Annotated in this window: 46 protein-coding genes; 15 read left to right on the top strand and 31 right to left on the bottom strand. The window is 71.0% G+C overall.

What is annotated here, in order from left to right; all coding sequences use genetic code 11:
- Nucleotides 1-121: 121 nt before the first annotated feature.
- From PZ894_RS17630 to PZ894_RS17620, 3 genes are read right to left on the bottom strand one after another with little or no spacing between them, the layout of a single operon-like run.
- Complete coding sequence (locus tag PZ894_RS17630) at nucleotides 122-1,513, bottom strand: class II fumarate hydratase (RefSeq protein WP_275746801.1); 1,392 nt, start codon at nucleotides 1,511-1,513, stop codon at nucleotides 122-124.
- A complete protein-coding gene (locus tag PZ894_RS17625) occupies nucleotides 1,510-2,193 on the bottom strand; it encodes a hypothetical protein (protein WP_275746800.1) in 684 nt (227 codons plus the stop codon). Before PZ894_RS17625 ends, PZ894_RS17630 begins: the two co-directional genes overlap by 4 nt.
- 20 nt (nucleotides 2,194-2,213) lie before the next feature.
- Nucleotides 2,214-2,498 carry a zf-TFIIB domain-containing protein gene (locus PZ894_RS17620; RefSeq protein ID WP_275746798.1) on the bottom strand — a complete coding sequence of 95 codons (285 nt, stop codon included), beginning with the start codon at nucleotides 2,496-2,498 and terminating at the stop codon, nucleotides 2,214-2,216.
- 70 nt (nucleotides 2,499-2,568) lie between these two features.
- On the opposite strand from PZ894_RS17620, the gene PZ894_RS17615 reads away from it, so the two are divergent.
- Nucleotides 2,569-2,769 carry a hypothetical protein gene (locus tag PZ894_RS17615; protein WP_275746796.1) on the top strand — a complete coding sequence of 67 codons (201 nt, stop codon included), beginning with the start codon at nucleotides 2,569-2,571 and terminating at the stop codon, nucleotides 2,767-2,769.
- Between the two features lie 15 nt (nucleotides 2,770-2,784).
- Here PZ894_RS17615 and PZ894_RS17610 read toward each other — a convergent pair whose 3' ends face one another.
- On the bottom strand, nucleotides 2,785-4,512 hold the full coding sequence (locus PZ894_RS17610) for a fumarate hydratase (protein WP_275746795.1): 1,728 nt from the start codon (nucleotides 4,510-4,512) through the stop codon (nucleotides 2,785-2,787).
- On the opposite strand from PZ894_RS17610, the gene PZ894_RS17605 reads away from it, so the two are divergent.
- On the top strand, nucleotides 4,511-5,140 hold the full coding sequence (locus PZ894_RS17605; protein ID WP_275746793.1) for a DUF1707 domain-containing protein: 630 nt from the start codon (nucleotides 4,511-4,513) through the stop codon (nucleotides 5,138-5,140). The two genes, PZ894_RS17610 and PZ894_RS17605, sit on opposite strands and share 2 nt — an antisense overlap.
- 9 nt (nucleotides 5,141-5,149) lie before the next feature.
- Here the strand turns inward: PZ894_RS17605 and ugpC (PZ894_RS17600) are convergent, their stop codons facing one another.
- The 4 genes from ugpC (PZ894_RS17600) to PZ894_RS17585 all read right to left on the bottom strand — a co-directional run bounded on the left by ugpC (PZ894_RS17600) (nucleotide 5,150) and on the right by PZ894_RS17585 (nucleotide 9,491).
- The gene (ugpC, locus tag PZ894_RS17600) at nucleotides 5,150-6,373 is read right to left on the bottom strand and encodes a sn-glycerol-3-phosphate ABC transporter ATP-binding protein UgpC (protein WP_275746791.1); all 1,224 of its coding nucleotides are present in this window, start codon (nucleotides 6,371-6,373) and stop codon (nucleotides 5,150-5,152) included.
- A 4-nt stretch (nucleotides 6,374-6,377) separates the two neighbouring features.
- Nucleotides 6,378-7,223: a carbohydrate ABC transporter permease gene (locus PZ894_RS17595; protein WP_275746790.1), complete on the bottom strand. Its 846-nt coding sequence runs from the start codon at nucleotides 7,221-7,223 to the stop codon at nucleotides 6,378-6,380.
- Nucleotides 7,223-8,119, bottom strand: a complete 897-nt coding sequence (locus PZ894_RS17590) for a sugar ABC transporter permease (protein WP_275746788.1) — start codon at nucleotides 8,117-8,119, stop codon at nucleotides 7,223-7,225. Before PZ894_RS17590 ends, PZ894_RS17595 begins: the two co-directional genes overlap by 1 nt.
- Nucleotides 8,120-8,222: 103 nt before the next feature.
- Entirely contained in the window at nucleotides 8,223-9,491 is a 1,269-nt protein-coding gene (locus PZ894_RS17585; protein ID WP_275746786.1) for an extracellular solute-binding protein, read from the bottom strand.
- Nucleotides 9,492-9,652: 161 nt separating this feature from the next.
- Here PZ894_RS17585 and ugpC (PZ894_RS17580) point away from each other — a divergent pair, with 161 nt between their 5' ends.
- Entirely contained in the window at nucleotides 9,653-10,735 is a 1,083-nt protein-coding gene (gene ugpC / locus PZ894_RS17580) for a sn-glycerol-3-phosphate ABC transporter ATP-binding protein UgpC (protein ID WP_275746783.1), read from the top strand.
- 144 nt (nucleotides 10,736-10,879) lie between these two features.
- Here the strand turns inward: ugpC (PZ894_RS17580) and PZ894_RS17575 are convergent, their stop codons facing one another.
- Nucleotides 10,880-11,797, bottom strand: coding sequence for an alpha/beta fold hydrolase (locus tag PZ894_RS17575; protein WP_275746781.1), 918 nt, complete (start codon nucleotides 11,795-11,797; stop codon nucleotides 10,880-10,882).
- Between the two features lie 88 nt (nucleotides 11,798-11,885).
- On the opposite strand from PZ894_RS17575, the gene PZ894_RS17570 reads away from it, so the two are divergent.
- Entirely contained in the window at nucleotides 11,886-12,725 is an 840-nt protein-coding gene (locus PZ894_RS17570; protein WP_275746803.1) for an alpha/beta fold hydrolase, read from the top strand.
- Here the strand turns inward: PZ894_RS17570 and glpX are convergent.
- From glpX to PZ894_RS17540, 6 genes are read right to left on the bottom strand one after another with little or no spacing between them, the layout of a single operon-like run.
- Complete coding sequence (glpX, locus tag PZ894_RS17565; RefSeq protein WP_275746780.1) at nucleotides 12,690-13,706, bottom strand: class II fructose-bisphosphatase; 1,017 nt, start codon at nucleotides 13,704-13,706, stop codon at nucleotides 12,690-12,692. The genes PZ894_RS17570 and glpX overlap by 36 nt on opposite strands.
- Before the next feature lie 20 nt (nucleotides 13,707-13,726).
- A complete protein-coding gene (locus PZ894_RS17560) occupies nucleotides 13,727-14,785 on the bottom strand; it encodes an ATP-binding cassette domain-containing protein (RefSeq protein WP_275746779.1) in 1,059 nt (352 codons plus the stop codon).
- Entirely contained in the window at nucleotides 14,782-15,573 is a 792-nt protein-coding gene (locus tag PZ894_RS17555) for an ABC transporter permease (RefSeq protein ID WP_275746778.1), read from the bottom strand. The genes PZ894_RS17560 and PZ894_RS17555 overlap by 4 nt, the downstream gene beginning before the upstream one ends.
- 4 nt (nucleotides 15,574-15,577) lie before the next feature.
- Nucleotides 15,578-16,342, bottom strand: coding sequence for a molybdate ABC transporter substrate-binding protein (modA, locus tag PZ894_RS17550; RefSeq protein ID WP_275746777.1), 765 nt, complete (start codon nucleotides 16,340-16,342; stop codon nucleotides 15,578-15,580).
- Nucleotides 16,339-16,734 (bottom strand): TOBE domain-containing protein, encoded by a 396-nt coding sequence (locus PZ894_RS17545; protein ID WP_275746775.1) that lies wholly within the window; start codon nucleotides 16,732-16,734, stop codon nucleotides 16,339-16,341. Before PZ894_RS17545 ends, modA begins: the two co-directional genes overlap by 4 nt.
- A 24-nt stretch (nucleotides 16,735-16,758) precedes the next feature.
- On the bottom strand, nucleotides 16,759-17,994 hold the full coding sequence (locus PZ894_RS17540; RefSeq protein ID WP_275746774.1) for an SLC13 family permease: 1,236 nt from the start codon (nucleotides 17,992-17,994) through the stop codon (nucleotides 16,759-16,761).
- A 49-nt stretch (nucleotides 17,995-18,043) separates the two neighbouring features.
- Here PZ894_RS17540 and PZ894_RS17535 point away from each other — a divergent pair, with 49 nt between their 5' ends.
- Nucleotides 18,044-18,604, top strand: coding sequence for a DUF4245 family protein (locus PZ894_RS17535; protein ID WP_275746772.1), 561 nt, complete (start codon nucleotides 18,044-18,046; stop codon nucleotides 18,602-18,604).
- Between the two features lie 6 nt (nucleotides 18,605-18,610).
- Here PZ894_RS17535 and PZ894_RS17530 read toward each other — a convergent pair whose 3' ends face one another.
- From PZ894_RS17530 to xseA, 3 genes are all read right to left on the bottom strand, one after another.
- Complete coding sequence (locus PZ894_RS17530) at nucleotides 18,611-19,237, bottom strand: GNAT family N-acetyltransferase (protein WP_275746770.1); 627 nt, start codon at nucleotides 19,235-19,237, stop codon at nucleotides 18,611-18,613.
- A gap of 102 nt (nucleotides 19,238-19,339) precedes the next feature.
- Nucleotides 19,340-19,570: an exodeoxyribonuclease VII small subunit gene (locus tag PZ894_RS17525; protein ID WP_275746768.1), complete on the bottom strand. Its 231-nt coding sequence runs from the start codon at nucleotides 19,568-19,570 to the stop codon at nucleotides 19,340-19,342.
- Nucleotides 19,554-20,789, bottom strand: a complete 1,236-nt coding sequence (gene xseA / locus PZ894_RS17520; protein WP_275746767.1) for an exodeoxyribonuclease VII large subunit — start codon at nucleotides 20,787-20,789, stop codon at nucleotides 19,554-19,556. Before xseA ends, PZ894_RS17525 begins: the two co-directional genes overlap by 17 nt.
- Nucleotides 20,790-20,835: 46 nt before the next feature.
- Here xseA and PZ894_RS17515 point away from each other — a divergent pair, with 46 nt between their 5' ends.
- Nucleotides 20,836-21,837 (top strand): 4-hydroxy-3-methylbut-2-enyl diphosphate reductase, encoded by a 1,002-nt coding sequence (locus PZ894_RS17515; protein WP_275746766.1) that lies wholly within the window; start codon nucleotides 20,836-20,838, stop codon nucleotides 21,835-21,837.
- Between the two features lie 8 nt (nucleotides 21,838-21,845).
- The gene (locus PZ894_RS17510) at nucleotides 21,846-22,469 is read left to right on the top strand and encodes an L-threonylcarbamoyladenylate synthase (protein ID WP_275746764.1); all 624 of its coding nucleotides are present in this window, start codon (nucleotides 21,846-21,848) and stop codon (nucleotides 22,467-22,469) included.
- 7 nt (nucleotides 22,470-22,476) lie between these two features.
- Here PZ894_RS17510 and PZ894_RS17505 read toward each other — a convergent pair whose 3' ends face one another.
- Genes PZ894_RS17505 through PZ894_RS17495 form a run of 3 tightly spaced genes read right to left on the bottom strand, consistent with a single transcriptional unit; the run spans nucleotide 22,477 to nucleotide 24,608 of the window.
- Nucleotides 22,477-23,139, bottom strand: a complete 663-nt coding sequence (locus tag PZ894_RS17505) for a pentapeptide repeat-containing protein (RefSeq protein WP_275746762.1) — start codon at nucleotides 23,137-23,139, stop codon at nucleotides 22,477-22,479.
- 3 nt (nucleotides 23,140-23,142) lie between these two features.
- Nucleotides 23,143-23,556, bottom strand: a complete 414-nt coding sequence (locus tag PZ894_RS17500) for a DUF6542 domain-containing protein (RefSeq protein WP_275746760.1) — start codon at nucleotides 23,554-23,556, stop codon at nucleotides 23,143-23,145.
- Nucleotides 23,553-24,608, bottom strand: coding sequence for a DNA recombination protein RmuC (locus PZ894_RS17495; RefSeq protein ID WP_275746758.1), 1,056 nt, complete (start codon nucleotides 24,606-24,608; stop codon nucleotides 23,553-23,555). Before PZ894_RS17495 ends, PZ894_RS17500 begins: the two co-directional genes overlap by 4 nt.
- A gap of 238 nt (nucleotides 24,609-24,846) precedes the next feature.
- On the opposite strand from PZ894_RS17495, the gene PZ894_RS17490 reads away from it, so the two are divergent.
- Nucleotides 24,847-25,455, top strand: a complete 609-nt coding sequence (locus PZ894_RS17490) for a dihydrofolate reductase family protein (RefSeq protein WP_275746756.1) — start codon at nucleotides 24,847-24,849, stop codon at nucleotides 25,453-25,455.
- Here the strand turns inward: PZ894_RS17490 and PZ894_RS17485 are convergent.
- The 6 genes from PZ894_RS17485 to PZ894_RS17460 form a co-directional block, all read right to left on the bottom strand.
- Entirely contained in the window at nucleotides 25,437-27,239 is a 1,803-nt protein-coding gene (locus PZ894_RS17485) for a sugar phosphate isomerase/epimerase and 4-hydroxyphenylpyruvate domain-containing protein (RefSeq protein ID WP_275746754.1), read from the bottom strand. The two genes, PZ894_RS17490 and PZ894_RS17485, sit on opposite strands and share 19 nt — an antisense overlap.
- A complete protein-coding gene (locus PZ894_RS17480) occupies nucleotides 27,239-28,219 on the bottom strand; it encodes a hypothetical protein (protein WP_275746752.1) in 981 nt (326 codons plus the stop codon). The genes PZ894_RS17485 and PZ894_RS17480 overlap by 1 nt, the downstream gene beginning before the upstream one ends.
- Before the next feature lie 4 nt (nucleotides 28,220-28,223).
- Nucleotides 28,224-29,246: a DctP family TRAP transporter solute-binding subunit gene (locus PZ894_RS17475; protein WP_275746750.1), complete on the bottom strand. Its 1,023-nt coding sequence runs from the start codon at nucleotides 29,244-29,246 to the stop codon at nucleotides 28,224-28,226.
- Entirely contained in the window at nucleotides 29,246-30,175 is a 930-nt protein-coding gene (locus PZ894_RS17470) for a shikimate dehydrogenase (protein WP_275746749.1), read from the bottom strand. Before PZ894_RS17470 ends, PZ894_RS17475 begins: the two co-directional genes overlap by 1 nt.
- Nucleotides 30,172-31,446: a TRAP transporter large permease gene (locus PZ894_RS17465; protein WP_275746748.1), complete on the bottom strand. Its 1,275-nt coding sequence runs from the start codon at nucleotides 31,444-31,446 to the stop codon at nucleotides 30,172-30,174. The genes PZ894_RS17470 and PZ894_RS17465 overlap by 4 nt, the downstream gene beginning before the upstream one ends.
- Nucleotides 31,447-31,530: 84 nt before the next feature.
- The gene (locus PZ894_RS17460; protein WP_275746746.1) at nucleotides 31,531-32,115 is read right to left on the bottom strand and encodes a TRAP transporter small permease; all 585 of its coding nucleotides are present in this window, start codon (nucleotides 32,113-32,115) and stop codon (nucleotides 31,531-31,533) included.
- Between the two features lie 78 nt (nucleotides 32,116-32,193).
- Here PZ894_RS17460 and PZ894_RS17455 point away from each other — a divergent pair, with 78 nt between their 5' ends.
- Nucleotides 32,194-33,177: a LacI family DNA-binding transcriptional regulator gene (locus PZ894_RS17455; protein ID WP_275746745.1), complete on the top strand. Its 984-nt coding sequence runs from the start codon at nucleotides 32,194-32,196 to the stop codon at nucleotides 33,175-33,177.
- Nucleotides 33,178-33,180: 3 nt separating this feature from the next.
- Here PZ894_RS17455 and PZ894_RS17450 read toward each other — a convergent pair whose 3' ends face one another.
- Nucleotides 33,181-33,957 carry an exodeoxyribonuclease III gene (locus tag PZ894_RS17450; protein ID WP_275746744.1) on the bottom strand — a complete coding sequence of 259 codons (777 nt, stop codon included), beginning with the start codon at nucleotides 33,955-33,957 and terminating at the stop codon, nucleotides 33,181-33,183.
- A gap of 23 nt (nucleotides 33,958-33,980) precedes the next feature.
- On the opposite strand from PZ894_RS17450, the gene PZ894_RS17445 reads away from it, so the two are divergent.
- From PZ894_RS17445 to ychF, 5 genes are all read left to right on the top strand, one after another.
- Nucleotides 33,981-35,027, top strand: a complete 1,047-nt coding sequence (locus PZ894_RS17445) for an oxidoreductase (RefSeq protein ID WP_275746743.1) — start codon at nucleotides 33,981-33,983, stop codon at nucleotides 35,025-35,027.
- A 129-nt stretch (nucleotides 35,028-35,156) separates the two neighbouring features.
- A complete protein-coding gene (locus tag PZ894_RS17440) occupies nucleotides 35,157-35,705 on the top strand; it encodes an ArsR family transcriptional regulator (RefSeq protein WP_275746742.1) in 549 nt (182 codons plus the stop codon).
- The gene (locus tag PZ894_RS17435; protein ID WP_275746741.1) at nucleotides 35,702-36,916 is read left to right on the top strand and encodes an MFS transporter; all 1,215 of its coding nucleotides are present in this window, start codon (nucleotides 35,702-35,704) and stop codon (nucleotides 36,914-36,916) included. Before PZ894_RS17440 ends, PZ894_RS17435 begins: the two co-directional genes overlap by 4 nt.
- Before the next feature lie 19 nt (nucleotides 36,917-36,935).
- The gene (locus PZ894_RS17430; protein WP_275746740.1) at nucleotides 36,936-37,790 is read left to right on the top strand and encodes an MOSC N-terminal beta barrel domain-containing protein; all 855 of its coding nucleotides are present in this window, start codon (nucleotides 36,936-36,938) and stop codon (nucleotides 37,788-37,790) included.
- A gap of 49 nt (nucleotides 37,791-37,839) precedes the next feature.
- A complete protein-coding gene (gene ychF / locus PZ894_RS17425; protein WP_275746739.1) occupies nucleotides 37,840-38,916 on the top strand; it encodes a redox-regulated ATPase YchF in 1,077 nt (358 codons plus the stop codon).
- A 141-nt stretch (nucleotides 38,917-39,057) separates the two neighbouring features.
- On the opposite strand, the gene PZ894_RS17420 is transcribed toward ychF, so the two are convergent.
- A complete protein-coding gene (locus PZ894_RS17420; protein WP_275746738.1) occupies nucleotides 39,058-42,054 on the bottom strand; it encodes an RNA 2'-phosphotransferase in 2,997 nt (998 codons plus the stop codon).
- A gap of 456 nt (nucleotides 42,055-42,510) precedes the next feature.
- On the opposite strand from PZ894_RS17420, the gene PZ894_RS17415 reads away from it, so the two are divergent.
- The gene (locus tag PZ894_RS17415; RefSeq protein ID WP_275746737.1) at nucleotides 42,511-43,449 is read left to right on the top strand and encodes a hypothetical protein; all 939 of its coding nucleotides are present in this window, start codon (nucleotides 42,511-42,513) and stop codon (nucleotides 43,447-43,449) included.
- Between the two features lie 96 nt (nucleotides 43,450-43,545).
- Here the strand turns inward: PZ894_RS17415 and PZ894_RS17410 are convergent, their stop codons facing one another.
- Both PZ894_RS17410 and PZ894_RS17405 read right to left on the bottom strand, forming a co-directional pair.
- Nucleotides 43,546-44,655, bottom strand: a complete 1,110-nt coding sequence (locus PZ894_RS17410; protein WP_275746736.1) for a site-specific integrase — start codon at nucleotides 44,653-44,655, stop codon at nucleotides 43,546-43,548.
- 59 nt (nucleotides 44,656-44,714) lie between these two features.
- Complete coding sequence (locus PZ894_RS17405) at nucleotides 44,715-44,945, bottom strand: helix-turn-helix domain-containing protein (protein ID WP_275746735.1); 231 nt, start codon at nucleotides 44,943-44,945, stop codon at nucleotides 44,715-44,717.
- Between the last annotated feature and the right edge of the window lie 571 nt (nucleotides 44,946-45,516).

Raw genomic sequence — 45,516 nt, 5'->3', positions numbered from 1 at the left:
CCCCCACCTCTCGGGCACTGCAACACCCGAGAACGTCAGGAGCTGCCCGAGAAGTCCTGGGGTCTCCTGGGGGATCCGTGCGCGTGCGTGCGAGTCGTGCCCGTGGTGCCCGGCCCGCCCGTCAGGGGTGCGTCATCGACTCCACGTCGAGTGCCTCGTCGAGCTGTGCCTCGGTGAGCTCGCCGCGCTCGACGTACCCCATCGCGATCACGGTCTCGCGGATCGTGGCTCCGTCGGCCAGCGCCTGCTTGGCGACCTTGGCGGCGGCCTCGTAGCCGAGGTGCTTGTTCAGCGGCGTGACCACCGACGGCGAGGACTCGGCGTACTGCCGCATCCGGTCGGGGTTCGCGGTGATGCCGTCGACGCAGCGCTCCGCGAGCAGGCGGGAGGACGCCGCGAGCAGGCGCACCGACTCGAGCAGGTTGCGCGCGATCACCGGCATCGCGACGTTGAGCTCGAAGCTGCCGGTCGCGCCGGCGGCGGTGACCGCGGCGTCGTTGCCGATCACCTGGAAGCAGACCATGAGCGTCGCCTCCGGCAGCACCGGGTTGACCTTGCCGGGCATGATGCTCGACCCCGGCTGGAGGTCGGGGAGGTGGATCTCGGCGAGCCCGGTCGTCGGGCCCGACGACATCCAGCGCAGGTCGTTGCAGATCTTGGTGAGACCGACGGCGTACGTGCGGAGCACGCCGCTCAGCTCGACCAGTGAGTCGCGGGTGCCCTGCGCCTCGAAGTGGTTGCGCGCCTCCGTGAACGGCTGGCCGCTGGTCTCGGAGAGCACCGCGATGACGCGTGCGGCGAAGCCCGGAGGCGTGTTGATCCCGGTGCCGACCGCGGTGCCGCCCAGGGGGAGCTCGCGGACGCGGGGGAGCACCGACCCGAGACGCTCGGCGGCGTACCGGACCGTGGCGGCGTAGCCGCCGAGCTCCTGGCCGAGCATCACCGGGGTGGCGTCCATGAGGTGGGTGCGGCCCGACTTGACCAGGCCGGCGTACTCCTCGGCCTTGTGCTCGAGGCTGCTCGCCAGTACGTCGAGGGCCGGCACGAGGTCGTCGACGACGGCGAGCGTGGCGGCCACGTGGATCGCGGTCGGGAACGTGTCGTTGCTCGACTGGCTGGCGTTGACGTGGTCGTTGGGGTGCACGTCGGTGCCGGCGCGCTGCGCGAGCGTGGCGATGACCTCGTTGGCGTTCATGTTCGAGCTGGTGCCCGAGCCGGTCTGGAAGACGTCGATCGGGAAGTCGCGGTCGTGCCGGCCCGCGCTCACGGCCTCGGCCGCCGCGACGATCGCCTCCGCCTGCGCCGCCTCGAGGATGCCGAGCTCGCCGTTGACCCGCGCCGCCGCGGCCTTGACGCGGCCGATCGCGTGGACGAGGGCGGGCTCGATGGGGGTGCCGCTGATCGGGAAGTTCTCCACTGCGCGCTGGGTCTGGGCCCGCCAGAGCGCGTCGGCGGGCACCCGGACCTCGCCCATGCTGTCGTGCTCGATGCGGAAGTCGCCGTCGAAGGTCATGGTTCGGACGTTACTCGCGCGACGTAGAGCCAGTACTGCTCGTCGCGGTCCTGGAGGAGCACGTCGTAGGACCGCGCCTCGGCGTTGCCGAAGACGCCGTGCATCGTCCGCTCCAGGTCCGGCGCCTCGGCGCCCGACCAGATGACGAGCGCGCCGCCGGTGCGCAGCGCCTGCCGCGCGGCCTCGAGCGCGGGGGCGCGGTAGAGCGCGGCGTTGGCCTCGTGGACCAGGTACCCGGGGCCGTTGTCGACGTCGAGCAGCACCAGGTCGTACGACGCGGGCGTGGCCTCGGCCAGCGCGACCGCGACGTCGGCCACCACGATCGTCACGCGCTCGTCCGCGAGCAGTGCGGGACCGTGCGAGATCGTGCCGTCGCGCATCCAGTCGACCAGGGCCTGCTCGATCTCGACGACCGCGACCTTCTCGACGCGGGAGTCGGCGAGCACCTCGTGCATCGTGAAGCCGAGACCGAGCCCGCCGACGGCGACGGCGCGCGGTTCGTCGACCAGCTCCAGCGCCGCAGCCGCGAGCGCCTTCTCGGTGCTCGTCTCGAGCGTGTCCATCACGAACACGCCGTTGGCGCGCAGCTCGATCGTGGTCGGGGCGTTCTCGTCGCGCCGCTCGCGCAGCACCAGCTCGCCCCGCTCGGTCTCTGCTCGTGCGATCTCGACGTACTCCACGGCCCGAGACTACGGAGGGCTCAGTCGAAGAGCTCGCTGAGCCAGCTCTCCTTGCGCTTCTTCTTGTAGTAGCCCTGCTGGTAGGGCTGCTGGTACTGCTGCTGGTACTGCTGCTGGTGCTGGGGCGGGTACTGCTGCTGCGCGGCGGGTGCGGGCGGCGGGGCCGTCTGACCGAGCGAGCGATCGATGATCTTGTCGAGCTCGCCGCGATCGAGCCATACGCCGCGGCAGGTGGGGCAGTAGTCGATCTCGATGCCGCTGCGGTCGCTCATCACCAGGGTGGTGCCGTCGGTGGGGCACTGCATGGGGTGTCCTCTCGTCGTTCACCTGGTCGAACGGACGAGTCCCTCCGGGGGTTCCGGGTACGGAGATGCCATGGCTGACAAGAAGCAGGACGAAGGACAGGTCTCCGAGGTCAGCGGGTTGCGCGACGCCGACGAGCAGGTCTCGGACGGGGACGCCGTCGCGGGCCAGCCGGACGGCGCGGACGGGGGGCCGACGGGGCCCGACGCCGCGACGTTCGCCGAGGAGCAGGACCGCCGTCCCGGCAAGGGCGACGTCGAGACGACGGGCTGACGCCCGCCGCGGCGGCTACTGCGCCGACCGCACGCGGATGCCGCTGAGCGGCACGGTCACCTCGCCGGCGGGGTCGGTGAAGAAGTCGTTGCCCTTGTCGTCGACGACGATGAAGGCGGGGAAGTCCTCGACCTCGATCTTCCAGACCGCCTCCATGCCGAGCTCGGGGTACTCGATGACCTCCTGGCTCTTGATGCAGTCCTGGGCCAGCCGCGCGGCCGGGCCGCCGATCGAGCCGAGGTAGAAGCCGCCGTACGCGTCGCACGCCTCGGTGACCTGCTTGGACCGGTTGCCCTTCGCGAGCATCACCATCGAGCCGCCGGCGGCCTGGAACGACTTCACGTAGGAGTCCATCCGGCCGGCGGTCGTCGGACCGAAGGAGCCGGACGCCATGCCCTCGGGCGTCTTCGCCGGGCCGGCGTAGTAGACGGGGTGGTCCTTGAGGTACGCCGGCATCTCCTCGCCGGCGTCGAGCCGCTCCTGGATCTTGGCGTGCGCGATGTCGCGGGCGACGACCAGCGGCCCGGTCAGCGACAGGCGCGTCTTCACCGGGTGCTTCGACAGCTCGGCGAGGATGTCGGCCATCGGCTGGTTGAGGTCGATCGAGACCACCTCGCCGCCGCTGATGTCCTCGGCCACGCCGGCGTCGGGCATGTAGTGCGCCGGGTCGGTCTCGAGCTGCTCGAGGAAGACTCCGTCGGCGGTGATCTTGCCCAGCGCCTGCCGGTCGGCCGAGCACGACACCGCGATCGCGACCGGGCACGACGCACCGTGGCGTGGGAGCCGCACCACGCGGACGTCGTGGCAGAAGTACTTGCCGCCGAACTGTGCGCCGATGCCGAAGGACTGGGTCAGCTCGAAGACCTCGTCCTCCAGCTCCACGTCCCGGAAGCCGTGCGCCGACATCGAGCCCTCGGTCGGCAGGTTGTCGAGGTAGTGCGCCGAGGCGTACTTGGCGGTCTTGAGCGCGAACTCCGCCGACGTACCGCCGATGACGACCGCCAGGTGGTACGGCGGGCAGGCCGCCGTACCGAGCGAGCGGATCTTCTCGTCGAGGAACTTCAGCAGCCGCTGCGGGTTCAGGATCGCCTTCGTCTCCTGGAAGAGGAAGGACTTGTTGGCCGAGCCGCCGCCCTTGGCCATGAAGAGGAACTTGTACTCAGGCTTCCCGCTGGACTGCGGCGTCGAGTAGATCTCGATCTGCGCCGGCAGGTTCGAGCCCGTGTTCCTCTCGTCGTACGTCGTGAGCGGAGCGAGCTGCGAGTAGCGCAGGTTGAGCTTCGTGTAGGCGTCATACACCCCGCGCGAGATCGCCTCGCCGTCGTCGGCGCCGGTCAGCACGCCCTCGGACTTCTTGCCCATCACGATGGCCGTGCCGGTGTCCTGGCACATCGGCAGCACGCCGCCCGCGGAGATGTTGACGTTCTTGAGCAGGTCGAGCGCGACGAAGCGGTCGTTGCCGGAGGCCTCGGGGTCGTCGATGATCTTCCGCAGCTGCGCGAGGTGTGCCGGACGCAGGTAGTGGGCGATGTCGCGCATGGCCTCGGCGGTCAGCCGGCGGATCGCCTCGGGCTCGACGCGCAGGAGGGTCTGGCCGTCGACGTCGAAGGTCGAGACGCCCTCGGTCGTGATCAGGCGGTACGGCGTCTCGTCCCTCCCGGTCGGGAGGAGGTCGCTGTACCGGAACTCTGCTTCGCTCGCCACGAGCGTCGAGAATATCGGCCCCACTAGGCTGAGCGGCATGGAGGGACCCCTCGAGCCTGGCCCGGCGCAGATGCGCATCTCGGACGACGACCGGCACCGCGTCGCCGAGATTCTCCGCGAGGCCGCCGGCGAGGGGCGGCTCGACCTCGACGAGCTCGACGAGCGGCTGGAGGCGACGTACGCCGCGCGCACGTACTCCGACCTCGTCCCGATCACCAGCGATCTTCCGCCCCCCCAGCCGCGGCACGCCCCCGCCCGACCGGCATCGGCCGAGCCGGCGACCCGTCACGACAGCTCGATCGCGATCATGGGCGGCGTCGATCGCAAGGGGGTCTGGGAGGTCGGGCCGCGCCACACCGCCTTCGCGATGATGGGCGGGGTCGACATCGACCTGCGCGAGGCGGTCTTCACCAGCGCCGAGACCGTGATCACCGCCAACGCCTTCTGGGCCGGCATCGACGTCATCGTCAACGAGCGCACCCGTGTCGTCGTCGAGGGCGTCGGCGTCCTGGGCGCGTTCGACCAGGTGGACAAGGTGCCGCCGCAGCTCGCCCCGGACTCGCCGGTCGTCCGGGTCCGCGGTGTCGCACTGATGGCGGGAGTGACCGTCGTCCGCAAGGGGCCCAAGCGGTTCCGCCGCCCCAGGAGCCTGCACCGGCCCCACTGACGCTGACGCTCAGCCCGCGGCGCTCGGCTGCGCCGCCGCCTCCTCCATCGCGCCGCCGGGGATCCGGCCGGCGTGCTCGCGGTCGACGGTGAGGTTCTCTCCGGTGGACGGGTCGAAGAGGTGGATCTTCGAGCCGTCCACCCAGATCTCCGCCTCCTCGCCCTCGCTGATGCGGCTGGCGCCGTCGAGCGAGACGACCAGCTGCGTGTGCAGCGACTCGCCGTCGAGGTCGCGCTCGAGCTGGCGCAGCTGCTCCTCGACCTCCGGTGGCGCCTCGAAGGGGATGTAGGCGTAGGTCTCGTTGCCGAGCCACTCCACGACGTCCACCGGGGCGCGGAAGGTCGAGCCGGACCCGTGGTCGGTCTTGACCGACGCGTCCTCGAAGTGCTCGGGCCGGATGCCGGCCATCAGCAGCCCCTTGCCGGCGGCCTTCTCGGCCTTCTCGGGCGGCAGCTGCACGGTGCCGAACGGGAGCTTCGCCGACGTCCCCTCGACGGTGGCCGGGAGGAAGTTCATCGGCGGCGACCCGATGAAGCCGGCGACGAACAGGTTGCCCGGGTTCTCGTAGAGCTCCCGCGGCGTCGCGAGCTGCTGCAGCACGCCGCGCTTGAGCACGGCGACGCGGTCGCCGAGCGTCATCGCCTCGGTCTGGTCGTGGGTGACGTAGACCGTGGTGATGCCGAGGCGCTTCTGCAGCCGCGAGATCTCGGTGCGCATCTGGCCACGCAGCTTCGCGTCGAGGTTCGACAGGGGCTCGTCGAAGAGGAACGCGTCGGCCTGACGGACGATCGCCCGGCCCATCGCCACGCGCTGGCGCTGTCCGCCGGAGAGGTTGCCCGGCTTGCGCTCGAGGTGCTCGTCGAGCTCCAGCGTCTTCGACGCGGCCCGGACCTTCTCGTCCACCTCGTCGTCGGGCGCCTTGGCCAGCCGCAGCGGGAAGGCGATGTTCTCGTAGACGGTCAGGTGCGGGTAGAGCGCGTAGTTCTGGAAGACCATCGCGAGGTTGCGGTCGCGGGGAGCCAGGTCGTTGACCCTCTTGTCGCCGATCATCATGTCGCCCGACGTGATGTCCTCGAGGCCCACGATCATCCGCAGCAGCGTCGACTTCCCGCAGCCGGACGGGCCGACCAGGATCATGAACTCGCCGTCCTGGACGTCGATGCTCACGTCGTTCACGGCGGGGAAACCGTCGCCGTACTGCTTGACGATGTTCTTCATGTCGATGGACGCCATCGGGTCACCCCTTCACCGCGCCGGACGTCAGGCCGGCGACGATCTTTCGCTGGAACAGCAGGACGATGATGATGATCGGGACCGTGACCACCACGGAGGCGGTGGCCAGCTGGCCGTACGGCGGGTTGAACGGGTCCGGTCCGACGAAGTAGGACATCTGCGCGGGCACCGTGCGCGAGGACGTCGTCGAGGTCAGCGAGATCGCGAGCACGAACTCGTTCCACGCGAAGAAGAACGTCAGGATCGCCGCCGTGAAGACGCCGGGCGCCGCCAGCGGGACGATCACCTTGCGGAACGCCTGCCACGACGTGGCGCCGTCGACCTGGGCGGCCTGCTCCATCTCCCACGGGATCTCGCGGAAGAACGCCGACAGCGTCCAGATCGCCAGCGGCAGCGTGAACGACATGTACGGGATGATCAGGCCGGGCCAGGTGTTGAACAGCCCGAACGTGCGCCACATGTCGAAGAGCGGGCCGACCAACGACACCACCGGGAACATCGCGATCGCGAGCGCCAGCGAGAGCACCAGCCGCTTGCCCTTGAACTCCAGCCGCGCGATGGCGTACGCCGCGAGCGTCGCGAAGATGACCGACAGCACGGTCGAGATCGCCGCGATGCCGAAGGAGTTGCGCAGCGCGTCGAGGAAGTCGGGGTTGTCGAGGATGTCCTTGTAGTTCTGGATCGTCCAGTTCTTCGGCAGGAACTGCGGGCTGCCGGCGGCCGTCTCGTCGGGACCCTTGAAGGACAGGGAGAGGATCCAGACCACCGGCAGCAGGCACCAGACCAGGATCAGCACGAAGCCGATCCAGGTGCCGACCTTGGTGCGGGCCTCGCCCGCTCGAGCAGCCATCACCCTTCACCCCTCGCCTGCGCCAGGTCGACCTTGAACAGCCTGACGATCAGCCAGGCCAGCAGCAGCACGGTCAGGAAGAGCAGCACCGACAGCGCGGAGCCCAGGCCGAGCTGCATCTGCTCGATCACCTGCCGATAGGTGAGGAACGACGACGACTCGGTGTCCTGGGCGCCCCGGGTCATCACGAAGATGTTGTCGAAGATGCGGAACGCGTCGAGCGCCCGGAAGAGCACCGCCACCATGATCGCCGCCCGCATGTTCGGGAGGATCACCTTCCAGAGCCGCTGCCACCAGGTCGCGCCGTCGACCTTCGCCGCCTCGATCATGTCCTCCGAGACCTGCGAGAGCCCGGCGAGCAGGAGCAGCGCCATGAACGGCGTGGTCTTCCAGATCTCCGACACCATGATCGCGAACATGGCCGGCCAGTGGCTGCCGAACCAGTTGGTGTCGGACTCGATCCACGGCAGCCAGCTGAACCAGGCGTTCACGAAGCCGTTGTTGAGGCTGAACGCGAACTGCCAGGCGAAGGCCGAGACGACGGTGATGATGCCGTAGGGGATCAGGATCGACGTGCGGATCGCGCCGCGCGCGAAGACGATGCGGTGCATCACCATCGCGAACGCGAAGCCGATCACCAGCTCGACCGCCACCGTGACCACCATGATCAGCACGGTGTTCCAGGTGTCGCGCCAGAAGAGCGAGTCGGTCAGCACGGTGACGTAGTTGGAGAACCAGACCAGCTCGCGGTCGTCGGGCGTCGTCAGCCGGTAGCGGAACAGCGACAGGTAGAGGGCCTGGATCATCGGCCAGGCCGTGACGACGAGCATCACGATGACGGCCGGCAGGACCAGCCGCTGCCCGAGCCGGTTCTCCGCCCGCGCGCGGTCGCTCACGACGCTCTTCGTCGAGGCTCGTGCGGTGGCGCTCACAGCGGGGTCCCCGACGAATTGTTCGCGGAGGAGCGAAGCGGGGGAGACGAAGAATTCGGTGGGGTGCTCACAGCAGCCTCCTTCCGTGCAGGACGTCGTCGACGAACTGCTGCGAGTCGGCCGGGGTGTCCTTGTCGACCCCCGACGGCGGGTGCCACGTGCTCTGGATGCCGCCGGAGATGTCGCTCCAGTACGGCGTGACGGTCCGCGGTGCCGCCGCCTCGAGGCTCTCCTGGAAGAGGTCGAGCAGCTCCTGCGGGTAGATGTCCTTGAGCGCGGGGTACTCGTAGCCCGCCGCGCTGGCGGGCATGTTGCCGGTGAGCTCGGCGTTCACGCCCTGGTTGTCGGGCGAGGTGATGCACCCGATCGCCTGCATCGCCTCGTCGGCGTGGCTGGAGAAGGCACTGACGCCGACGCCGATGCCGCCGTACGGCGGGCGCGAGTCCTCACCGGCAACGGTCTGCGGGTAGCGTGCGAACGCCAGGTCGTCCTTCACCTCCGGCTGGGTGCCGTCGTAGTTGGTCCAGATGTAGGTCCAGTTCACCATGAACGCGCCCTGCTCGGACCCGAACGTGCCGCCCGCCTGGCCCTCCTGGGCGACCGACAGGTCGGCCGGCGCGGCGGGGGAGCCGGCCAGCTTCTGGATGACGGCGGCGGCCTTGCGGCCGGCGTCGGAGTCGAGCTCGAGCGTCAGGTCGACGCCCTTCTCGGTGTCGGTGGCGATCTCGCCGCCGGCGCCCGCGATGAGCGCGTTGATCCAGACGACGTAGCCCTCGTACTTGTTGGCCTGGACCGCCACCTTGCCGCCGTTCTGCGACGCGGCCTCGATGATCTGGTCCCAGGTGACCGGCTGGCTCATGTCGAGGCCGGCCTTCTCTGCGAACGACTTGCGGTACCAGAGCACCTGGGTGTTGGACCAGAACGGCGCGACGACCAGCTGGTCGTCCCAGGTCGCCGCGTCGGTCGCACCCTGGAAGGACTGCTCGGCGAGCGAGTCCTGGAGCTCCTGGGGGAGCTCGGCGAGGTAGCCGGCGTTGGCGAACTCCGCCGTGAAGGGCGGGTCGAGACTCATGATGTCGATCTCGGGATCCTCCGCCGCGAGTCGCCGGGCCAGCTGGATGCGCTGCTGGTTGGCGTCCTGGGGCAGGACCTGGGTCTTGATCGTGTAGTCGTCGGTGCTGCAGTTCTCCGCGACCTTGGCCTGGCCCCCGGCATCCGGGTTCGTGTACCAGATCAGGGTGTCGGTGGAGCCCGCGTCGGCCGAGCACGCGGCGAGCAGACCGGTGGCGGACACCAGTGCCGATGCCGCAGCCAGGCCACGGCGTACCCGAGGCATGCGACCCCTCCCCTCGTTGTGTTCTCCCTCACATGTAGCCCTGTCGGAAGAGGTTGTAAACCCACCTGTCCCGCGATGCGGCGGGACCGGCTACTGTGAGCGCGCTCACCTTTACTACGGATCGTCCGGCACGTACCTGCCGGTGGAGGAGTTGTTGAAGCATGGCCACTGTGCGTTTCGAAGAGGCACAGCGCTGGTATCCCGGCGCCGACAAGCCCGCTGTCCCGGGCATCAGTCTCGAGATCGGTGACGGGGAGTTCATGGTCCTCGTCGGCCCGTCCGGTTGCGGCAAGTCCACGACCCTGCGGATGCTCGCCGGGCTCGAGGAGGTCAACCAGGGCAAGATCTACATCGGGGACCGGGAGATCACCCACACCCCGCCGAAGGATCGGGACATCGCGATGGTGTTCCAGAACTACGCGCTCTACCCCCACATGTCGGTCGCCGACAACATGGCGTTCGCCCTGAAGATGGCCAAGGTCCCGTCCGAGGAGCGCGCCAAGCGGGTCCAGGAGGCGGCGAAGATCCTCGGGCTGACCGAGTACCTCGACCGCAAGCCCAAGGCGCTCTCCGGCGGACAGCGTCAGCGCGTGGCGATGGGTCGCGCGATCGTCCGCCAGCCGCAGGTGTTCTGCATGGACGAGCCGCTCTCGAACCTCGACGCCAAGATGCGCGTGCAGACCCGCACCGACATCGCGAAGCTCCAGGCCGACCTCGGCGTCACCACCGTCTACGTGACCCACGACCAGGTCGAGGCGATGACGATGGGCGACCGGGTCGCCGTGATGAAGGACGGCTACCTGCAGCAGGTCGACACCCCGCTGGCGCTCTACGACAAGCCGGTCAACCTCTTCGTCGCCGGCTTCATCGGCTCCCCGCAGATGAACCTCATGGAGGCCAAGGCCGACAACGGCCAGGCCAAGATCGGCGAGTACCTCGTGCCGGTCGACCCGGCGGCCGCGAAGAAGATGCAGGGCAACATCACCGTCGGCGTCCGTCCCGAGGCGTGGCGCATGGTGGGCAACGGCGACTCCGGCCTGCCCGTCCAGGTGACCGTGGTCGAGGACCTCGGCGCCGACGCCTTCGTCTACGGCACCAGCGGGGTCGAGGGCACGCCCAGCAACATCATCATCCGGGTCAGCGGGCGCAGCCACCCGCAGAAGGGCGAGACGATGTACGTCACGACCGACCCGAAGAACGTGCACGTCTTCGACAGCACCACCGGGGAGCGCCTCAGCGACTGAGCAGCGGGTCTGGTGGTTGAGGAGGTTGCGCCCGCAACCGAGACAAGCGCTGGCGCGCCTTCCTCAACCACCGACTCCGGTGGTTGAGGAGGTTGCGCTGGCAACCGTCTCGAAACCCCGGAGCCCACGCGGCGTGTTCGTTTCTCACACGCCGCTGCTCCGCTCAGCCGTCCGACGGATGGCGTTGACGAACGTCTCGTGGAGGGGCACGGGCAGGTCGTGGCCCATGCCGTCGATGAGCAGCAGCTCGGCGCCGGGGACCGCGGCGGCGGTGGCCCGGCCGCCGGAGACGTGGACCATCCGGTCGGCGAGGCCGTGGACCACGAGCGTGGGCACGCGTACGCCGTGCAGCCGGGCGCCCCGGTTCGGCTGGCTCACCACGGCCAGCATCTGGCGCGCGACCCCCTCGGGGTGCACGCCTCGGTCCCAGGTTTCCTCGAAGCGGCGGCGCATCGCGTCCTCCGGCTCCGGGTACGCCGGGGAGCCGGTCAGCCGCGCGAAGACCATGCTGCCCGCGACGTACGCCTCCCGGCCGGGCTTGCGCGGCGCGATCATCCGGGGCAGCAGGGCCGGGTGCTGCCAGCCGACGCTCCGCTTGCCGGTGGTCGACATGATGCTGGTCAGCGAGTCGACGCGCTCGGGCCGAGCGATCGCCATGGTCTGCGCGATCATCCCGCCCATTGACACGCCGACGACGTGCGCAGACTCCAGCCCGAGGTGGTCGAGCAGCCCGAAGGCGTCGTCGGCCAGGTCGGTGAGCGAGTACGGCGCGCGCACCCGCGTGCCCGCGAACGCACGCACGAGCGTCGACCGCGAGACCCGGCCCGCCAGCACGGTCGAGCGCCCCGCGTCGCGGTTGTCGAAGCGCACGACGTGGAACCCGGCGCGCGCCAGGTCGGCGCACAACCCCGGGTCCCACCAGGTCATCGGCGCCCCGAGGCCCATCACCAGCAGCAACGGCTCGCCGTCCGGGCTCCCGAAGGTCTGGTAGCACAGCTCGGTGCCGCGCCCGACCGGGGCGAAGAGCTCCTCGGAGACGGCGACCTCGGCGGATGACGGCATGCTCGAAGTCAACCAGTTGAGGGAAAAACCGACCCAACGTCCCCGCATTGCCCGCCGGCCCGGCGGGTACGGACGTAACGTGGCTCACATGCGCTCGGCCGCGCTCGCGGACTTCCTGCTGCCCGACGGCTTCGCCGCCCCCGGGGCGGCCGCGGTGCTGCGCGAGAGCAGCGCGGTGGTCGAGATCGGCAGGTTCGCGCTGCGTGCGGCCGGTGACCGGCGCACCCGTCGTGGCTCGTCGGACGTCGCGCGCACCGGGGTAGCACGGTCCGGCGACCCGGTGCTGCTCGTGCCCGGGTTCCTCGCCGGCGACGGCACCCTCGGGCTGATGGCGCGGGCGCTGCGGGCCCGGGGCTTGCGCACCTACCGCTCCCACATCCACGCCAACATCGGCTGCACCCGGACCGCCGCCGAGCAGCTCGAGGCGCGCCTGGAGTCGATCGCGACGCGGCGCGACTCGCGGGTGCAGGTCGTGGGGCACAGCCTGGGCGGGATGCTCGCCCGCGGGATCGCGGCACGCCGCCCCGACCTGGTCTCCCACCTCGTCACGATGGGCAGCCCGATGCTCGCCCCCGGCGCCCACCACCGCTCGCTCGGCGCGAGCGTCGACCTGCTGGTGCGGCTCAGCCGCGCCGGCGTGCCCGGCCTGATGGCGGAGGACTGCGTGGCCGGTTCGTGCGCCCGGGAGAGCTTCGAGGAGTGCCGTCGGCCGATGCCGCCCGGCATCGGCTTCACCGCGGTCTACTCCCGGCGCGACGGCATCGTCGACTGGCGGGCGTGCATCGACCCGCTGGCCACCGCGGTCGAGGTGAGCGCCTCCCACCTCGGCATGGCCTTCGACCCCCGCGTCATCGACGTCGTGGCCGACAGCCTGCGGCGTACGCCGAGCGCCTCAGCCGTCGAAGTCGATCGCGGCAAAAGCGCGTAGCTTCTGCAGCTGGTGCTCGGAGGTGATCGACCGGATCGTGCCGCTGCGCGAGCGCATCACCAGCGAGTGGGTGGTCACGCCGCCGGCCCGGTAGCGGACGCCGCGGAGCAGCTCGCCGTCGGTGATGCCGGTGGCGACGAAGAAGCAGTCGTCGCCGGTGACGAGCATGTCGGTGGTGAGTACGTGGTCGGGGTCGAGCACGTGGCCGGCGTCGATCGCCCGCTGCCGCTCGTCGTCGTCGTGCGGCCACAGCCGGCCCTGGATCGTGCCGCCGAGCGCCTTCATCGCGCAGGCGGTGATGATGCCCTCGGGTGTGCCGCCGATGCCGAGCAGCAGGTCGATGCCGGTCTCGGGACGCGCGGCCATGATCGCGCCGGCGACGTCGCCGTCGGTGATGAACTTGATCATCGCGCCGGTCTCGCGGATCTCGTCGACGAGCGCGGCGTGCCGCGGCCGGTCGAGCAGCACGACCGTCACGTCGCTCGGGTTCTTGCCCTTGGCCTTGGCGACCTGGTGGATGTTCTCGGCGACCGGGAGGCGGATGTCGACGACGCCGGCCGCCTCCGGCCCGGTGACCAGCTTCTCCATGTAGAAGACGGCGGAGGGGTCGTACATCGAGCCGCGCGGGGAGACGGCGAGCACCGAGACCGCGTTGGTCATGCCCTTCGCGGTGAGGGTGGTGCCGTCGATCGGGTCGACCGCGACGTCGCACTCCGGGCCGGTGCCGTCGCCGACCCGCTCGCCGTTGTAGAGCATCGGGGCGTTGTCCTTCTCGCCCTCGCCGATCACGACGACGCCGTCCATGCTGGTCGTCGAGATCATCACCCGCATCGCGTTGACCGCGACGCCGTCGGCGCCGTTCTTGTCCCCGCGGCCGACCCACCGGCCCGCCGCCATCGCCGCGGCCTCGGTCACCCTGACGAGCTCGAGGGCGAGGTTGCGATCGGGCGTCTGCGGGTCGACGGACAGGCTCTCGCTCATGGTGCGGACTCTATCGGTGGTCAGACCCGGTAGACAGAGACCTCCGTCGCCTTGAGGCTGAACACCACGCGAAGTCCCGGCGCCAGGTCGAGCTCTGCCGCGGCGAGCGGGGTGACGTCGGCCGCGAGGCTCTGCCCGGCGCGAGGGGCGGCATGGACGCGCACCCGGTCACCGAGCGGCTCGAGGTCGGTGACCGTGGTCGCGATGACGTTGCGGGGGCTCCCGTCCGGCAGGTCGCGGTAGACGGAGACCGCGCTCGGCCGGAAGACGGCCACCACCTGGGCGCCGTCCGCCGGCGCCGGGTCCGTCGTCAGCCCCTTCACCTCCACGGCGTCCGGGCCGCGGACGGCGCCGTCCTGCCAGGTGCCACGCACGGCGTTCAGCCCCGCGATCCGCGCCGCGAACGCGCTGCGGGGCCGGGTCAGCACCGTCTGGGTCGCACCGGCCTCGACGACCCGGCCGTCCTCGACGACGACGACCCGGTCGGCGAGGAGGAGCGCGTCCAGGGCGTCGTGGGAGACCAGTACGGCGGTCCGGTCGGCCAGCACGCGGCGCAGGGTCTGGCGCAGCGCCGGGCGGACGGCGACGTCGAGCGCCGCCATCGGCTCGTCGAGCAGCAGCACCCGGGGCTCGGCGGCCAGCGCCCGCGCGACCGCGACCCGCTGCGCCTGCCCGCCGGACAGCTGACCGGGGCGGCGGTCGGCCAGGTCGCCGACGCCGACCTCGTCGAGCCACCGGTGGGCCCGCTCGCGGGCGGTCCGGCGGGGCACGCCTGCGCTGCGCGGCCCGAACGCGACGTTCTCGAGCGCGCTCAGGTGGGGGAAGAGCAACGGCTCCTGGGCCAGCAGCGCGATCCGCCGCGCGTACGGGGCCACCCACGTGGCGGGGCCGGTGAGCTCGGTGCCGTCGAGCACGACCTGGCCGGAGTCCGGGCGCAGCAGGCCGGCCGCGACCGCCAGCAGCGTCGACTTGCCGGCGCCGTTGGGACCCAGGACCGCGACGGTCTCGCCCGCGGAGACCTCGAGCGACACGTCGACGCCGCGCTCGGCGACCGTGACGCTCAGGTGGAGGTTGCTCACAAGACCCCCCGTCCGGGGCGCGCGAACGCGATCACCAGCACCGCGACCACCACGAGCACGAGCGACATGGCGACGGCGGCGTCCGGGTCGGTGACCCGCAGGTTGTAGACGTAGAGCGGCAGCGTGCGAGTGGTGCCCTCGAGACTGCCCGCGAAGGTGATCGTCGCGCCGAACTCGCCGAGCGCGCGGGCGAAGGACAGCACGGCGCCCGACACGAGGCCGGGCAGCACCAGCGGCAGGGTCACCCGCCGGAAGACGGTCGTGGGCCGGGCGCCGAGCGAGGCCGCGACCGCCTCGTAGCGCTCGCCGGCGGTGCGCAGGGAGCCCTCCAGGCTGACGACCAGGAACGGCAGCGCGACGAACGTCTGGGCGAGCACGACGGCGACCGTCGAGAACGCGACCTGGACGCCGATCGCGTCCAGCTGCTCACCGACGAGACCGCGGCGTCCGAACGTGTAGAGCAGCGCGATGCCGCCGACCACCGGCGGGAGCACGAGCGGGAGCAGCACCAGCGACCGGACGATCCCCTGCCCGCGGAAGCTGGTGCGCGCGAGCACGAGCGCCATCGGCACGCCGAGCACGAGGCACAGCAGCGTCGCGGTGGCCGACGTCCGCAGGCTCAGCCACAGCGCGGTCAGCGCCGAGTCGGAGGTGACGAGCGACCAGAAGCCGGACCAGTCGACCCGGGACACCATCCCGGCGAGCGGGAGCAGCACCAGGGCCGCGCCGAGCGCGGCCGGGACGAAGATCCAGCCGGGGAGCCCGACGTGCCGTTCGCGGCGTGCCACGCCCTCAGGCTGCCCCACCGAAGCCGGCGTCCTGCAGGACCTGCTGGCCCGTGTCGCCGAGCACGAACTCGATGAAGTCGGACGCGAGGTCGGACTCGTCGCTGCCGTCGACCGGCGCGATCGGGTAGGTGTTCACGACCTTGCCCGACTCCGGGAACTCGACGCCGTGCACGGCGTCGCCGGCCGCGGTCACGTCGGTCACGTAGACGACGCCGGCGTCCGCCTCGCCCGAGGTGACCTTGGCGAGCACGTCGGTCACCGACTGCTCCTCGCTGACCGGATGCAACGTCACGCCCAGGTCGTCGGCCATGGTGGCGGTCGCGGCGCCACACGGCACCTCGGGGGCACAGACGACGAGCTGGAGGCCCCTCTCGCCCAGGTCCTGGAAGTCCTGGACGCCGGCCGGGTTGTCGGGCGGGGTCGCGATCTCGAGGACGTTGGTCGCGAAGTCCTGCGGGTCCGCGCCGGCCAGGTCGGCGTCGACGAGCTTGTCCATGTTCGCGGTGTCCGCGGACGCGAAGACGTCGGCCGGCGCGCCCTCCTGGATCTGCGTCACCAGGTCGGAGGATCCACCGAAGTCGAGCTCGACCTCCACGCCGTCGTGCTCGGCCTCGAACTCGTCGGCGATCTGCTCGAACGTCGACGTCAGCGACGCCGCGGCGTACACGGTCAGCGTCGTGGAGCCGTCGGCCCCCTCGTCGCCACCCCCGCAGGCGACGAGGGGGAGCGTCAGGGCGAGGGCGGCGGCCGGGGCGAACTTCGACTTCACGGGCGCTCCACGACGACGTTGGTGGACTTGACGGACGCGATGGCTCGCACGCCGGGCTCGAGGCCGAGCTCCTCGGCCGCCTCGGTGCTCATCAGCGAGACCATCCGGTAGGGGCCGCAGACCAGCTCGACCTGGGCCATCACCCGGTCCTTGACCACCTTGGTGACGATCCCGGAGAGCCGGTTCCGGGCGCTCACCGCGGCCGCGCGGGTGGCCTCCCGGTCGGGGTGGTCGGCCAGCGACTCGGCGAAGGCGGCCAGCCCGGCACCCGGGACGACCGTGCGGCCGTCCTCCTGGCTGCTGGCCACCCGGCCGGCGTCCACCCAGCGCCGCATGGTGTCGTCGCTGACGCCGAGCAGCTCGGCAGCCTCCGCGATCCGGTACGTCGTCACGCGGGAATCATGCCGCAGATGCGGTCATCTGACCAGCCAGAGTGTCGCAACTGCGGAAAGCAGACTGATCGGCGTGATCGCGAGTGACACCCGGTGGAACTCGCGGAGCGGTGGCGGGTGTCCGAGGCGCACCATGCCGCGACGCCACAGCAGGTTGGCCAGCGAGCCCGTGTAGCTCAGGCCGGAGCCGATGTTGAGGCCGAGCAGCGCGGCGAGCACGGCGGTGTCGCCGAGGGGCGCCAGCAGGGGGAGCAGCAGCAGCGTGGCCGACAGGTTGGTGAGCAGGTTGGCGAGCACCGTCGCGATCAGCGCGATCGCCAGCAGCGCCCCGAAGCCGGTCCCGCGCGGCAGCGCGTCGGCGACCCAGTCGCCGAGGAAGCCGGTCGAGATCGCGGCGACCACGACGCCCAGGCAGAGCACGAACAGTGCGAACGCCGGGTGTGCGGCGTTCACGGCGTCGCCGACCACCAGCAGCCCGCGGCGACGGCCCCACCAGGTGAGGACGAGGGCGGCGGCACCGGAGACCCAGAAGGGCTCGACGCCGAACGGCGACCCGACGCCGAACCCGGCGAGCATCAGCACGACGACGAGGAGCGGCGTCACGGGCAGCGGCGGTCGCTCCGGGACACCGTCGGGCTCGGGCGTCTCGGCGAGCTCGCGCCGGAAGAGCAGCCGCAGCCCGACGTACTCGACGACGAGCACGACCGCGAGCACCGGCGCCATCGCCAGGGCGAACCCGCCGAAGGTGAGGTCGAGGTGTGGCATCGCCAGCAGGTTGGTGAGGTTGGAGACCGGGAGCAGCAGCGAGGCGGAGTTGGCCATCCGCAGGCAGGCGTGCGCGCCGGGCCGGTACGACGTACCGGTGCCGACCGCTGCCGCGACGACGACCGGCGTGAGCAGCACGACCGTGGCGTCGAGGCTGAGCACCGCGGTGACGGCGGCGGCCAGCAGGAAGACGCCGGTGAAGATCGGGAGCGGCCGGCCGTCGCCGGCGTCGCGCACGCGGGCGGCGGCGGCCCGGAAGAGCCCGGCCCGGCCGCAGACGTCGGCGACGACGAGGATCGTGACGAGGAAGAGCACGACCGGGCCCAGGTGGCGCACCGTGTCCTCGACGTCGGACCAGGCCAGGATGCCGGTGGCGAGCGTCGCCGCCGCGGCCGCGAGGCCGACGACGGCCTCCACCCGACCGGTCGGGTGTGCGTAGGCCGTGAGGAGCAGGGCGACCAGCGCCGCGACGGGGATCACGTCGACGGCGGGCACGCGGAGACCCTAGGCCACCCGGGTCGGTCCGACCTGTGAGGATGTGCGGGTGAGTCAGACGGCACCGACCGGGAAGCCCGGTCGCTACCAGCGGTCCTTCGGCGGCCTGGTCGGGTCGATGATCGTGCTGGTGCTGGTCGTCTTCGGCATCATCGTCTTCCGCGGGACCTTCCGGGACACCCCGGAGTACGAGCCGGCCGACATCGACTACGTCGAGATGGTCACCAGCATCCAGCAGCTCGGGCTGGAGCCGGTCTACCCGCCCGCGCTCCCCGACGGCTGGACCGTGAAGGACGCGTCGTTCGAGTCCGGCGACCGACCGGCGATCGACCTGGTGTTCGCCACCGACGACGACCACACCGCCGGCATCCACCAGGCGGACGAGTCCGAGAGCACCCTGCTCGGGACCTACGTCGGCGACGGCGCGAGCGAGACCGGCGAGACCCTCACCACCGACCTCGCGACCTGGACCGGCTGGGACGACACCGACGACGACCATGCGTGGACCACCGAGCTCGGCGACGACACCGTCCTCGTCTACAGCTCGGGCGATCCCGACGAGCTCACGACGTTCGTCGAGTCGCTGACCACCGCGCCACTGGCTCCGTAGACCCGCTCACACCTGCGTCGAGGTCGACAGACCGAGCACGACCGTCGCGTCGTCGGGCGCGGGGAGCGTCGCGAAGCCCAGCCTCTCGTAGAACGCGATCGCCGCGGTGTTGCGCGCGCCGACCCCGAGATGGACGCCCGGAACCCCCCGCGCCCGCAGCGCACCGAGGAGCAGTCTGATCAGCGCCCGTCCGAGGCCTCGCCCCTGGACGTCGGGAAGCAGGTCGATGTGCAGGTGCGCGGGATAGCGGTCGGAGGCGAGCGCGAGCATCGCCTCGGGGCGGTGGCCGAGCAGGACCAGGCGCTCCTCGGGGGTCGTCGCCGGCTCGGTGAGGGGGTACGTCGCCGCGAACCGCGGCAGCCAGCGCCGCCGGTGCTCCGCGACGAAGCGCTCGGTGTCGGCGGCGGCGACGACGTAGCCGCTCGCGCGCTCGCCGGTGTCGACGACGAACGCCAGCCCCGGCTCGATCGCGAGGTAGGGGCCGAGGAACACGTCCGGCAGCAGGTCGTCGGTGGTGAAGAGCCCGGTGGCGTCCGCGCCGCCGTCGCCGGTGCGCACGCACACCTCGTAGAGGTCCTGCCGGTCCCCGGGGCGGTAGGGGCGCACGTCGGTGGGCCGGCTTCGTGCTGCCACGTGGCAGATTCTAGGGTCCCCGACGTTCGCCCGCGCCGCTCCTCGGCTTGGGCGCCCGAACTGTGGCTGGAAGTCCCGACTCGAGTGTCCGGAAGTCCCGACTCAACCGTCCTGGTCGGCCTCGATCGCCGCGTCGAGCCGCTGTCGGGCGCCGTCGAGCCAGTCCTGGCAGATCGTGGCGAGCTGCTCGCCGCGCTCCCACAGGGCGAGCGACTCCTCCAGCGTGGTGCCTCCGGCCTCGAGGGCGCGGACCACCTCGACCAGCTCCTGACGCGCCTCTTCGTACGACGGGGTCTCGTCCTGCTGCTGGGGCTGCTCAGTCTTCTTGGCCATCGAGCTCCTCGGTGCTGGTGGTGGTCGCGTGGATCCGGCCGTCGGCGACCCGCACGCTGATCCGCTGCCTCGCCGCCACGTCCGCGACGGAGGTGACCACCTGGCCCTCGGCGTCCTGCAGCACGGCGTACCCGCGCTGCAGCGTCGCGAGCGGCGACAGCGCCCGGGCGCGGGCGCGGTGGTGGTCGATCTCGTCGGCGGCGCGGTCGAGCCGGTGCTCGAAGGTGCGGCGAGCCCGGTCGCGGAGCCGGCGGACCTCGTCGAGCCGTGCGTCCAGCAGCGTGCGCGGGTCGGCGAGGGCGGGGCGCGACCGGAGGGCCTCGAGGCCGGCCTGCTCGCGCGCGATCCAGCCGGCCAGCGCGCCGCGGATCCGCTCGCGGGCGCGCTCGACGTTGCGGAGCTCCTCGGCGACGTCGGGCACGACGAGCTTGGCGGCGTCGGTCGGGGTGGAGGCGCGGACGTCGGCGACGAGGTCGAGCAGCGGCTGATCGGGCTCGTGGCCGATCGCGGAGACGACCGGGGTGCGCACCTTCGCGACGGACCGCACGAGGGCCTCGTCGGAGAAGGGCAGCAGGTCCTCGACCGAGCCGCCGCCGCGGGCGACGACGATCACGTCCACCGCGGGGTCGCGGTCGAGGCGCTCGACGGCCTCGATCACCTCGGCCGCCGAGCGCGGGCCCTGCATCGCGGCGTACGCGACCTCGAAGCGCACCGCGGGCCAGCGCCGCTCGGCATTGTCGAGCACGTCGCGCTCGGCGGCGCTCTTGGGCGCGGTGACGAGCCCGACCGTGCCGGGCAGGAAGGGGAGCGACCGCTTGAGCTCCGCGGCGAAGAGGCCCTCCGCGGCCAGCAGCTGGCGGCGTCGCTCGAGCCGCGCGAGCAGCTCGCCGAGCCCGACCATCCGGATGTCGCGCGCGTAGAGGGAGAGGGTGCCGCGGTTGGCGTAGTAGGAGGGCTTCGCGTGCACCACGATGCTGGCGCCCTCGACCACGGGTGGGTTGAGGCCGTCGAAGAGCACCCGCGAGCAGGTCACCGGCACCGAGATGTCGGCGACCGCGTCGCGCAGGGTGAGGAAGACGGTGTTCAGGCCCGGCCGGCGGCTGACCTGCGCCACCTGGCCCTCGACCCACACCGCGCCGAGCCGGTCGACCCAGCCCGCGATCGCGTTGGCGATCTGCCGCACCGGCGCCGGCGACTCCGGCGAGGTCTCCATGGCCATGCGGGCGAGATTAGGGGATCGGGCCGACACTCCTAGACTGGACGCCATGACGACCGAGATGGGCATGCCCGCGATCCTGTCGCCGGAGGAGGCCGAGAGGGCCGTCCTGCTGGCGGCGCCGCGGGGCTACTGCGCCGGCGTCGACCGCGCGGTCATCACGGTGGAGAAGGCGCTCGACCTGTACGGCGCGCCCGTCTACGTGCGCAAGCAGATCGTCCACAACAAGCACGTCGTCTCCGACCTCGAGGCGCGCGGGGCGATCTTCGTCGAGGAGCTCGACGAGGTGCCCGCGGGGGAGACCGTGGTGTTCTCCGCGCACGGCGTCTCCCCGGAGGTGCACCGCCAGGCCGACGAGCGTTCGCTCAAGACCATCGACGCGACGTGCCCGCTGGTCACCAAGGTCCACCACGAGGCGAAGCGGTTCGCGAACGAGGACTACGACATCCTGCTCATCGGCCACGCCGGCCACGAGGAGGTCGAGGGCACGGCGGGCGAGGCGCCCGACCACATCCAGCTGGTCCAGGGGCCCGACGACGTCGCCGACATCGTGGTCCGCGACCCCGCCCGGGTCGCCTGGCTCTCGCAGACCACGCTCTCGGTCGACGAGACCCTCGAGACCGTCGCCGCGATCCGCGAGCGCTTCCCCGAGCTGCTCGACCCGCCGAGCGACGACATCTGCTACGCGACCCAGAACCGTCAGCTGGCCGTGAAGGAGATCGCGAAGGAGTCCGACCTCGTCATCGTGGTCGGCTCCGGCAACTCCTCGAACTCGGTGCGCCTGGTCGAGGTCGCGCTCGAGGCCGGCGCCGGCGCGTCGTACCGCGTCGACGACGCCTCCGAGATCGACGACGCCTGGCTCGACGGGGTCGGCACGGTCAGCGTGACCTCCGGCGCGAGCGTGCCGGAGGCGCTGGTGCAGGGGGTGCTCGCCTACCTCGCCGAGCGCGGCTACCCGGACGCGCAGGCCGTGCACAGCGCCGAGGAGTCGCTGATCTTCGCGCTGCCGAAGGAGCTGCGCCGCGACCTCAAGGCCGCGGGCCGGGCCTGACCTCCGTCATGGCGCGCTACCTCGACGTCCACCCGGACAACCCTCAGCCGCGGCTGCTCGGCCAGATCGCCGACGCGCTGCGCGACGACCAGCTGATCGCCTACCCCACGGACTCGGGCTACGCGCTCGGCTCCCGGCTCGGCAACCGCGAGGGTCGCGACCGGATCCTGCGGATCCGCGGGCTCGACGAGCGGCACCACTTCACGCTGATGTGCAAGGACTTCGCCCAGCTCGGCCAGTTCGTGCACATCGACAACGCGGCGTTCCGGGCGATCAAGGCCGCGACGCCCGGCCCGTACACCTTCATCCTCCCCGCGACCCAGGAGGTGCCGCGCCGGCTGATGCACCCGAAGAAGCGCACCGTCGGGGTCCGGATCCCCGACCACGTCTTCGTGCAGGCGCTGCTGGGCGAGCTGGGCGAGCCGCTGCTCACGAGCACCCTGATCCTGCCGGGCGAGTCCGAGCCGCGCGGCCTGGGCTGGGAGATCAAGGAGGAGCTCGACCACGAGGTCGACGTGGTCGTCGAGGCGGGGGAGACGCCGGCCGAGCCGACGACGGTGATCGATTGGTCGGAGGGCTACCCCGAGGTGGTGCGCGTCGGCGCCGGCGACCCCGGCCGGTTCACCACCTGACAGCCCGTCAGTTCTCCACCCGGAGGCCGAGGCCGGCGGCCAGCAGCGGAGCGAGCAGCGTGAGCTGGTCGGTGTCGATCGTGGCGCCGCGCAGGCTCGTCAGCCCGTCGATCGACTCCAGGTGCGCGCCGCGGAGGTCGAAGTCGTGCAGCTCGGCCTGCCGCACGTCGAGGTGGGCGACGCGGCTGGTGCCGAACCGGACCCGGCGGGCCTCGGCACCACCGAGGTCCAGCTCCTCGATGAGGCAGTCGGTGAACGCGACGTCGAGCAGCTCCGCCGCGCGCAGGTTGACGAAGCTGAGCTTGCAGCCGACGAAGTGCACCGAGCGCCAGTGGGTGTCGTAGGCCTCCACCGAGCCCATCCGGCCGCTGATCGCGACGTCCTGCCACTGGCTGCGGGCGGCGCGGACCACCGGGAGGTCGACCCCGGTCATCTCCACGTCGCCCAGCCGGGCGCCCCGCAGGTCGGCCTCGTCGGCGGCGAGCCCGGCGAACCGCGACTCCCGGACCGTCGCTCGGGACAGGTCGAGCGCCGGCAGGGTCACCTCGTCGAAACGCAGCGAGTCGAGGTCGCCGCCCGGTGCCAGCAGCGCAGGATCGCCGGCGTCGAGGCGGCCGAGCCCGAGGGGCTCGATCCGCGGCGGCTGGGTCGAGGCGCGTCGTGCTGTCATCGCTCAGCGGGCGACCAGGCCGGAGCGGCGGAGCACGCGCTGGCGTACGGCGAGCACGCCCAGGCTCAGGCCGTAGCCGATGATCAGCGCGCCCGCGTGATGACCGAGGCCGCTCACGACCGCCTGCACGACGCCGTCGTCGCGGTCGGCGATCGCCTCGGGCCGGATCAGCCCCAGGAACGTGAAGGTGCCGACCATCAGCAGCGGCGGCAGGACGCCCACGGTGAAGAAGTCCCGCGGCCGCACCAGCAGCGCTAGGGCCAGGCAGACGAGCACGAAGCTGAGGTCGAAGAGGAGCGTGAGCTCGCCGAAGGAGAGCAGGTCGAGCACGGCGACGGTCAGCGTGACCGCCACCCCGAGGACGGCCACCTGGCGGCCGGGCTCGTGTCCCTCCTCCCAGAGGGTCCGCTGGCTCACAGGGCCACGTTAGGGTCCGCGGCGTCGCCGTCATCGGCGGCGCGCCGGGCGACCGCGCGCAGCGGGGCGACGCCGCCGGTGGACCGGGTCGCGGCCTCGACCTGACGGGGCGTCGGCAGGTCGCCGAACCGTCGGGCCGACACCAGCACGCGGGACTCGAGCGACCCGACCGTCTGGTTGTAGTGGCCGACGGCGGCGTTGAGCGAGCGGCCGAGCTGGTCGAGGTGACCGTTCATGCTTGCCAGCCGCTCGTGCAGCTCGCGGCCGAGGCCGTGGATCTCGCGGGCCTGGTCGGCGAGCGCCTCGTGGCTCCAGCCGTGCGCGACCGTGCGCAGCAGCGCGATGAGGGTGGTCGGCGTCGCGAGCACGACCTGCCGCGCCGCGGCGTACTCGATCAGCGCCGGGTCGGCGTCGAGCGCGGCGGCGAGGAACGACTCGGCGGGCACGAAGAGCACCACGAACTCCGGGCTCTCGGCCAGGGAGCGCCAGTAGCGCTTGCCGCCGAGCGCGTCGACGTGGGTGCGCAGCTGGGCGGCGTGGCGGGCCAGGTGGCGCCGGTGGTCCTCGGCGTCGTCGGTCGAGGTCGCGTCGAGGTAGGCGTCGAGCGGCACCTTCGCGTCGACGACCACGCTGCGGCCGCCGACCAGCCGGACGACCAGGTCGGGTCGTCGCGCGCCGTCGTCGAGCCGGACCTGCTCGGCGAAGTCGCACCGGTCGACGAGACCCGCGAGCTCGACGGCGCGCCGCAGGTGGAGCTCGCCCCACCGCCCCCGCACCTGGGGCTTGCGGAGCGCGGTCGAGAGCGAGCGCGTCTCGCGCTGGAGCTGCTCGACCTGGGCGACGAACTGGCCCTGCCAGCTCGCGCGGGAGCGGTCGAGGTGGTGCATCTGGTCGCTGAGCCGGTCGAGGCCCTGCATCACCTCGGCCTGGTCGACCAGGCCCGCGGCATGCCGCTGGATCGCGGCGGGCCGCGACCGGGACCACAGCAGTCCGACGACCAGTCCCAGGGCGAGACCCACCAGGAGCGTGAGGAAGAGCGTCAGGACGTCCATGGGCCCAGCATGGACGCGACCGCCGACACTGCGTCCAGACGACCCGTTCCACGGGATCGCACGCTGCGCGACGCTCAGCATCCACGCCGGCTGCGTTGCGGTCGCTCGCAGGACGGGCAGGTACGACGTCGCTCCCGCGCCTTGCCGGCGCGGCGCTGAGCGCCGCTCGCCGGCACGACCCCTGGGAACAACCCGTCTGGGCCGATGAGTCCGGCTCGTCCGGCGGGTCGGAGTGGGCATGACCTTCACCTCGGCGCACGTGACCGTGTCCCTGGACGGCTTCATGGCCGGGTGCGACCAGACCATGACCGAGCCGCTCGGCCGCGGCGGCGAGGAGCTGCACCGCTGGATGTTCGACGACGGCCGCACGGAGGTCGACCTCCGCTGGCGCGAGGACCTCGCGCGGCCGCGCGACGCCTACGTGATGGGCCGCCACATGTACGGCCCGGTGCGCGGACCGTGGGAGACCCACGACGGCGAGTGGCGCGGCTGGTGGGGCGACGAGCCGCCCTACCACGCCCCCGTCTTCGTGCTCACCCACCACGCGCACGAACCCCTCGAGATGGCCGGCGGCACGACCTTCCACTTCGTGACCGACGGGTTCGAGGCGGCGCTGGCGCGGGCGCGGGAGCACGGCGACGGCGACGTCCTCATCGCCGGCGGTGCGTCGGTCGTGCGCCAGGCGCTGGCCGCGGGCGAGCTCGACGAGCTCGTCCTCGACGTCGCGCCCGACGTGCTCGGAGGTGGCGAGCGGATCTTCGACGGCTCGATCACGCCGTCGCTCGAGATCGTCGAGGCCGAGCACTCGCCGTACGCGACCCACGTGCGCTACCGCGCGGTGCGCTGACCCGGCTCCGGCGCGCCGCGGTGCTGGGCGGCGAGACGTACGCCGGCGTTGGCGGCCCCGTAGCCGTCGTACCCGCCCCGGCGCTGCACGACCTCGAAGAAGACGCCACCGACGGTCGCGGTGTAGAAGTGTGTGAAGTCTCGGCCGGCGTCGCGGTCGTGCAGCAGGCCGAGCTCGGCCATCCTCCCGACCTCGTCGGCCGACAGGTCGTACCGGGCGCGCAGGTCGTCGTAGTAGTTGCGCGGGACCGGCAGCGGCGCGAGACCGCGCTCGAGGGCCCGATGGGCGACGGCGGCGACGTCGTCGGTCGCGAAGGCGACGTGCTGGGGGAATCCCGAGGACTGGTCCCACGCGAGCGGCGCGACGTTGAGCGCGAGCCGGCACCCGCCGGTCGCCGACCGGACGACCTGGCTGCGGACCAGGCCGTTGGGCGCCGGGACCTCCTGGCTCGCGTCCGCGCTGAGCCCGAGGACGCTGCTGTAGAAGAGGACTGCCTCGTCGAAGCACTGCCACGACTCGGCGAGGTTGACGTGGTCGATGCCGGTCAGCAGGGCCGGGCCGGGATCCCTCCCGCCCTCGAACTCCGGCACCCAGGGGGCATCACCGTCAGACACCGGACCGAGGAACACCTCGGTGCCGTCGGGGGCGCGGAAGGCGGGGAGCTCCTGCTCGCTGGCGAGGGTGCGGCGGTAGACCGTGGGGGCTCGCAGCGCCCGCGCGCGCGCCGCCGAGACGGCGGGCTCGGCCACCCCGAACCCCACCGCGGCGAGCGTCGGCTCCGGGTCGCGCGGATGCTGCTCGTTGCAGACCACCCTGGCCGGACCCTCGCTCCACAGTCGCGCGTCCTTGCTGCGGTGGCGTCCGCGGAACGTGAAGCCCAGCTGCTGGAGGAGCACGTCGACCTCCCCGGTGTCCGCCGCGCGGACCTCGACGAAGTCGAAGCCCGCCGGCTCGGCGACCCGCGGCAGCGGCCGGCTGCCGACCACGTCCTCCAGCCAGGTGAGCGAACGACGCGCCTGCCGCGCCGTCCGCAGCACGTCGGTCTGCCGGAAGACGTCGTTGAAGACCTCGAGCGACAACGGCCCGTCGTACCCCGCGCGGAGGACGTGGGTGACGAACGCGCCCAGGTCGAACGCCCCCTCGCCGGGGAAGAGGCGGTGGTGGCGCGACCACGAGAGCACGTCCATCGTCAGCGCCGGGGCGTCGGCGAGCTGGACGTAGAAGATCTTCGACCCGGGCATGCTCTCGATCGCGCTCGGGTCGTGCCCGCGCGAGAGGATGTGGAAGCTGTCGAGGCAGACGCCGACCGCGTCGTGGTCGGCCTGCTCGACGATGCGCCAGGCCCGCCGGTAGTCGTCGACGTACCGGCCCCACGCCAGCGCCTCGTAGGCGATCCGGACGCCGTGCTCGGCGGCCGCGTCCCCCAGCCGGTGCAGCTGCTCGGCCGACACCGCGTCGTCGTCGATCGTCGCGGTGCCGACGTTGCTGCACACGAGCATCGTGTCGATGCCGAGTCGCTGCATCAGGGCGAACTTCGCGCGGGCGCGGCGCAGCACCCGCGCGAACTCGTCCTCGCCGACGCCCTCGGCGTCCCGGAAAGGCTGGTAGAGGTCGAGCGAGAGGCCGAGCCGGTCCGCGAGCGCGACGACCTCCTCCGGGCTGGCCGGCGTGGCGACCAGGTCGGGCTCGAAGATCTCGACGCCGTCGAAGCCGGCCTCGGCCGCCGCCTGCAGCTTCCCCGTGAGGGTGCCGCTGAGGCAGACCGTCGCGATCGAGGTGCGCATCACCGCTCCGTGGGGGCGGACGGCGTCAGCACCCGGGCGGGGTTGACCACCGTCATCTGGTGGATCTGCTCGTCGGTCGCGCCGCCCTCGCGGAGCCGCGGGAGGATCCGGCGCGAGATGTTCTCGAGGTGCCAGTGCGGCACGTGCGCGGCCCGCCACGACGGCGGCGTCACCCGGCTGAAGTACGCCGCGTCGTGGGAGAGGACCATCCGGTCGGCGTACCCCTCGCGCAGCAGGGCGAGCACGGTCGCGACCCGCGCCTGGTCGGGCAGCACGTGCTCCATCCCGAACCGGTCCATCCCGATGGTGGCGCCCGCGTCCATCAGCTCGCGCAGGTAGTCGAGGTCCTCGGTGTCGCCGCAGTGGCCGATCACCAGACGCTCTGGCGCGACCCCGCGCTCGCGGAGGAAGGCCAGCTGGTCGCGTCCGCTGCGCAACGGTGCGTGGGTGTGCGTCGTGATCGGGACGCCGGTACGCCGCTGGGCGGTGGCCGCGGCCTCCATCACGCGGTGGACGTCGGGGGTGATGCCGGGCCGGTCCGTGACGACCTTCAGCATCCCGGCCCGGATCCCCGTCCCGGCGATCCCCACCTGGAGGTCGCGGAGGAAGACGTCGAGGAGCGGGTCCGGGCCCCCGACGAGGCGTCCCGGACCGTGCGTGGAGAAGTACGCCGGCAGCACGTCGGCCGTGTAGTAGCCCGTCGAGGCCACCAGGTGCACGCGCACCCGCTCGGCCACCCGAGCGACCCGCGCGACGTCGCGACCGAGCCCGAGGACGGTCAGGTCGACGACCGTGCGGACCCCGAGGTCCCACAGCCGCTCCAGGCCCTCGACCGCGGTCTCGATCGCGACGTCCTCGTCCCACTCCGGGTGGGGGAGGTTCAGGTCCAGCTCCGGGTGACCCACGAACACGTGCTCGTGCACCAGCGTCGTGCCGAGGTCGTCCGGCGACACCGGGCCCCGGAAGGTCTGGACCGTCACTGCGTCACTTCGCCTCGCCGCGGATGCCGTCGTAGACGGCGAGCTGCTCCTCGTCGAAGTTGTCGCGCAGGTAGGCGTCGGCCTGGCTGCGGAACGCCTCGACGTCGACGTCGTCGACGACCTCCATCTCGCCGCTGTCCTCCCACTCGGCGAGCGTCGCCTCCTCGTCCTCCGTGACGCACTCGGGGACCTGCTCCTCGGCCGCCCCGACCGCAGCGGTCAGGGCGTCCTGCTGCTCCGCGCTCAGCCCGGACCACGAGTCGGCGCCGATGATCACCAGGTTGGAGTTGGCCTGGTGGTTGGACATCGAGATGTAGTCCTGGACCTCCTGGAGGCTGCTGGCCGCGATGTTGGTGATCGGGTTCTCCTGGCCGTCGACCGTCCCCTGCTGGAGGGCGAGGAAGAGCTCCTCGTAGGCGACCTCGGTCGCGTCGGCGCCGAGCGCCTTGGCGTTCATCAGGAACTGCGGGGAGTTCGGGAAGCGCATCCGCAGCCCGTCGAGGTCGGCCGGCTCCCGGATCGGGTCGTTGGCGGTGAACTGGCGCATGCCCGCCGACCAGGCGCCGAGGGTGTGGACGCCGGTCTCGTCCTCGAAGCCCTGCAGCAGCTCGGCCCCGGCGTCGCTGTCGAAGTAGCGCGCGAGGTGGTCGGCGTCGTCGAAGGCGTACGCCGCGTCGAGCACGGCCACCGGCTCGTAGACGGCCCCGAGCGCAGAGGCGCCCTGGATGTCCATGTCGATGTCACCGGAGACCACCGACGCGATCCGGTCGGCGTCCGGACCGAGCTGGCTCGCCGGGAAGATCTCGACGGTCAGCCCGACGTCGGCGTCCGCGACCTCGTCGGCGATCACCTGGGCGCCGCAGCGGTGCTGCGGCTGGTCCTCGGTGTAGCTGTGGGCGAGCTGGAGGGTGACGTCCCCTCCGGCCTCCTCGCCGTCGTCGTCGTCGCTGCCGCAGGCGGCCAAGGCCGCGAGGGGGACCGCGACCAGGCAGGCCGCCAGTCCCTTCCTCAGGTTGCGCTGTGCCATCAGCCTTTCCTTTCTCCAGTGATGTCCCGAGTCGTGGGGTCTCCCGAGGTCGCCGCGGTCTCGGCCGCGACCAGCTCGTCGAAGTCGCGCAGCATCGCCGCGCGGTCGGCGGCCCGGCCCGTGATCAGCTCGAAAGCGTCGGCCGCCTGGTGCACGGCCATCCCGGCGCCGGTGAGGACGGTGCAGCCGGCCGCGCGGGCCGCGTCGAGCAGGGGCGTGTCCAGCGGGCGGTAGACGATGTCGGCCACCCAGAGGTCGGCACGCAGGAGTGCCGACGGCAGCGGCGAGCCCGGGTGGGCGGCCATGCCGACCGGCGTCGCGTTGACCAGCCCGGCGGCGCCGTGGACGGCGTCCGCCACCTCGTTGTAGGTCGTGCCGGCGAGCTCGACCTCGACCGGGCCGGCCCGCAGCGTGCCGGCGAGCGTCCGCGCCCGGGCCGCGTCGGGGTCGACGACCACGAGGCGGCGTACGCCGAGCTCGACCAGCGCGTGCGCCACGGCGGTGCCGGCGCCGCCGGCCCCGAAGAGCACCACGCGGTCGCGGTCGACGTCGGGCAGCTCGACGGCGAACGAACGGCGGAAGCCGGTGACGTCGGTGTTGTGCCCGGTGGTGCGCCCACCGCGGAGCAGCACGGTGTTCAGGGCGCCGATGGCGGAGACGTCGGGCGCCAGGTCGTCGACGAGCGACACCATCGCCTGCTTGACGGGGTGGGTGACGTTGAGCCCGTCGAAGCCGAGGGCGAGCGCGCCCGACAGCAGGGCTTCGAGCCGGCGGGGCTCGACCCGGCCGTCGGGCAGGTCGATGACCTTGTAGACGTAGCGCAGGCCCTGCCGCTCGGCTTCGCGCTCGTGCAGCTCCGGCGTCAACGACGGCCCGACGCCGTGCCCGATCAGCCCGGCCAGCCAGGACCGCCGGATCGGCGCGCTCACAGCCCCAGCCTCTCGGGCAGGTAGAGGATCGCGTCGGGCCGGAGGATGATCGCGAGGCAGATCACGCTGAGGGGCGCGAGGAAGGGCAGCGAGCCCCAGAAGACCTCGGCCATCCGCGCCCTCGTGATCGCCTGGAGGACGAAGATGACCGTGCCCACGGGCGGGGTGAGCAGCCCGATCATCTGCGACAGGATGATCAGGACGCCGAGCGCGATCGGGTCGACGTCGTACTGCACGGCGATCGGCAGCAGGATCGGCACGGTCAGCGTGAGCACGGCGATGGCGTCCAGCGCGGTGCCGAGCACCATCGAGAGCGCGAAGACCAGCAGCAGGAAGACGGTCGGGTCGCTCGTCAGGCCGAGCATCCACTCGGAGAGGTCCTGGGGGATCCGCTCGCGGGCGAAGACGTAGCCGAGCAGGTTCGCGGACGCGACGATCAGCATGATGCTGCCGGTGGTCAGCGCCGCCTCGACGAGCACCTTCGGCAGGTCGCGGAGGCGCAGGGTGCGGTAGGCGAACCCGAGGAGCAGCATGTACAGCGCACCGACGGCCGCCGCCTCGGTGGGCGTGACGTAGCCGCCCAGGATGCCGCCGAGGATGATCACCGGCGCGCCCAGCGGGGCGATCACCCGGCGGCCGGTGGTGCGGACCCGGCTCCAGCTGAAGGCGGTCCGCTCGAGGTGGGGCATCCGTCGTACCCACCAGAAGACCACCAGGCACAGGCCGATCGCCATCAGCAGCGCCGGCACCACCGAGGCGGCGAAGAGCGCCCCGGTCGAGACGCCCGCCAGGCCCGCGTAGATCACGGCCGGGATGCTCGGGGGCATCACGGGCGCGATCAGCGACGACGAGCCGACGACGCCGAGCGCGAACGGCCGTGAGTATCCGGCGCGCAGCATGGCCGGGATCTCGACCTTGCCGAGCGCGGCCGCGTCGGCCACCGCCGAGCCGCTCATCCAGGAGAAGCCGAGGCTGACGCCGACGCTGACGTAGCCGAGGCTGCCCCGCACCCGGCCGAGCAGCGCCAGCGCGAAGTCGAAGAGTCGGTCGGCGATGCCCGCCTGGTTGGCGATGCAGCCGAGGAGGATGAAGAGCGGCACCGCGAGCAGCGGGAAGCTCGCGGTCGAGGTCGCGACCAGGCGCAGCGCCAGCCCGACGGACTGGTCGGTGGTCATCATGTAGAGGAAGCACGGTCCGAAGAACGCGAACGCGACCGGGACGCGGATCGCCAGCAGGGCGGCGATGAGCAGGCAGAGGACGAGGACGCTCATCCGGGCTCCCCGCGGAAGTGTGGGCTGGAGGAGCGGAGCGGGGGAAGGCCGCAGTTTCGTGGGGTGGTGTTCATCGCACGCTGCTCATGCCGTCGGCATCTCGTGGTCGGCGAGGTCGTCGTACGTCGGCTCGGGCACGCCGAGCACGGCGTACTCGACGGCCGCGATCAGCGAGCGCACCACCACGCTGACGAAGCCGATCAGCGAGATGGCGTAGAGCCAGGACATCGGCATCCGCATCGCGGGCGACTTCAGGAGGTCCTGGGTCTGCACGAGCTCCCACGCCTCGGCGCACAGCCCAACGCCGACCAGCGCCACGATCAGGCACGAGACGACGCGTACGACGCGGCGCAGCGGGTCGCCCGGCACCATGTCGATCATCTCGATCGAGATGTGGGAGTTGCGGGTGACCAGGGCGCCGGCGACCACGAAGGTCAGCCAGACCAGGCAGAACCGGGCCAGCTCGCCGGTCCACGGCCATCCGTCGATCGGGAGGTACCGCTGGGCGGCCTGGAGCAGGACGAGCCCGAAGATCAACAGCAGCGCGGCGACGCCGATCGTCAGCTCGACGGCGGTCAGCACCCGGGCCACGCGCCCGAGCCACGCAGGCAGTCGTCGGTCGGGGGTGCCGTCCGGGGTCCGGGGAGCGGTCGGTGTGCTGGCCGTCACAGCCGCCGAACGTACGGAGGGGCGGCAACCGACGGCAAGGGGTTGCCATCTTGTTGCCAGATCGGCTTACCTGTCCGCGTGGCCGGACCCACCATCTACGACGTCGCCACCGCTGCCGGCGTCGCGACCTCGACCGTCTCGCGCGCCTTCACCAATCCGGGCCGGGTCTCCGCGACGACGCGGGACCGGGTGCTGGCCGTGGCGGCCGAGCTCGGCTACCGGCCCAATCCCCACGCGCGGGCCCTGCTCTCCGGTCGCCACCACACCGTGGCGATGGTCGTCTCCGACATCACCAACCCGCACTACTTCGAGCTGATCCGCGGCGCCGAGATGCGGGCCCGGATCTCGGAGTACACGCTGCTGCTCGTCAACGCCGAGGAGTCACCCCGCGTCGAGTGGGAGCAGATCCAGCGGCTCTCCCCGGCGGTCGACGGCTTCGTGCTGGCCGCGAGCCGGCTGCCGGACGAGAACCTGCGGCAGGTGGCCGCCCAGCGGCCGGTCGTGCTGATGAGCCGCGAGCTGCCCGGCCTCGCGAGCGTGGTCCTCGACCACGGCGAGGGGTGCCGCCAGGTCGTCGCCCACCTCGCCTCGCTCGGCCACCGGGAGCTGCTCTACCTCGCCGGTCCGCGCAACTCCTGGATGGCGGGCACCCGTTGGACGGTGCTGCGCAGCGCGGCCGAGCAGGCGGGGATGACCGTCCGTCGCTCCGGACCCTTCACGCCGAAGGTCGCCCAGGGCGGCGCCGCGGCCGACGCCGCGGTGAACGACGGCGCCACGGCGATCGTCGCCCACAACGACCTGCTGGCGATCGGCGTCATGCAGCGGCTCGCGCAGCGCGGGATCCGGGTGCCCGAGGAGGTGAGCGTCGTCGGCTTCGACGACATCTTCGCCGCCGACGTCTGCACGCCACGCCTGACCACGCTCGGCGGCGCCCACGTGGACGTGGGCCGCGCCGCGGTCGAGCTGCTGCTCACCGCGGGGTCGCGGCCGCCCGACGACGCACCGCGCATCACGCTGCCCACCCAGCTCGTCCTGCGCGACTCCACCGGGCAGCGGCAGTAGCTCTCAAGCGAGGTCGACGACCACCGGCGCGTGGTCGGAAGCACCCTGGCCGGCCCGCTCCTCGCGGTCGACGAACGCCCCGGTCACCCGCGCCGCGAAGGGGGCGGAGCCGAGCACGAAGTCGATGCGCATGCCGCGGTTGCGCTCGTAGCGCTGCCGGTAGTAGTCCCAATAGGTGTAGGTGTCCGGCTCGGGCGCGTGCGGCCGCACCACGTCGACGTACCCGTCGTCGAGGAACCCCTGGAACGCCGCGCGCTCCGACGGGGTCACGTGGGTGGACTTCGCGAACTGGGCGATGTCGAAGACGTCGTCGTCGGTCGGGGCGATGTTCCAGTCGCCGACGAGCGCGGTGGGCTGGTCGCGCCAGCCGGCGGCCGCGTCGCGGAGCCGGGCGAGCCAGTCGAGCTTGTAGACGTAGTGGGGGTCGTCGGGCTTGCGGCCGTTGGGCACGTAGAGCGACCAGATGCGCACGCCGCCGCAGGTGGCGCCGATCGCCCGCGACTCGACCTCGGCGACCTCGCCCCATCCGGGCTGATCCGGGAAGCCGCTCTCCACGTCGTCGATGCCGACCCGGCTGATGATCGCGACGCCGTTCCACTGGTTGACGCCGGCCGCGGCCACGTCGTACCCACGTGCCTCGAGGCCCATCAGCGGCAGCTGGTCCTCGCGCGCCTTGGTCTCCTGGACGGCGAGCACGTCGACCTCGTGACGGTCGAGGAACGCCTCGACGCGGTCGATGCGGGAGCGGAGGGAGTTGACGTTCCACGTGGCGATGCGCACGACGGACACCCTAGATTGCGAGGATGCGCAGAACTCTCGGGATCCTGGCCATCGCCGCTCTCGCGGCCCCGCTCGCCGCCACCGCGGCCCCTACCGTCGCCGCGCCCGACCGGGCGCCGCGGCTCGCCTGGCACCACGTCGACGTCGACACCGACCAGCAGCTGCGCGGCCTCGACGCCGTCGACGCCGACACCGCCTGGGTGGGCGGCAGCGCGGGCGGCGTGTGGCGCACGACCGACGGCGGCGAGACCTGGAGGGACGTGTCGCCGAAGGGCGCGAAGGGCCTGCTCTTCCGTGACATCGAGGCCCAGGACGACCGCGTCGCCCTCGCGCTGAGCATCGGCGAGGGCCGCGACAGCCGGATCTACCGGACCACCAACGGCGGCCGCACGTGGCAGAAGGCCTTCGCCAACTTGGACAAGGCGGCCTTCTACGACTGCGTCGCGATGTACGACGACGGCCGGCGCGGCCTCGCGATGAGCGACCCGGTCGACGGGAAGTTCCGCATCCTGCGGACCCGTGACGGCGGAGAGTCGTGGAAGGTCGTCGACCCGGCGGGCATGCCCCCGGCCGTCGAGGGCGAGTTCGCGTTCGCGGCGAGCGGCACCTGCCTCGTCACGAGCGGCAGGCGCGCCTACCTCGCGACCGGCGGGGGAGCGGCACGCATCTTCGTCAGCAGCGACTTCGGCAGGACCTGGACCGTGCGCGACTCGACGATCCCGGCCTCCGAGGCCGGCGGGGTCTTCTCGATGGCGTACGACGGGAGGCGCGGCGTCGCGGTCGGCGGCGACTTCGAGCAGGAGGACGTCGGCACCGACGCGTCGGCGTACTCCGGCAACCGCGGGAGGACGTGGAAGCACGGTGGGGACCTCGGTGGGTACCGCTCCGGAGTCGCGTGGTGGCGCAAGCGCGCGGTGATCGCCGTCGGCCCGTCGGGCAGCGACGTGAGCCGGGACGCCGGCCGGACCTGGAAGACCTTCTCGACGCTCGACCTCGACGCGGTGCAGTGCGTCGCCGGCGCCTGCTGGGCGAGCGGCAAGGACGGTGGGGTCGTCACCCTCCGGCACTGATCCCGGAGATGTACAAGAACTCTTGTAGAGATCTGCCGGGGCACCTAGCGTCCCGGACATGAGCACCCCACGAAGTCGTGGTCTCCTCCGCTGCGCTTCCCCGACGCGCGATCGCGCGGGGACCCCGCGATGACCTCGATCGAGACCCTGCGGGCGGTCCACCACCCGACCCGGCGCCGGATCATGGAGCACCTCTACCTCCACGGCCCCGCCCAGGTCGGCACCCTCGCGGGGGACCTCGACGAGCAGGTCGGCAGCATCAGCCACCACCTCCGCATGCTCGAGCGTGCCGGGGTGGTGGCGCGGGTGCCGGAGCTCGCCACCGACGGTCGCACCAGCTGGTGGCGGCTCGAGCAGGACACGGTCACCTGGTCGGCGGACGACTTCACCAGCGCCGCCGACCGCACCCAGGCGAAGGCGGCCGAGCGGCTCAACATCGACCACCAGCTCGCCAAGCTCTCGGCCTGGAAGCGCGAGGCCGACCGCGCGGGCGCCGCCTGGCGGCGGGCCGCCTTCAGCACCGACTTCCTCGCGGTCGCGACGCCGGCCGAGCTCGAGGCGCTGCAGGAGGCCCTCCAGGCTGCGGTCCGGGACTGGCGGGCGAGCATCGACCCCGACGACGGGGCCGAGAGGGAGCCGGTGTTCGTCTTCACCCACGGCTTCCCCACGCGGCCATGACCGGCCTGCGGCGCGACCGTCTCGTCCAGGGCTGGATCGCCCTCCAGGGGCTGTCGCAGGCGGGCGACGCGGTGTGGACGGTGGCACTCGCGTGGACGGCCGTGCAGGTCGCCTCGCCCGCCGTCGCCGGGCTGGTCGTGGCCGCCGGGACGCTGCCGCGGGCCGTGCTGCTGCTGCTCGGCGGGGTGGTCGCCGACCGTCTCGAGGCCCGCTGGGTGATGCTCGTGGTCAACCTCGTGCGCGTCGGCGTGCTCGTCGCGACCGCCGTCGTCGTCGCGGTCCACGGCGCGTCGCCCGCGCTGCTGGCGCTGGCCGGTATCGGGTTCGGTGCGTGCGACGCCGTCTTCGTGCCCTCGGCGGCCACGATCGGGCGCCAGCTCGTCCCGCCCGAGGCGCTCCCGACGTACGCCGGCGCCAGCCAGACCGTGAACCGGATCGGGTCGATGAGCGGGGCGGCGGTCGGCGGCGCGGTCGTCGCGACCTGGGGGCTCGCGGGCAGTGCGCTGGCCAACGCGGTCACCTTCGGCATCGTCGTGGGCTACCTCGCGCTCGCGCTGCGGCCGCGCTACCCGCTCCCGCGCGCCGAGTCCGAGCCGGTGCTCCGCGGCATCGCGCGCGGCTTCGCCCACCTGCGCGACGTGCCGGCCACCCGCACGCTGGTGCTCACGCTGTCCGGCCTGAACCTGGCCCTCACGCCCGCGCTCGCTCTCGGCCTCGCGCTGCGCGTGCAGGAGTCGGGATGGGGCGCCCACACGCTCGGCCTGCTCAACGCGCTCGTCGGGCTCAGCGGCGCCGCCGGAGCGCTGGCGCTGGTGCGGTGGCGCCCGCGCCGAGAGGCGTCGGCCGGCTTCTGGTTCCTCGTCCTCCAGGGTGTCGCGATCGCGACCCTCGGCGTGGGCACGGTCGTCTCCACGGCCGTGGCGTGCGCGGTCATCGGCGCGACCTCGGGGGCCGCGTCGGCGTTGCTGTCCGCCGTCTTCGTCGCCACGGTCGACGGTGAGTATCTCGGCCGGATGGCCTCGATCCAGCTCCTCGGCGACGACGTGCTGATGCCGCTGGCGATGGTCGTGTTCGGCGCGGTCGCCTCGGCCGTCGGCGTCGCCGCGGCCTGCACGGCGTTCGGGCTCGCGATGGCGCTGCTCATGGCGGTGCCGCTGTCGCGACCCTCGATCCGGGCGATCAGCCTGCAACGCGAGGGCACGCTGGCGTGAGGGCACCTATCCTGCTCCCGTGGCCCAGCTGACCTCGATCAACCGCTTCCCGGTCAAGTCCTGTCGCGGAGAGGCGGTCGATTCCGCGGTGGTCGAGCCGTGGGGGCTGGCCGGTGACCGGCGCTGGATGGTGGTCGACGAGACCGGGCAGGTCATCACCGCCCGCGAGGTCAACCGACTGCTCCTGGTGCACCCGGAGATCACGGCGTACGGCCTGCGGGTGACCGCGCCGGACCTGCCGCCGCTGGAGGTCCGGACGCCGGACCCGACGGCCCAGGTGCCGGTGGCCCTGTGGTCGTCGGTGCTCACGGCCGCGGCGGTCGGTGGGGACGCCGACGCGTGGTTCGGCAAGGCGCTGGGCCGTCCCGCCCGGCTGGTGCACCTCGACGACCCGACGCGACGGCCGACGAACCCGGGCTTCAGCGAGCCGGGTGACCGGGTGTCCTTCGCTGACGGCTACCCGCTGCTGCTGGCCACGGAGGAGTCGCTCGCCGCGCTCAACGACGTGGTGACATCGTCCGCGCCGACCGGACGCGAGCCGCTGCCGATGACCCGGTTCCGTCCGAACGTGGTGATCTCCGGCGTCGAGCCGTGGGCCGAGGACGACTGGCGTCGGATCCGGATCGGTGACGCCGTCTTCCGGGCCGTCAAGGGCTGCGCCCGCTGCGTGATCACCACCATCGAGCCCGACAGCGCCGTGCGCGAGAAGGAGCCGATCGCCTCGCTGGCGCGCATCCGGCGGTGGGACGGCGCCACGTGGTTCGCGATCAACCTGGTGCCCGACACCCCGGGCGTCACGATCCGGGTCGGCGACCCGTTCGAGGTGCTCGAGGCGGTGCCTGCCGGCGGCGGCCCGATCCGGCCCGCGCCGTGACTCGCTGCGATTCGGGGCCGTCCTCGCCCGCGCCGTAGACTCGCCGCCCGTGGCACTCACCATCGGCATCGTCGGGCTCCCCAACGCGGGCAAGTCGACGCTCTTCAACGCACTGACCAAGAACGACGTGCTCGCGGCGAACTACCCCTTCGCCACCATCGAGCCGAACGTCGGCGTCGTGGGCGTCCCGGACGATCGCCTGCCGAGGCTCGCCGAGATCTTCGGGTCTGCGCGGATCCTGCCCGCGACCGTGGAGTTCGTCGACATCGCCGGCATCGTCCGCGGCGCGTCGGAGGGAGAGGGTCTGGGCAACAAGTTCCTCGCCCACATCCGCGAGTCGGCCGCGATCTGCCAGGTGACCCGCGTCTTCCGCGACGACGACGTCACCCACGTCGACGGCGAGGTCAACCCCGCCAACGACATCTCCACGATCCAGACCGAGCTGATCCTCGCCGACCTGCAGACCGTCGAGAAGGCGATCCCGCGCCTGGAGAAGGAGGCGCGCGGCAAGAAGGAGCTGGCCGCCAACCTCGAGGCCGCCAGGGAGGCGCTCGCCTCGCTCGAGGCCGGTACGCCGATCATCGCGACGAGGATCGACCGCGCCCTGATCCGCGAGCTGTCGCTGCTGACGGCCAAGCCGTTCATCTACGTCTTCAACTGCGACGCCGACGAGCTCTCCGACGAGGCGCTCAAGGCGCGGATGCGAGAGGTCGTCGCCCCGTCGGAGGCGATCTTCCTCGACGCCAAGTTCGAGGCTGAGCTGGTCGAGCTGGGCGACGACGACGAGGCCCGCGAGATGCTCGCCGAGATGGGCGTGGACGAGCCGGGTCTCGAGGTGCTCGCCCGGGTCGGCTTCGACACCCTCGGCCTGCAGACCTACCTCACCGCCGGTCCCAAGGAGACCCGCGCCTGGACGATCCCCCAGGGCGCCACCGCCCCCGAGGCCGCCGGCGTCATCCACACCGACTTCCAGCGCGGCTTCATCAAGGCCGAGATCGTCTCCTTCGACGATCTGGTCGGGCTCGGCTCGATGCCGAAGGCCAAGGAGGCCGGCAAGGTCCGCATGGAGGGCAAGGACTACGTGATGCAGGACGGCGACGTCGTGGAGTTCCGCTTCAACGTGTGAATCGAGACGTTTATGCAGGTCAGAGGGGGTGTGGGCCCCTCCAGTCCGCACAGAGTCCGCAAGAGCCCCTTCGTCATGCGGCAGTCGACAACGGACCGCCGACACGTCCGGGTGTCCTGGCAGATCTCTGCCAGCGGCTCGTCAGGGCAACTCCGCCCGCGGAACAAGCCTCCAGTACGCGGCGACAGGTTCAACTCGAACCAATCCACTCGCTACTGCCGGAGCCACCAGGGTGTTGCCTGCTGCAATCAGGGCGCCCGGTACCGCTGATGCGGCGATCGAGAGAAGCACGGGCGACCCGCGACGCAGGCCGGCGCGCAGGGCCTCTCGGCGATCCGTGGAGAGATGCACAAACTGGCGTCCCATCGGCCTAAGTCCCTCGACAAGTTCAACGATGTGGTGCGCGGACTCCAAGTCTGTCGCATGGTAAGCGCGAAGCTCAGATGGCTTACTGGCATCTCGCATAAGTCCGGGAACGTTTCGGGTGTGGCCGTATCGTGCACGCACCAAGTTGTCGCGAAACTCGAACCGCGGCTCAGACAGCGTCGAAGCGACGATGGCAATCTCGGTCTCCGTTACGCCGCTCCCAATCGCGGCGACCAGTTCGCCCAATGAGGCCCAACCATCGGGGTCTAGGTTCACTCGGTCTCCGTGGCGAAGGTGGAACGCCATTGCCTTGCTCACCCGTCGACGGCGGTGCCGATCCATGTTCAGTTCGCCCGACGACAGGTTTGCGAGACCTCGTCGACGACGCCATGCATTCAAAGAGTTTCGCGCCCATGTGCGAACGCCATCCTCGGAGCCGTGCTCTGCAATCGACTCCAACATGGCGCGGGCGTGCTCTTGCTCATCTGGCGTTGCGCTCGACCAGGTCAACTTGCCGACGGCGCGAGCAGCTAGCGACGCCTGGTAGGCCGACCACTCGCCCTCTGGTGCGCCCGTTTCACGCCGAGCCTCACAGTAGCTCTTGAAGACCACGCGTCGAGCGGCCCAATCGTTCGGCTCTAGGACCCCGTGATCATCGGTGATCTGCGCGAGCTCGTATCCCACCGGGCGACATCCTGTTGCTTCCAAGTCCAGCGCCAGAAGCCGACCGTCCAAAGCCAGGACCCAGTTGTCGAGGTGGGCATCTCGTCGCCGGGTGACGCCAACGTGTGACACCAGGTTCCACCACTCGTCGAAGTGCGTGGTTGCTTCGCTTACCCCGAGGGACCGGATCCATCGACCAACTTCCTTTGCCTTCAAGTCTTTCCGCACAGCTTTCGGCGTAGCCGTCTCGACCGAGTTCATGAACCCGAGGAAGGCGGCCGTTCGAGCGAGGAGCGAGACGCGCTCGTCGTGACTAGATGCGTCAACTGCCATCGAGACGGACTGCCCTGGGACGAATCGTCGAACGCTGCGGACCATGCCAGTGTTGAGCGGTACTGCATCCAGGTACTCACAGACGAGATAATCATCCGTTCGACCAGCATCGGAGATCGCGGCGCGGAGAGCGGCGGCGCGAGTCTGCTCCCTCTCTACTGCAATCGCTTGGACTTCCTTGAAGATGAACGTCTGGGCAACCAGACCGTAGTAGTCACCGACGGTTGTGACGTCACTGCGACCACCCATTGGTGCTACGGAAAGGTCTGGGCTAGTTGCCGCACGGTTCGCTGCCATGCGTAGGAGCTCGCGCGAGTCACCGGCAACCGCTGCTCGTGCCACTTCAGACCCACGGGCGCTGGTCTTCGAGGACAGAGACACCGGTCCATTTGCTTCGGTGTCCTGGGCGATTAAGAGGATTGGGCTGGCCGAGGTAGGTGCCGCGATCGACATTAGAATGAGTTCTTTGATGACTTCGCCGCGCCGCCGCGTATCGGCCGCTCTCGATGCAAGTTGGAGCTGGTCCCTGAGGCTCAAGAGCTGTGAACGTTCGTCTAATGGCGCCCGGCGTCGCGCCGCGGAACGGAACTCGACGATTTGTCGAAGGGCGTCGGGGTCAGTTCCACTGGCATCGGTCAACTCCAAGAGATCTGCACAAACCCCGCGCGCAAGCGGATCGCCAGTTCGTGCTTGGCCAGCGATCGACCGAACCAGATCGGCGGAAAAGCGCGTGACCAGCGCTGGGGTCTCGGACGGGGTCCGAATACAGAATGGCAAGCGAAGACCAGCAATTCTGTGCTCATCGAGAAGTCCCAGATCCTGCGCAAGCTCCCGAATGAGGGTGGCCATCAGGCGTGCCGCGATCTTGGTGTCCCCTCTGCCGGCTCGCTGGACCGCAGTATCAACGCTCTGCATCGCTGAGGACAGGGCAGACCGCCGCGCCTGCCCCGACGCGACGGATGCAAGCCGCAGGTAGATGTCGGAGGTGGCCAGCAGTGCCGTTGCGTTCAGGTTGAAGCGTCTTGAGTCGAGGCATTTGCGGCCGTACTCCAAGCAAGACTGAAGGTTGGTTACGTCCCCACCTGCGTCGAATACCAAGGTTGCCGCCTCCAGAAGGTACGGAACCGCGGTATCTGGCGAATTTCCCTGTCGAAGGGACAATCGAAGCGCCTCAACAGCCTCTTCGGCATCTTGCCGATCTATCGACTCGAATCGGCCAATGAGCGTGCTGGTGACGCCCAACCGTCCTGTGAACTCGCGCCTGAACTCGTCCCGCGTTAGTTCTGGGCGCCCCACGACGTCTCGCAGGTATCCGCGGGCGACCTTGAGTACTTGAACGAAGAGAACTGGGCGACGCCAGTTGATCTCACGGGCGTAGTCATGCAGCGCGATTGCGGTTCGCTCGCGAATGACCTGCAGAGTCTTGAAGTACCTCATACCGGCAGGCAGCAGCGGTGCGACGACTGGCGCTCCGCTTGAGAAATATGACTCGAGAAGCAGCGCCTCCGCGACCGTCGGATGCAGATCCTCGTGAAGCACTTGGCTCCAGGCGGCGACAATGTCAATGGCTCGAGGCGCGTCCTCGAGTAGACATTCGAAGCGCACCCCGTGCTCGTCCACGGCCGCATCCTCGGCCGCGGCTGCCTCCGGTCGAAGCGCGAGAATGTTGAGCGTCTCCTGAAGGCGACTGCGCGTCTCGGCCGGGAGCGGGACCCGCGGGTTGCGCTCGAGCGCCTTGGCGAGCGCCCCTGGACTGATCACCTTCATGATGGGCATCGTTGCACCTCGCGGCGCGCCGGCCACACAGCTTTCAGGCTGTAACGTCCCACTACCAGCCGCGATCGAAGACGTGCGTCGTCAAGCTTCGAGCACTTGAGCCGCACGGCGCTTCGCGAGAACTGACTGACGACAATGCGACACAGTCCCAGGCCGGGGCAGGGTGCCGCATGGGCCGTTTTGCGCTCAACGATTCACAGACCCCGTGTGAAACGCGTATCCTTCTTAGTGGAGCGGACGGGGATCGAACCCGCCTGGCAGTCGTTGATGAGGCGCCGCTGGTCGCCAGACCCCGCCCCTTCGCCAAGAGCCCTCAGGTTGCCGCCTGGGGGCTCTTAACGTTGGCGCTACGCCCATCCTAAGCCCTCCGGGCGAAAATGCAACGGCATCTGCGGAGAAACCTCGATTTATCTCAGATAGCGCGCTACTCTTGTCTCAGACAAGGAGGGCTGACTCGTGAGCGAAACCCAGAGCCAAGGCCGACGGGCCCCGAAGAAGGGGCGCAGTCCCAGTTACCCGGCGATCGACCTGGAAGCTGCGATCAAGCGCGCGGAGACGCTGTATCAGCACGAGAAGATGCACGCGGCTCCGATCACCGCGATCGTGAAGCATTGGGGGTACACGACCCACAAGAGCGGCATCGCGTCCACCCAGTACGCAGCACTCAAGAAGTTCGGCCTGCTGACGGAGGAGGGAAGCGGCGACGACCGTCAGGGCAAACTGACTGACTTGGCGTATGCCATCCTTCACAATCCGCACGAGGACGAACGGCTAACTGCGATCCAGAGTGCAGCTCTGACTCCGCCTATCCACCGTGAGATGTGGGACCACTACGGCACCGACCTCCCGTCCGAGGCGACCCTCCGATACCGGCTGGTCACCGAGCGCGGCTTTACTGACGCTGGGGCGGAAGACTTCGTGAAGCAGTACAAAGCGACGATCAGCTTCGCCATGAAGGACGGCGGGCCTGTCGGCGAGGAACCCGGCGACACGCCAAGTGACCCTGACGAGGCTGACGACCACTCCACTGCGACAGGCGAGATTCAGCACGCAGACCCTGCCCGGCGCTTCCGGGAGCAGCAGACACGTCAACCGACGGCCGCGTCCTCCCCGAGTGACCAACATCTGCGCAGCCAGCAGATGCACGCCCCCCTCTCACAGGGGACTCGGATCCCGATTCCGCTGGTCGGCGGCCAGCAGATAGTCATTGAGGGCGAGTTCCCGATCACCGAGGCTGCGTGGGCCAACTTTCAGGCAGTGCTGCAGGCTTTCAAGCCAGGGATCGTTGTGCCAAATCCGGTGTCTGTGCCGCCCGCGCCAGGACCGACTCCGGAGTTCAGGGGGTTGGAGGCCTTCGGGGAGGACGAGAACGACGAGACCGTCGAGCCGTCCTAGCCACGCCGAGTGGGTGTATTGCTGCAAGATCCCGTCGCATACTCGTCGAGACAACCGGAGTGCCGCCCGAAGCGTTCAGCTGGGACCCGATCGCACCTACTCGCCAGTGCTCGCTACGGGGTCGGCGACGTAGCCGAGCGCCGAGTTCATGATCGACTCCGCTGCCTTCCGCGTGCGGTCCTCGGCGGTCGGCCATAGGTGCGCGTATGTGTTGAGGGTCGTCGTCGCCTTCGCGTGGCCCAGCGAGCGCTGGACGGTCACGACGTCGCACCCGGACGCGATGAGGCCGGAGGCGTGGAAGTGCCGCAGGTCGTGGAGCTTGATGCCCGACAGCCCGGCGTCCCGTAGCGTCTTGCGCCACCAGTAGCCGACGGTGTTCTGGTGCGGTGGGTCGTCGCCCTCCCCGGCGAAGAGCCACCGATCCTTGCCGGTGGTGCCGTGAGTAGTGACGTGCTCGGCGAGCACGTTGACGAGGCTGTCGGCGAGGTAAACGACGCGCTCTGATCCGTACTTCGGTGCCCGTACGTCGATCGCCCCACTGTTGACGCGCTGCACCTGGCGGGAGACCTTCAGCGACCTGCGGAGGAAGTCGACGTCGCCGAGCTGGACCCCGGCGGCCTCGCCGAGCCGCAGGCCGGCGAACGCGCAGAGGGCGATGAACGGCTGGAACCGCTCGTCAGCCACGGCCATGAGCTGCCCCACCTCCTCGGGCGCGGGGATCGACATGGCGACGTCCGCGCGACGACCGCGGGGGAGGCGTACGCCGTCGGTCGGGTCGGAGCCGATCACCCGGTCCTTCACGGCGGCGCGGAACACCGACCGGACGTTGACGTAACGGGTCTTGATCGTGCCGGGGGCAAGCCCGGCGGCGTTCATCTGCTTGATCCAGGTCTCGACGTCCGATCGCCGGACCTGCTTCATCGGCTTGGCCGCGAAGGGAACGGATCGCGCCGCCAGCGACATCGCCAGCACGGTGCCGGGTGCCCAGACCTGGCGGGCCGACCACTCCCCGAAGAAACCCGCGAACGTGATCCGGCCGGCCTTGGGGTCGGCGTACGTGCCGGTGACCACCGCCGAGGTGACCTGGTCCAGCCACTGCTTGGCGTCGATCTTGCGGTCGAAGTGCCGCGAGTGTTCCTTGCCGGCCTCGTCGCGGTACCGCGCCCGCCACCGGCCGTTGGCTCGCTTGGCGATGTTTCCCGCCATGGTGATGCTCCTTCCAGGATCGCTCCATCGTCTCTCTGAGATTCGACGGTGGGGCAGGGTCAGCTGCGGTTTTGGGGACGGTTGGTCTGCTCGGTGAGCCAGAGGATGAGGTCGGCGCGCCAGTAGCGGACGTGGCGGCCGACCTTGAAGCTGCGGGGTCCGGCGCCGAGGTGGCGCCAGTAGCGCAGCGTCCCCTCGGGCACGCGGAGGTAGCGGCACGCTTCCTGGAGGGTGAGCATGTCGTCGCCGGGGTTCTGGCGGGGTCGTGGGGAGTTGGGTTCTGCGGTCATGGCGGCCTCCTTGTGGCTGGGTTACCGGCGTCGTTCGTCGCCGGTCGTGATGGTCGGGTGTCCGTCGTCGAGACGTACGCGTCCTACGGTGCGCGCTGGGGGCACCAATTCGCGCCCCTCCTGGCCCCGCCCCTCCTCGGGACGGGCGCCCCCTCCAGGTGGCGTTCTCGCAGGTCGGGCGGCGCCCCTCCGAAAGTTCAAGAAATCATCGGGTGCTCCTCGCTGGTTGTCGTCGCGAACGACCTGTACGTGTTGATCAGCATGGGGCGGCAGGTTCCCCGGAATCGGGGGAACCTGAGGGGGATACCTGCCAGGGACCTGTGTTTCCGCAGGTCAACAGGTATCCCTAAGTCGTTTGCCCGCGGACTTGTGAAGGTGTTGATTCACGCCGATGAGAGTGGGCGAGGGGCGTTACCGGAATGCGGTAACAACGGAGGGGAACGCGAGGGGGAACGCTGCGTTTGCGCAGGTCAACGGCGTTCCCTAAGTCGTTGGCTGCACTCTCTGTTCAGACCCGGATCCGCAGGTAGGCGGGCGGCGCTTCGGGGTGTGAACGCAACAAGTGCCCTTC

The organism is Nocardioides sp. YIM 152315 (assembly GCF_029210375.1).
Lineage (GTDB): Bacteria > Actinomycetota > Actinomycetes > Propionibacteriales > Nocardioidaceae > Nocardioides.
This window is presented reverse-complemented; position numbering and strand designations above follow the sequence as displayed.

What these genes read in the sequence shown, in the direction of transcription:
- PZ894_RS17420 (WP_275746738.1), bottom strand. Translation starts at nt 42,054, where the DNA reads ATGCCCATCATGAAGGTGATCAGTCCAGGGGCGCTCGCCAAGGCGCTC.
- PZ894_RS17435 (WP_275746741.1), top strand. Translation starts at nt 35,702, where the DNA reads ATGACCGGCCTGCGGCGCGACCGTCTCGTCCAGGGCTGGATCGCCCTC.
- PZ894_RS17570 (WP_275746803.1), top strand. Translation starts at nt 11,886, where the DNA reads ATGCGCTCGGCCGCGCTCGCGGACTTCCTGCTGCCCGACGGCTTCGCC.
- PZ894_RS17620 (WP_275746798.1), bottom strand. Translation starts at nt 2,498, where the DNA reads ATGCAGTGCCCCACCGACGGCACCACCCTGGTGATGAGCGACCGCAGC.
- PZ894_RS17475 (WP_275746750.1), bottom strand. Translation starts at nt 29,246, where the DNA reads ATGGCACAGCGCAACCTGAGGAAGGGACTGGCGGCCTGCCTGGTCGCG.
- PZ894_RS17405 (WP_275746735.1), bottom strand. Translation starts at nt 44,945, where the DNA reads ATGACCGCAGAACCCAACTCCCCACGACCCCGCCAGAACCCCGGCGAC.
- PZ894_RS17485 (WP_275746754.1), bottom strand. Translation starts at nt 27,239, where the DNA reads ATGCGCACCTCGATCGCGACGGTCTGCCTCAGCGGCACCCTCACGGGG.
- PZ894_RS17605 (WP_275746793.1), top strand. Translation starts at nt 4,511, where the DNA reads ATGGAGGGACCCCTCGAGCCTGGCCCGGCGCAGATGCGCATCTCGGAC.
- PZ894_RS17610 (WP_275746795.1), bottom strand. Translation starts at nt 4,512, where the DNA reads ATGCCGCTCAGCCTAGTGGGGCCGATATTCTCGACGCTCGTGGCGAGC.
- PZ894_RS17615 (WP_275746796.1), top strand. Translation starts at nt 2,569, where the DNA reads ATGGCTGACAAGAAGCAGGACGAAGGACAGGTCTCCGAGGTCAGCGGG.
- PZ894_RS17595 (WP_275746790.1), bottom strand. Translation starts at nt 7,223, where the DNA reads ATGGCTGCTCGAGCGGGCGAGGCCCGCACCAAGGTCGGCACCTGGATC.
- xseA (WP_275746767.1), bottom strand. Translation starts at nt 20,789, where the DNA reads ATGGCCATGGAGACCTCGCCGGAGTCGCCGGCGCCGGTGCGGCAGATC.
- glpX (WP_275746780.1), bottom strand. Translation starts at nt 13,706, where the DNA reads ATGAGCGAGAGCCTGTCCGTCGACCCGCAGACGCCCGATCGCAACCTC.
- PZ894_RS17575 (WP_275746781.1), bottom strand. Translation starts at nt 11,797, where the DNA reads ATGCCGTCATCCGCCGAGGTCGCCGTCTCCGAGGAGCTCTTCGCCCCG.
- PZ894_RS17515 (WP_275746766.1), top strand. Translation starts at nt 20,836, where the DNA reads ATGACGACCGAGATGGGCATGCCCGCGATCCTGTCGCCGGAGGAGGCC.
- PZ894_RS17465 (WP_275746748.1), bottom strand. Translation starts at nt 31,446, where the DNA reads ATGAGCGTCCTCGTCCTCTGCCTGCTCATCGCCGCCCTGCTGGCGATC.
- PZ894_RS17630 (WP_275746801.1), bottom strand. Translation starts at nt 1,513, where the DNA reads ATGACCTTCGACGGCGACTTCCGCATCGAGCACGACAGCATGGGCGAG.
- PZ894_RS17490 (WP_275746756.1), top strand. Translation starts at nt 24,847, where the DNA reads ATGACCTTCACCTCGGCGCACGTGACCGTGTCCCTGGACGGCTTCATG.
- PZ894_RS17585 (WP_275746786.1), bottom strand. Translation starts at nt 9,491, where the DNA reads ATGCCTCGGGTACGCCGTGGCCTGGCTGCGGCATCGGCACTGGTGTCC.
- PZ894_RS17440 (WP_275746742.1), top strand. Translation starts at nt 35,157, where the DNA reads ATGACCTCGATCGAGACCCTGCGGGCGGTCCACCACCCGACCCGGCGC.
- PZ894_RS17445 (WP_275746743.1), top strand. Translation starts at nt 33,981, where the DNA reads ATGCGCAGAACTCTCGGGATCCTGGCCATCGCCGCTCTCGCGGCCCCG.
- PZ894_RS17525 (WP_275746768.1), bottom strand. Translation starts at nt 19,570, where the DNA reads ATGGCCAAGAAGACTGAGCAGCCCCAGCAGCAGGACGAGACCCCGTCG.
- PZ894_RS17510 (WP_275746764.1), top strand. Translation starts at nt 21,846, where the DNA reads ATGGCGCGCTACCTCGACGTCCACCCGGACAACCCTCAGCCGCGGCTG.
- PZ894_RS17410 (WP_275746736.1), bottom strand. Translation starts at nt 44,655, where the DNA reads ATGGCGGGAAACATCGCCAAGCGAGCCAACGGCCGGTGGCGGGCGCGG.
- ugpC (WP_275746783.1), top strand. Translation starts at nt 9,653, where the DNA reads ATGGCCACTGTGCGTTTCGAAGAGGCACAGCGCTGGTATCCCGGCGCC.
- PZ894_RS17505 (WP_275746762.1), bottom strand. Translation starts at nt 23,139, where the DNA reads ATGACAGCACGACGCGCCTCGACCCAGCCGCCGCGGATCGAGCCCCTC.
- PZ894_RS17495 (WP_275746758.1), bottom strand. Translation starts at nt 24,608, where the DNA reads ATGGACGTCCTGACGCTCTTCCTCACGCTCCTGGTGGGTCTCGCCCTG.
- ugpC (WP_275746791.1), bottom strand. Translation starts at nt 6,373, where the DNA reads ATGGCGTCCATCGACATGAAGAACATCGTCAAGCAGTACGGCGACGGT.